The organism is Achromobacter sp. 1011811831 (assembly GCF_059760905.1).
The window spans coordinates 1-57,671 of the sequence record NZ_JCBANG010000021.1; the positions used below are offsets into that span (position 1 = coordinate 1).

Sequence of the window (57,671 nt, forward strand, 5' to 3'; positions counted from 1 at the left end):
GCATGATGCAGGCGGGTTTTTTATTGCGCTTGCGCCGATGCCGCACGGCGCCGTCGACGGATCACTGGTTCTTGGGCGGCATGGTCGAGGTAGTCGGCAGGCCGTAGGCCACCCAGGTCTCGACGCCGCCGCGATACCAGTAGACGGTCCAGCCCAGCGTGCCGGCGCGCAGCGCCGCGTTGTAGGACGAGCGGTCATTCATGCCCGCGCCCAGGAACACGATGGGCTGGTCGCGCTTGCCACCGGTCTTCTTCATCAACCAGGCATCCAGATCGGCTTGCAGGCCGTCCGTCACGCTGCCGTCCGAACCGGCGTCGGGCAGCGAATAGCCGATGGGCAGCGTGTCCTTCAAGCCGCTGGTGTCGACGAGGATGAGGTTCTTGTCCTTCTTCAACAGCGACACCAGATCCCCGGTGGTGATGATCTGCGCGCGATAGATCTTGTTGGGCGTCGGCCCCTTGTAAGGCGCCGTGAACAGCATGGTCGTGGGCGGCACGCCCATGTCCTTGAGTTCATCGATGGAACCCGGCGGCTGTCCCTGGCCTTGACCTTGACCTTGACCCTGGCCTTGACCCTGGCCCTGCCCTTGACCTTGACCTTGACCTTGACCTTGGCCTTGACCTTGGCCTTGACCTTGGCCTTGACCTTGACCTTGGCCTTGACCCGGCTGCCGCTGCGGCGCGCCCGGCGCCGAGCCGCCCTTGTTGGGCACGACCTCGCCGTTGACGGTGCCCATCTCGATGTCAGAAATCATCACCGCGATGTTCTCGATCAGCTCGTAGCACATCGTGATCGAGCCTTCGCGCGGGCTGTACCAGGCGTTCAGCTTGCCGCAGTCCTTGAAGACCACGTTCACCGGCCGCGGCAGCACATAGGTCTGGCCCAGCAGCTTGATGTTGTCGCCGATCGGCTGGGCCAGCGTCTCGGCGAACAGGTTGCCGATCTTGCGACGCGACGGCTCGAACACCACGTTCACGGGCGCGCCGGGCGCGTTGGCCGGCTGCAGGCCCTCGGGCGACCAGGTGCCCACGCGGGTATGCGGCGCCAGGATCTTGTGCCAGGCGCGGTTCTGCTTGTTGAACTCGTCCGCGCAACGCGCCTTGGTGCGATCCTCCAGGCCGACGCTCTTGGTCACGGACTCGAACACGCCGGGGTTGCCGCCGTACATGATGCACAGCATGTTGCGGAAGCGCTTCAGGTCGCCCGTGTGCTCGTCCTGCCAGGCCGAACCGGACGACGCGCCGCGGTTCTCGGCCAGCTTGCCGCTGTAATACCACTGCAAGGCGGCGTAGATCGCGCCCTCCTTGACCATGGTGTTCACATCCTGGTTGTCCGACGGGTACATGGTCGGCTCGACGATCTTCAGCGCTGCGTAGATGTCGACCGCGTCCTCTTCGGCGCCGGTCGAGGGCAGCTCCAGTTCGCCGATCAGCGCGTGGCCGAATTCGTGCAGGAAGATGCTGCGCATGATGCCGACGTACACCGACACGATGCGCATGTTGTCGCCGCCAAAGCGCGGATACGGGCCCTCGCCCCGCAAGGGCGAATCGGCGCCGCCTTGCTGCCTGGGCGGGTTGCCCGCCGCGCCGCCACCGCTGCCGCCACTCCCGCCGCCACCACCGCGCGCGGGCAGGCCGCCCGCGGCCGGCGCCGGCTTGGCATCGGCCTCGCCCGCCGTGACGGCGAAGTCGGCAATGCCGAAGGTGCCGACGTCATAGGCCATGATGCCGATCTGCGAACCGGTCGCGGGTTCGTCCCTGACATCGCCGATCTTCTGGCCGTTGACGATGAAGCGCGCCGCGCCAGGCAATTCGACCACGCGGATGCGGTCGGAGCCATCCAGCTTGGCGACATTCGGCACCGAGGCGATGTCGCGACGCTTGTCGCCCTGCAGGCAGAACAGGAGCGTGTTCTTGTCGGCCGTCAGTTCAAGCAGGCACAGGCTCTTGTTGGCGCGATTGTTCAACACCACGCCGATCGAAGCCTTGGGATTCGGCGACTTGACCACCACATTCACATCGGTCACTCGGCCAGACTCCGGCGCCGGCCCGACGTTCATGTACAGCGTCTGTTCGCTGCCCGGCGTCGAAGTGTTGCTCAGTGTGAACCAGCCATCCTCCACGCCAGCGGTCCAGCCCTGCAGCATCTGCTGCTGGACCGCGCCGGCCAGCGGGCCGAGCTGCTGCTGGTATTGGGCAAGGGCGGGCGTGCTGAAAGCGCCCACGATGGAAAGCAGAGCGATGCCGCGTAGACGCATCCGGAGTCTCTAAGTAGTCAAATTTGAGTAGCGCAGAATATTCCAGATTGATGCGGCCCGCTTATTCATTTGTTAAAGATGTATCAAAACAAACGCCATGCGGGAACCGTGGCGGATGTCGCTTGTCGCGTGTGCCGCTACGCCTGCGCATCCACCCGCGCCAGCAGCGCCACGACCGTCGCCGCGATGCCTTCCTTGCGGCCCAGATAGCCCAGTCCCTCGTTGGTCTTGGCCTTGATGTTGACCTCGGTGACGGCCAGGCCGGTATCGGCCGCGATGTTCGCCGCCATGGCCGCGGCGTGCGGGCCGATCTTCGGCGCCTGCGCATGCACGGTGGCGTCGATGTTCACCGGCGCCCAGCCGGCCTGGCGCACGCGCGCCATGGCCTCGCGCAGCAGCTTGCGGCTGTCGGCGCCCTTGAAGGCCGGATCGGTGTCGGGAAAGTGGCGTCCGATGTCGCCCAGCCCGGCCGCGCCCAGCAGCGCGTCGATCACGGCGTGCAGCAGCACGTCGGCGTCGGAATGCCCCAGCAGCCCCTGCGTGTGCGGGATCGTCACGCCGCCGATGATGAGGGGCCGGCCTTCGACCAGCGCGTGCACGTCGAAGCCCTGGCCGACGCGGAAAGGAATGCTCATAACCATTTTTCCATCAGTTCGAAATCGTCCGGCCAGGTCACCTTGAAATTGCGCAGGGAACCCGGCACCAGCCTGGGCGCATAGCCCGCGGCCTCGATGGCCGACGCCTCGTCGGTCACCGCCACGCCCGCCACCGCCGCCGCCGTCAGGGCGTCGCGCAGCGCGCCGGCGCGGAACATCTGCGGCGTCTGGGCCAGCCACAGGCCGTTGCGGTCCAGCGTGCGCTCGACGCGCTCGTGGCCGCCCTTGACCGTGTCCGCCACCGGCAGGGCCAGCAGGCCGCCCACCGGATCTGCCAGGCAGGCGTCGATCAGCCGCGCCAGCGCCTCGGCCGGCAGGCCGGGCCGGGCCGCGTCATGCACCAGCACCCAGGTATCGTCGGCCGCGCCGCTGTCGGCCAGCGCGCCGGCCACGGTATCGGCGCGCGTGGCGCCGCCGCAGGCGCGCCATACGGTGCGCGGCAGCCCGGTGAGCGCGTCGTCGACCCAGCCGTCACCGGGCGTCACCGCCACGCGCACCTGGGCGATGCGCGAGTCGGCCAGCAGGGCGCTGACCGCCAGCCGCAGCATGGGTTGGCCGCCCAGCGGCCGGTATTGCTTGGGCACGGCGTCCTGGCCGGGCCGGCTGGCGCGGGCGCCGACGCCCGCGGCGGGCACGATGGCGATGATTGAGTCAGACATGGTGCGAAGATTTTATAATCTTCCGCCTGATGTCCGCTTCCAGCCAGATGCCCGCCTCCCCTACCTCCGCCACGGCGGCGCCGCCCGTGCCCGCGACCGCCGCTACGCTATCCGCACTGAAAACCGGCGCACGCCATGCGCAGCCGCGCCCGCCCGGCTCGGGCGACGCCTGGCTGCTGGCCGACCTGGCACGCCAGGCCGGCGGCCCGCTGGTCATCCTGACGGCCGAGCCGCTGGAGGCACAGAGGCTGGCCGAGGAAATCCAGCTGTTCGCGCCCAACCTGTCGGTGCGCCAGCTGCCCGACTGGGAAACGCTGCCGTATGACGCCTTCTCGCCGCACCAGGACCTGATCTCCGAGCGCCTGCACACGCTGCACGCGCTGATGACGAAATCCGTGGACGTACTGACGGTGCCGGTCACCACCGCCCTGTACCGACTCGCGCCGCCCTCCTTCCTGGCCGCCTACACCTTCTCGTTCAAGCAGAAGGACCGGCTGGACGAGGCCGCGCTGCGCGCGCAGCTGACGCTGGCGAACTACAACCACGTCACCCAGGTCACCGCGCCTGGCGAGTTCTGTCTGCGCGGCGGGCTGATCGATCTGTTCCCGATGGGCTCGGTCCTGCCCTACCGGCTGGACCTCTTCGACGACGAGATCGAGACCATCCGCAGCTTCGACGTCGATACCCAGCGCAGCCTGTATCCGGTGGGTGAAGTGCGCCTGCTGCCGGGCCGCGAGTTCCCCATGGACGAGGACGCCCGCAATCGCTTCCGCGCGCGCTTTCGCGAGGTGTTCGAAGGCGACCCTTCGCGCGCCCTGCCCTACAAGGACATCGGCAACGGCATTCCCTTCGCCGGCGTCGAATACTACCTGCCGCTGTTCTTCGACGAGACCGCGACGCTGTTCGACTATCTGGCCGATGACACGGTCACCGTCACCGTGGGCGACATCGACGATGCCATGCAGCGCTTCGGCCAGGATACGGCCAGCCGGTACGGCTTTCTCAAGAGCGACCGCGAGCGCCCGGTGCTGCCGCCGTCGGCGCTGTTCCTGGACCCGGAGGCGCTGCACGGCAAGCTGAGAGATTTCCGCCGCCTGGCGCTCACCGCCGGCCAGCCGCATCCCGATTTCCGCGCCGCGCCCGACGTCAGCGTGGCGCGCCGCGCCGAGGATCCCGTCGCCAAGCTGCGCGCGCTGGTCCAGGGACGCCAGAACCGCCTGCTCCTGTGCGCCGATTCCGCCGGCCGCCGCGAAACGCTGGTGCAGATGCTCAACGAGTTCGGCGTCACGCCCGACGCCCAGCCCGACAGCATCGAGGCCTTCCTGTCCTCGGACGCGCACTTCGGCATCGCCGCCGCGCCGCTGTCCGCGGGCTTCGGCCTGCCCGGCGCCGGCCTGGCCTTCCTGACCGAGAACGATCTGTACCCCGGACTGGCCACGACAGGACGGCGCGGCAAGCGCGACCAGGAGCGCGCCAGCAACGTCGAAGCCATGGTGCGCGACCTGTCCGAGCTGCGCGCCGGCGATCCGGTGGTGCACGCCCAGCACGGCATCGGCCGCTATCACGGCCTGGTCAACATGGACATGGGCGAAGGCGAGATGGAGTTCCTGCATCTCGAGTACGCCAACGGCAGCACGCTGTACGTGCCGGTGTCGCAGCTGCACGTGATCGCCCGCTACAGCGGCGCCGATCCCGAGGCCGCGCCGCTGCACCAGCTGGGCTCCGGCCAGTGGGACAAGGCCCGCCGCAAGGCCGCCAAGCAGGTGCGCGACACCGCCGCCGAGCTGCTGGCCCTGTACGCGCAGCGGGCCGCGCGCGAAGGCTATGCCTTCAAGCTGCCGCTCAACGACTACGAGGCCTTCGCCGAGGGCTTCGGCTTCGAGGAAACCGCCGACCAGGCCGCCGCCATCCAGGCGGTGATCGCCGACATGACCTCGGGCCGGCCCATGGACCGGCTGGTCTGCGGCGACGTGGGCTTCGGCAAGACCGAAGTGGCGCTGCGCGCCGCCTTCCTGGCCGTGGCCAACGGCAAGCAGGTCGCGCTGCTATGCCCGACCACGCTGCTGGCCGAACAGCACGCCCAGACCTTCTCGGACCGCTTCGCCGACTGGCCGGTGCGCGTGGTGGAACTGTCGCGCTTCCGCTCGGCCAAGGAAGTCGCCACGGCCATCGAGGGCATCAACGACGGCCGCGTGGACATCGTCATCGGCACCCACAAGATCCTGTCCAAGGACGTGAAGTTCAAGCGCCTGGGCCTGGTCATCATCGACGAGGAACACCGCTTCGGCGTGCGCCAGAAGGAAGCGCTGAAGACGCTGCGCGCCGAAGTCGACGTGCTGACGCTGACCGCCACGCCGATCCCGCGCACGCTGGGCATGTCGCTGGAAGGCATCCGCGATTTCTCCGTGATCGCCACCGCGCCGCAGAAGCGCCTGGCCATCAAGACCTTCGTGCGGCGCGAGGATGGCAGCACGCTGCGCGAGGCGCTCTTGCGCGAACTCAAGCGCGGCGGCCAGTGCTACTTCCTGCACAACGAGGTCGAGACCATCCACAACCGCCGCGCGCGGCTGGAAGAGCTGGTGCCCGAGGCCCGCATCGCCGTGGCCCATGGCCAGATGCCCGAGCGCGAGCTGGAGCAGGTGATGAAGGGCTTCTACCAGCAGCGCTACAACGTGCTGCTGTGCACGACCATCATCGAGACCGGCATCGACGTGCCCAGCGCCAACACCATCGTGATCCACCGCGCCGACCGCTTCGGCCTGGCCCAGCTGCACCAGCTGCGCGGCCGCGTGGGCCGTTCGCACCACCAGGCCTACGCCTACCTGCTGACGCCCGGCGAGGACGCCATCACCAGCAATGCCAAGAAGCGCCTGGAAGCGATCCAGGCCATGGAAGAGCTGGGCTCGGGCTTCTACCTGGCCATGCACGACCTGGAGATCCGCGGCACTGGCGAAGTGCTGGGCGATTCGCAGTCCGGCAACATCCAGGAAGTGGGCTTCTCCATGTACAACGAGATGCTCAACGAGGCCGTGCGCGCGCTGCGCGCGGGCGAGGAACCCGACCTGGACGCGCCCTTCAACCTGGCCTGCGAGGTCAACCTGCATGCGCCCGCCCTGCTGCCCTCGGACTATTGCGCCGACGTGCACGCGCGCCTGGCCATCTATAAACGCCTGGCGCACGCGGCCGATGAAGACGACCTGATCCAGATCCAGGAAGAGCTGATCGACCGCTTCGGCAAACTGCCGGAAGCGGCACAGACCCTGCTGACCACGCACCGCCTGCGGCTGGCGGCGCAGCCGCTGGGCATCGTCAAGATCGATGCCAGCGAAACGCAGGCGCTGCTGCAGTTCGGCCCCAAGACGCCGGTGGATCCCGCCCGCATCATCGAGCTGGTCCAACGCCAGCGCCACATCAAGCTGGCCGGCCAGGACAAGCTGCGCGTCGAGATCAAGGCGCAGCAGATCCCGGCGCGCGCCGATGCCGTGCGTGCGGTGCTGCGCGCGCTGAAGTAAGCTGCCGCTACGCCGCGCGCAGACGCCACCGATCCTTATTCGCAAACTTATGACTACTCATCACCTCGTCGTCCAATCCCCGGCCCTGACCGTCGACCAAGCGGAGCAGCTGGCCGCGCTGGCCCAGGCCCAGGGCGTGGCACGCATCAGCGCCACCGCCGCCCGCCTGCTCGACGTGCAGCACGACGACGCCACCCGCGCCGAGGTCCGCGCCTGGGGGGAAAGCAAGGGCATCGATACCGCCTTCCTGCCCGCCGGCCTGAAGCTGTCCAGCTGCAAGGTGCTGGCCATGGACATGGACTCCACGCTGATCAATATCGAGTGCATCGACGAGATCGCCGGCGTGGCGGGCGTCAAGGACAAGGTGTCGGAGATCACCGAGGCCGCCATGCGCGGCGAGATCAAGGACTTCTCCGAAAGCCTGCGCCGCCGCGTCGCCCTGCTCAAGGGCGTGCCGGCCGATGCGCTGGAACAGGTCTACGCGGAAAAGCTGCGCCTGAATCCGGGCGCCGAGCGGCTGATCGGCACCGCCCAGGCCGCCGGCATCAAGGTACTGCTGGTGTCCGGCGGCTTCACCTTCTTCACCGACCGGCTGCGTGAACGCCTGAAACTGGACAGCGCGCACGCCAACACGCTGGAGATCGACAACGGCGTGCTGACCGGCCGCGTGCTGGGCGACATCCTGGACGCCGACGCCAAGGCCGTCTACCTGCGCGAGTTCGCGCGCCAGCACGACGCCACCAAGGAACAGACCATCGCCATGGGCGACGGCGCCAATGACCTGAAGATGCTGGGCGCGGCCGGCTTCCCGGTGGCCTATCACGCCAAGCCGCTGGTGCGCGAGCAGACGCGCTATGCGCTGAACGTGTCGGGGCTGGACGGGGTGTTGAACTGGTTCGAGGGCTGATCGCCTGCACCATGCCCCCCGAGCCGCGCGCCCTGCGGGCGCTAGCTGCCCCCAAGAGGGGGATTTTCATCTTGGGGCGGCCCAAAAATGAAAAAGCCACCGCGAGGTGGCTTTTTCATTTTCGGATGGCGCTGGCGATTAGTACTTCACACGCAGCGACAGCAGCGCCGCGCGGCCAGTGCCCAGCGCCGCGTAGTGCGCCGCGTAGGCCTTGGTGTAGTACGTCTTGTCGAAGACGTTCAGCACGTTCAGCTGCGCCGAGATGTGATCGTTGAACTCGTAGGCCGCCATGGCATCGAAGCGCCAGTACGAAGGCACCCAGCGCGCCTTGGGCGTACCGTCCGCGTTCTTGGTCGAGTCCGAGTTGCCGTACACCTTGTCCACGTAGTAGGCGCCGCCACCCACGGTCAGCTGCGGCAGCACCTTGTAGGTGGACCACAGGCTGAAGGCGTTGCGCGGCGTGTTGGGCAGGTCCTGGCCGACGGCGCCGCTGTTATAGGCGCCCTTGGTCATTTCGCTGTGCATGAAGGTGTAGCCGCCGAACACGTTCCACCTGGGCGTGATGCTGCCCGAGAAACCCAGCTCGATGCCGCGGACCTTGGCTTCGCCGACCTGCGAGGTCTCGGTCGCCGACACAGCAACGCTGGTGTTCTTGCGGATATCCTGGAACAACGCGCCCGACAGCGTCAGGCGATCATCGAATACCTGCCACTTGGTACCCAGCTCGACGCTGCGGCTCTTCTCGGGCTCGAGCGACTGGCTGGTCACCGAAGCCGCGTCGCTGATCGCGCTGGCCGCGATGGCGGACGGCGTCGAAGAGGTGCCGTAGGTCGCGTAGATCGTACCGTTGGGCAGCGGCTTGTAGGCCAGGCCCAGCTGATAGTTGAACAGATTGTCTTCGCGGCTGGTGCTGTAGAACGCCGGGGTGCTCGCCGGGTCGTTGCGGCCCTTGGCGATGTTGCTGCCGCCGGTCCGATAGTTGTCCCAGCGCGCGCCCAGGCTGGCCTGCCACTGATCATTGAACTTGATCGTGTCGAATGCGTAGAGCGCGACGGTGTCCGTGTTGTAGCGGGCAGGATTGTTATTACGCTGCAGATGGCCGGGATAGCTGGCGCTGGGGTCCGGATCCCACAGGGACGTGCACAGCGCGGGATTGGCATAGACATTCTTGCCATTGGACGTGCCGGTCACGCAACCGCTGGTGCCGTTGGCCAGGCCGGTTTCGGTGTAGCCGTCCTTGTCCTGCTTGATGTTGCTGAATTCCAGGCCCAGGTCGAACGCATGCTTCAGACTGCCTGTCTCGAATTCACCAGTCAGGTCGGTCTGGCTGGAGAATGTCTTGGTGACGTAGTAGCCCGACTTCAGCGAGCGGTATACCAGCCCATTGGGCACGTTGCCGCGGCTGTCATCAGGGTTGGTGGCGGCGAAGTCCGTCGTGCCGCGGCCATACCGCACCACGCTGCGCAGTTGCAGCTTGTCCGAGAAGTCGTGCTGGAAATCGACCGTGGCCACGTCGTCGCGCGTCTTCATGAAGTCGCGTTCCTTCAGACCATAGAACGCCTTGCGACTCACTCCCCGGCTTTCCGTCACCGGCTTGCCCGTTTTCGGGTCATACGGGATGGCATAGTCGGGCATGCTGTCGTCTTGATAGTGGTAGTAGCTCAGCGTGATGCGCGTCGGCGTGCCCACGCCCAGCGTCAGCGAAGGCGCCACGCCCCAGCGCTTGAAGTCCACGGCGTCGTCGCGCCCCGGCGCGTCGCCCTTGTTGCCCATCACGTTCAGGCGGAACGCCGCTTTTTCATCCAGGCGCCAGTTGCTGTCGATGGTCGCGCGGTAATTGCTGTCCGTGCCGATCTGGGCCGTCGCCTCGGTGAAATTGGTGGACTTGGGCGTTTTGCTGACCATGTTGATGCTGCCGCCAGCGCCGCCGCGGCCCGAGTAGACCGAGTCCGGTCCCTTGATCACTTCCACCTGTTCCAGGTTGAACGTGTCGCGGACCTGGGTGCTGGCATCGCGGATGCCATCCAGGAAGATGCTGCCGGCCGAATTCTGGCCACGGATGATGGGCAGATCGCCGCCCGGACGGCCGCCTTCGCCGGCGCCAAACGTGATGCCCGGCGAGTTGCGCAGCACATCCTGCAGCGTGCTGGCGGACTGGTCCTGGATCACCTGCTTGGGCACCACCTGCACGGTGCGCGGCGTATCCAGCAACGGCGCCGTCATCTTGGGCGATTGCGCAGTGCTGGTCTGGTAGGAAGACGCCTCGCCCTCCACCCGCACGGGCGCCAGCTGCGACACGCCGCTGGACTGCGCCGCCGCCTGCGGGCTGACGAACAGTGCCGGCATGGCGATAGCAGCGGCCAGCGAACTGGCGAGCGTATTCAGCGAATACGAATCTTGGGGCTTCAAGGCGGCTTCTCCAGAATATGAATAACAACGATTCTTGTTTTTTGATTGACCGCGATTGTGAACTCGAAAGCTGAATGTTTCCTGAAATATGTATGGATTTCTTGGGGTTCGCATGAAAAACAACACTCGTTGCCGGGCGTTCGCTATATATAAAAACTTATAGCGTGATGCGCACACTCATCCTTTTGGTCACATCCATTCTGAATGCGTGTTGACAGGCCGCGTAGTCTGGACAGGGCCCAAAATGCAAAACGCCCCTTCCGGGGCGTCTTGCATTACCGCATGCGCGGGCGCGGCCTCACGTCCGCAGCCTGGGATGCCGCTTGAACAGATACCGGTACACAAACCCCGGATAAGCCAGCACCAGGAACAGGCTCAGCGTGATGGCGTAGAACTCCCAGGTCTGGGAAAAGCGGTTGCCCAGCGTAGACTCGAAGGCAAAGCCCAGCGCGCCCACGACCAGGTAGAACACCAGCACTTCGACCAGGCGCAGCCAGAACGGCTTGACCGCCGCCTGCCCCGCCTGCTTCCAGGGCAGCACGGCGAACACGCGCTCCGTCAGGAAGGGCAGGTTCGCGCTGACCAGGGCCAGCGCGATCAGGAGCCATACCGCCAGGGTCTGGTTCATCCGGTCCGTCCGCTTACAGCAGGTTCAGCGAGCTGCGGATGGCCTGGACGCTCAGCGCCATCAGGCCGCCGGGCAGGATGCCCAGCACCAGGATCAACAGGCCGTTCACCGACAGCACCGCGCGTTGGCCGGCGGAGGCAACCATCGGGGCGGCGTCGGCCGCCGGCTCGTCGAAGTACACGACCTTGACCACGCGCAGGTAGTAGAACGCGCCGATCAGCGAGAACACCACGGCGATCACGGCCAGCGTGACGTGGCCCGCGCCCACCAGCGCCTGCAGCACGGCCAGCTTGGCATAGAAGCCCACCAGCGGCGGGATGCCGGCCAGCGAGAACATCAGCAGCAGCACGATGGCGGCATGCCACGGGCTGCGGCGGTTCAGGCCCTTCAGGTCATCGATGTGCTCGCACTCGAAACCCTGGCGCGACAGCAGCAGCACGATGCCGAAGCTGGCCAGCGTGGTCAGCACGTAGGTCAGCATGTAGAACAGCGAGGCGCCGTAGGCGGCGGCCGACGCGTCCGGCTTGCCGGCGACCGTGCCCGACATCAGGCCCAGCAGCACGAAGCCCATGTGCGAGATGGTCGAGTAGGCCAGCATGCGCTTGAAGTTGGTCTGCGCGATGGCGGTCAGGTTGCCGATGGCCAGCGACAGCACGGCCAGGATCATCAGCATCGGCTGCCAGTCGGCGGCCAGCCCATGCAGGCCGTCGACCAGCAGGCGCAGCGTGATCGCGAAGGCGGCCAGCTTGGGCGCGCCGCCCAGGATCAGCGTGACGGCCGTCGGCGAACCCTGGTAGACGTCCGGCACCCACATGTGGAACGGCACGGCGCCCAGCTTGAAGGCCAGGCCCGACACCAGGAACACGATGCCGAACACCAGCGCCATCTTCTCGGCCTTGCCGGCGGCGATGACCTTGGCGACTTCGGCCAGGTCCAGGTGGCCGGTGGCGCCGTAGACCATCGACATGCCGTACAGCAGGAAGCCCGAGGCCAGCGCGCCCAGCACGAAGTACTTCATGGCGGCTTCGGTGGCGACGACGTTGTCGCGGCGCAGCGCGATCAGCGCGTACAGGGCCAGCGACATCAGTTCCAGGCCGAGGTAGATGGAGATCAGGTTCCCGGAGGAAATCATGACCATCTGGCCCAGCAGCGCGAACAGCGTCAGGACGTAGAGCTCACCGCCCTTGAGCATGTCGCGGACCTGGGCGTAGACGCGGCCATAGACCAGCGTGACGGCCACGGCCACGTAGGACGCGATCTTCAGCAGATGCGACAGTTCGTCGGTGACGTACAGGCCGTTGAAGGTCTTGCCCTTGACGCCGGCGTTCCATTGCATGACGGACACGACGGTCAGCACGCCCAGCGCCAGCATGGTCAGCCAGAACGTCGGCTTGCGCTCGGGGTGATTGCTCACCGCGTCGACGAGCAGGATGGCCAGGCCGAAAACCAGCAGCAGGATTTCCGGTGTCGCCAGGGCGAAATCGATTTGGGATTGCATCATTGTCTAGTCTTACAGTTTCGAGACGCCAACGTGTTGCAGCAGGGCCTCGACCGACACGTGCATCACGTCGGTAAAGGGCTTGGGATAGATCCCCATGTACAACACGGCGATCGCCATCACGCCAAGAATCAGGAATTCGCGACGGTTGATATCGGTCAGCTCACGCACGTGGTCGTTGGCGATGTCGCCCAGCACCACGCGCTTGACCATCCACAGCGAGTACGAGGCGCCCAGGATCAGGGCGGTGGCCGCCAGCAGGCCGATCCAGAAATTGTGCTCGACCGCGCCCATGATCACCAGGAACTCGCCGACGAAACCGCTGGTGGCCGGCAGGCCGCTGTTGGCCATCGAGAACAGGATGAAGAAGGTGGCGAAGCGCGGCATCACGTTGACCACGCCACCGTAGTCGGCGATGCGGCGCGAGTGCATGCGGTCATACAGCACGCCGATACACATGAACATGGCGCCCGAGACGAAGCCGTGCGAGATCATCTGCACGATGGCGCCTTCGATGCCGGCCGTGTTGAAGATGAAGAAGCCCAGCGTCACGAAGCCCATGTGGGCCACCGACGAATAGGCCACCAGCTTCTTCATGTCGTCCTGGACGATGGCGACCAGGCCGATGTAGATCACGGCGATCAGCGACAGCGCGATCATCAGGCCCGACAGGCTGTGCGAGGCGTCAGGGGCGATCGGCAGCGAGAAGCGCAGGAAGCCGTAGGCGCCCAGCTTCAGCATGATCGCGGCCAGCACGATGGAGCCGCCCGTGGGCGCCTCGACGTGGGCGTCCGGCAGCCAGGTGTGCACCGGCCACATCGGCACCTTGACGGCGAAGGCCGCCAGCAGCGCCACGAAGATCAGGATCTGCGGCGTGTGGCCGAGCTTGAGCTGGTGCCAGGACAGGATGTCGAACGAACCGCCCGAGGCGTTCCACAGGTAGATGAAGGCCACCAGCGTCAGCAGCGAGCCCATCAGCGTGTAGAGGAAGAACTTGAAGGCCGCGTAGACCCGGTTCGCCCCGCCCCACACGCCCACGATGATGTACATCGGGATCAGCGTGGCTTCGAAGAACACGTAGAACAGCATGCCGTCCAGCGCCGCGAACACGCCCACCATCAGACCTGACAGGATCAGGAAGGCGGCCATGTACTGCGCCACGCGGCTGGTGATGACTTCCCAGCCCGCCAGCACCACGATGATGGTGATGAAGGCCGTCAGCAGCACGAACCACAGCGAAATGCCGTCCACGCCCAGGTGGTAGTTGACGTTGAAGGCTTCGATCCAGGACGTCTTCTCGACGAACTGCATCGCGGCCGTCTTGGTGTTGAAGCCGGTGTACAGCGGAATGGTGACGAGGAAGCCCGCGATCGAACCGATCAGCGACAGCCCGCGGGTGAGCCCGGGACGGTCGTCACGGCCCACCGCCAGCACCAGCAGGCCGAATACGATCGGTACGAAGATCGCAAGCGTGAGCCAGGGGAAAGTGTTGGATGCCATCTCGCTTGCCATCATTGGGGAATCAGCACAAAGAAAGTCACCAGCGCCATGATGCCGATGATCATCGCGAACGCGTAGTGATAGATGAAGCCGGACTGCAGGTGGCGGCTGATCGCGGACACCCAGCCCACGACGCGGGCGCTGCCGTTGACCAGCAGGCCGTCGATCAGGCCGCGGTCACCGGTCTGCCACAGGCCACGGCCCAGGCAGCGCGCGCCGCGCGCGATGATCTGCTCGTTGATCCAGTCCACGAAGTACTTGTTCTCGAGGATCTTGTTCACGCCCGACAGGCTGGACTTGATCGCGGCCGGAACCTTCGGGTTGATCAGGTAGCAGTACCAGGCGATGACGGCGCCAGCCACGACCAGCCAGAACGGCAGGGTCTGGAAGGCGTGCATGCCGAAGGCGACCCAGCCGTGCCACTCTTCATGCAGCTCGTGCATGGCCGGATGCTGCGGCAGGACCTTGATCACGCCGTCGAAGAACTTGCCGAACAGCATGGGATCCACGGCCCAGGCGCCGACCAGCACCGAGGGGATCGCCAGCAGCAGCAGCGGCAGGGTCACGACCCAGGGCGACTCATGCGGCGTGCCGCCATGATGGCCGTGGTCGTCGTGGCCATGATCGTCGTGGCCGTGGCCATGACCGTGGCCGCTGGTGTCGAAGCGTTCCTTGCCGTGGAAGACCAGGAAGTACACGCGGAACGAGTACAGCGATGTCACGAACACGCCGATCAGCGTCGCGTAGTAGGCAAAGCTCGCGCCCCACACGTTGGCGGCGCCGGCCGCTTCGATGATGTGTTCCTTCGAGTAGAAGCCCGAGAAGAACGGCGTGCCGACCAGGGCCAGCGTGCCCAGGAGGAAGGTGATCCAGGTGATGGGCATGTACTTGCGCAGGCCGCCCATGTTGCGGATGTCCTGGTCGTGGTGCATGCCGATGATGACCGAGCCCGCGCCCAGGAACAGCAGCGCCTTGAAGAAGGCATGGGTCATCAGGTGGAAGATCGCCACCGAGTAGGCCGAGGCGCCCAGCGCCACGGTCATGTAGCCCAGCTGCGACAGCGTGGAGTACGCGACCACGCGCTTGATGTCGTTCTGGATGATGCCCAGGATGCCCAGGAACAGCGCGCCGATGGCGCCGATCACGATGATGAAGGACAGCGCGACGTCGGACAGCTCGAACAGCGGCGAAAAGCGCGCGACCATGAAGATGCCGGCCGTCACCATGGTGGCGGCGTGGATCAGCGCGGAGATCGGGGTCGGGCCTTCCATCGAGTCAGGCAGCCAGGCGTGCAGCGGAACCTGGGCCGACTTGCCCATGGCGCCGATGAACAGGCAGATGCAGGCCACGGTCAGCAGCATCCAGTCCGAGCCGGGCAGCGTCAGCTTGGCCAGCTTGTCGGCCTGGGCGAAGACTTCGCCGTAGTGCATGGTGCCGGCGTAGGCGAACAGCAGGCCGATGCCCAGCACGAAGCCGAAGTCGCCGACGCGGTTGATCAGGAACGCCTTCATGTTGGCGAAGATCGCCGTGGGACGGGTGTACCAGAAGCCGATCAGCAGGTACGACACCAGGCCCACCGCTTCCCAGCCGAAGAACAGCTGCACCATGTTGTTCGACATCACCAGCATCAGCATGGAGAACGTGAACAGCGAGATGTACGAGAAGAAACGCTGGTAGCCGGGATCCTCGGCCATGTAGCCGATGGTGTAGATGTGCACCATCAGCGAGACCGAGGTCACCACGACCATCATCATGGCCGACAGCGGATCGATCAGGAAGCCGATTTCCAGCTTGGTCTGGCCGATCAGGCTCCAGGTGTAGACCGGGCCGTCGAAACGCAGGCCGTTGAGCACGTCGCCCAGCACCACCACCGAACCGACGGCGGAGATGAGCACGCCCAGGATGGTGATGACGTGCGAGGCGCGGCGTCCGATCGGCCGGCCGAGAAAGCCGGTGCCGAACAGGCCCGCGAGGATTGCCCCGGCCAGCGGCGCCAGCGCGATGAGCAGGTAGAGATTGGGTGAGCTAGACATATTCTTCCAATACCCCGTCAGCCCTTCAGGCGATCGAGTTCGTCAACGTTGATCGTGTTCAGGTTGCGGAACAGCAGCACCAGGATGGCCAGGCCGATCGCCGCCTCGGCGGCGGCCACGGTCAGGATGAAGAACACGAACACCTGGCCGGCGGCGTCGCCGAACCAGCTGGAAAACGCCACGAAGTTCATGTTGACGGCCAGGAGCACCAGCTCGATGGACATCAGCAGGATGATGAGGTTGCGGCGGTTCAGGAAGATGCCGAAGATGCCGATGGCGAACAGGATCGCCCCGAGGATCAGGTAGTGGGCCAGCGTCAGCGTCATTGTTTTTCTCCTTGCGGCGCGGCAGCGTCGGCTTGCGTGCCGTTCTGCTTGGCCTGGGCGCGCTCGCTCTGGGCGGGCATGCTCACCAGGCGGAAGCGGTCCTTGGCGCGCACCCGGACGGCGGCGACGGGGTCGTTGTACTTGACGTCGCGGCGGCGGCGCAGGGTCAGCGCGATGGCGGCGACCATGCCGACCAGCAGCAGCGCGGCGCCGACTTCAATGGCGTAGACGTACTGCGTGTACATCAGCTCGCCGAGCGCACGGGCGTTGTTGTAGTCGCCGGCGACCGGGGCTTGCGGGCCCGCGCCGTACCAGGTCGAACCCAGCACGAAGGCCATCTCGACGACCATGACCAGGCCGATGACCAGGCCCAGCGGCAGGTAGGTCTTCAGGCCGCCGCGCAGGGCGTCGATGCGGATGTCCAGCATCATGACCACGAAGAGGAAGAGCACCATCACGGCGCCCACATACACCAGCACCAGCAGCAGCGCCAGGAACTCGGCGCCCAGCAGCATCCACAGCATCGCCGCATTGGCGAAGGCCAGGATCAGGTGCATGACGGCGGTGACCGGGCTGCGCGCGGTGATCACGCGGAACGCCGCGATCACCAGCACGGCGGCCAGCAGGTAGAAAAGGACAGTGGTAAAAGTCATGGATCAGGACCCTGGGCTCAGCGGTAGGGAGCGTCTTCGGCCCGGCGGCGGGCGATGTCGGCTTCGTAGCGGTCGCCCACGGCGAGCAGCATGTCTTTGGTGAAGTACAGGTCGCCGCGCTTCTCACCGTGGTATTCGTGGATGTGCGTTTCCACGATCGAGTCCACGGGGCAGCTTTCCTCACAGAAGCCGCAGAAAATGCACTTCGTCAGGTCGATGTCGTAGCGCGTGGTGCGGCGGGTGCCGTCCTCGCGCTGGTCCGATTCGATGGTGATGGCCATCGCCGGGCACACCGCTTCGCACAGCTTGCAGGCGATGCAGCGCTCTTCGCCGTTGGGATAACGGCGCAGCGCGTGCAGGCCACGGAAACGCGCCGACATCGGCGTCTTTTCCTGGGGGTAGCGCAAGGTGACCTTGCGCTTGAAGAAATACTTGCCCGTCAGGCGCATGCCCTTGAGCAATTCGGTCAGCATCAGGCTGCCGAAGAAATCTTTGATCGCTTCCATATCGTGCCTCTGCCTGGCGGCTTAGCGCCAAATATTCCAGGGCGTCTGCATCCAGATCGCCACAACGACCAGCCACACGCCGGTCAGCGGGATGAAGATCTTCCAACCCAAACGCATGATCTGGTCATAGCGGTAACGCGGGAACGACGCGCGGAACCAGATGAACAACGAGACCACCACGAACGTCTTCAGGCCAAGCCAGATCCAACCCGGGACCCAGGTCAGCGGGGCGATTTCGATCGGAGCGGTCCAACCGCCCAGGAACATGATCGAAGCCATGCAGGACAGCAGGATCATGTTGGCGTATTCGCCCAGGAAGAACAGCGCGAAGGCCATGCCCGAGTATTCGACCATGTGGCCGGCCACGATTTCCGATTCGCCTTCGACCACGTCGAACGGGTGGCGGTTGGTTTCAGCCACGGCCGAGATCACGTAGATCACGAACAGCGGCAGCAGCGGCAGCCAGTTCCAGGACATGAAGTTCAGGCCCTTGTCGGCGAACCAGCCGCGGGTCTGGCCCATCACGATCTCGGACATGTTCAGGCTGCCCGACACCAGCAGCACGGTGACCAGCACGAAACCGATGGCCAGCTCGTACGACACCATCTGCGCCGAGGCGCGCAGCGCGCCCAGGAAGGCGTACTTGGAGTTCGACGCCCAGCCCGCCACGATCACGCCGTACACGCCGATGGACGTGATGGCCATGACGTACAGCAGGCCGGCGTTGACGTTGGCCAGCACCACGTCGGGGCCGAAGGGCACCACGGCCCAGGCCGCCAACGCGGGCATCAGGGTGACGACCGGCGCCACCACGAACAGCACCTTGTTGGCTTCGCTGGGGACCACGACTTCCTTGGTCAGCAGCTTGAACACGTCGGCGAAGGGCTGCAGCAGCCCCTTGAAACCCACGCGGTTCGGTCCCATGCGGACGTGCATGGCGCCGATCATCTTGCGTTCCCAGTACGTCAGGTACGCGACGCACAGGATGATGGGCACTGCGATCACGACGATCTTGATGAGCGTCCACAGAACCAGCCAGACCGTCGGGCCGAGCAACGCCTGGCCGTGGCTCTGGAGAACATTAAGCCATTCCATCAGGCACGCTCCACGCTGATTTGACCGAATGCGCCACCCAGGGCCACGGTGCTTTCAAAGGCTGCGGAGATGCGCAGGGCGCGATCGGCCACGGCATCATCCTGCACGGTTTCGAGTTCGACGGCGCCCTGCCCGCCCGTCACGCGCACCTTGACGCCGGCCGTCAGGCCGAGGCTGGTGAGCGTGCGGCCGTTCATGCGCGCGGCGGGCTTCTTCGAAGCCGGCGCGGCCTGCAGCGGCTCGGAACGGCGCACCATGGCGTCGCTGCGATAGATCGGCACGTCGGCCACGCGCTCCAGGCCGCCCAGGACCTGGCCCAGGCCCGGCTGGGCCTTGATGGCGTTGGACAGGCGATTTTCCACGCCGCCGGCCAGCACGGCGTCGCGCACGGACTCGGAGGTCTCGTCGTCGAAGCCGGCCAGATGCAGGACATTGCCCAGCACGCGCAGGACCTTCCAGCCCGGACGGGTCTGGCCGAACGGCGAGACCGTGCCCTTGAAGCTTTGCGGCAGGCCCTGGGCATTGACGTAGGTGCCCGAGGTTTCGGTGAACGGCGACACGGGCAGCATGACATCGGCCCAGTCGGCGGCAGCCGAGCGGTACGGGGTCAGCGCCACGGCGAACTGCGCGCCGCGCAGCGCGGCCACGGCCTGGGCGCCGTTGTCGGCGTCCAGCAGCGGCTCGGCGTGCAGCACGACGTAGGCCTTCAGCGGCTCGGCCAGCATGGCGGCGGCGTTCTTGCCGCCCTGCCCCGGCACGGCGCCGGCCAGGTAACCGCCGACGGTGTTGCCGCCGGAGGTCAGGAAGCCGAACTTGCCGCCGGCCAGCGCGGCCACGGCCTGGCCGTTGGCGGCCAGGGTCGAGGCCTGGCCGCTGGCCACGGCCAGGTTGCCCATCAGCACGGCGGTGTTGGAACCCGAGGCCAGGCTGGCGGCGATGATCTTGGCTTGTTCACCCGGCGTGACCGAAGCGAACTCGGCCGGCACGGCCTGTTCCTTGGCCTGGGCCAGCGCGACGGCCACTTCGGCCAGCGCGCGCGCCAGCTCGGAGGGCGCCACGGTGACGCGACCGGCGACCGGCATCAGCGGGTCGTCGGCGGCGCTGTCGACCAGCAGGATCTGCGTGCCGCGCTTGGCGGCCTGGCGCAGGCGCTGGGCCATCAGCGGATGGTCCTTGCGCAGGAACGAACCGACCACCAGCACGCGGTCCAGGTTGTCCAGCTCGGCGATGGGCATGCCCAGCCACGGCGCGCCCGACAGGGCGGCGTCGAAGGACGCGTCGGTCTGGCGCAGGCGGAAGTCGATGTTCTCGGAACCCAGCGCGCGGACCAGGCGGCCCAGCAGCGCGTATTCTTCAAGCGTGGCGTACTCGGAGGCCAGCGCGCCGATCTGGCCGGCGCCGAAGCTGTCGCGCACGCGCGACAGACCTTGGGCCACGGCCTGGAGCGCGTCGGCCCAGGAGGCTTCCTGCCACTTGCCGTCGGCGCCCTTGATCATGGGCGCGGACAGGCGGTCTTCGCTGTTCAGGCCTTCATACGAGAAGCGGTCGCGGTCGCTGATCCAGCATTCGTTGACGGCTTCGTCTTCGAACGGCACCACGCGCATGACGCGGTCGCCCTTGACCTGGATGACCAGGTTGGCGCCCAGGCTGTCGTGCGGGCTGACCGAGCGGCGGCGGGCCAGCTCCCAGGTGCGCGCGCTGTAGCGGAAGGGCTTGGAGGTCAGCGCGCCCACCGGACAGATGTCGATCATGTTGCCCGACAGCTCGGACTCGATCGAGCGGCCGACGAAGGACGTGATCTCGGAGTGTTCGCCACGGCCGAGCATGCCCAGCTCCATGACGCCGGCGATTTCCTGGCCGAAGCGCACGCAGCGGGTGCAGTGGATGCAGCGGCTCATTTCCTCGGCCGACACCAGCGGGCCCAGGTCCTTGTGGAACACCACGCGCTTCTCTTCCTGGTAGCGCGAGGAAGAGCCGCCGTAGCCCACGGCCAGATCCTGCAGCTGGCACTCGCCGCCCTGATCGCAGATCGGGCAATCCAGCGGGTGATTGATCAGCAGGAATTCCATCACCGACTGCTGAGCGGCGCGAGCCTTCTCGGAGCAGGTGTGCACGACCATGCCGTTGGTAACGGGGGTGGCGCAGGCGGGCAGCGCCTTGGGCGCCTTTTCCACTTCAACCAGGCACATGCGGCAGTTGGCCGCGATGGACAGTTTCTTGTGGTAGCAGAAATGCGGCACGTAAAGCCCGATCTTCTGGGCCGCATGCATCACCATGCTGCCTTCGGGCACTTCGACCTTATTGCCGTCGACGGTTAGTTCAACCATTGCTGTTCCTGAGACCTACAGATATTGCGGGACCACACAAGACTTGTGCTCGATGTGGTGCGCGAATTCGTCGCGAAAATGCTTGAGGAAGCCACGCACGGGCATGGCCGCGGCGTCGCCCAGGGCGCAGATGGTGCGGCCCATGATGTTGCCCGCCACGTTGTCCAGCATGTCCAGATCTTCCGGACGGCCGTGGCCGGTTTCAATGCGGTGCACCATGCGGTACAGCCAGCCGGTGCCTTCACGGCACGGCGTGCACTGGCCGCAGCTTTCCTCGAAATAGAAATACGACAGGCGCATGAGCGACTTGACCATGCAGCGCGTCTCGTCCATGACGATCACGGCGCCCGAACCCAGCATGGAGCCCGCCTTGGCGATGGCGTCGTAGTCCATGGTGGTGTCCATCATGATGTCGGCGGGCAGCACCGGAGCGCTGGAACCGCCGGGGATCACGGCCTTGAGCTTCTTGCCGCCGCGCATGCCGCCGGCCAGCTCGAGCAGCGTCGAGAACGGGGTGCCCAGCGGGATCTCGTAGTTGCCGGGACGTTCGACGTCGCCGGAGATCGAGAACAGCTTGGTGCCGCCGTTGTTGGGCTTGCCGACCTCGAGGTAGGCCTGGCCGCCGTTGCGGATGATCCAGGGCACCGCCGCGAAGGTCTCGGTGTTGTTGATGGTGGTGGGCTTGCCGTACAGGCCGAAGCTGGCCGGGAACGGCGGCTTGAAACGCGGCTGGCCCTTCTTGCCTTCCAGCGATTCGAGCAGCGCGGTTTCCTCGCCGCAGATGTAGGCGCCGTAGCCGTGGAACCCGTGCAGCTGGAAGTTGAATTCCGAGCCCAGGATCCTGTCGCCCAGGAAGCCGGCGGCGCGCGCCTCTTCCAGCGCCTCTTCGAAGCGTTGGTAGACCTCGAAGATTTCGCCGTGGATGTAGTTGTAGCCCACGCTGATGCCCATCGCGTAGGCGGCGATGGCCATGCCCTCGATCACGATGTGCGGGTTGAAGCGCAGGATGTCGCGGTCCTTGAACGTGCCCGGCTCGCCTTCGTCGGAGTTGCAGACGAGGTACTTCTGGCCCGGGAACGCGCGCGGCATGAAGCTCCACTTCAGGCCGGTCGGGAAGCCCGCGCCGCCACGGCCGCGCAGGCCGGAGGCCTTGACCTCGGCGATCACGTCCTCCGGCTTCATGCCGGTGGTCAGGATCTTCTTCAGGGCTTCGTAGCCGCCGCGTTTGACGTAGTCGGCCAGGCGCCAGTTGGCGCCGTCGACGTCGGCCATGATCTGCGGCTTGATGTGCCGGCCGTGCAGGCACATGGAATTGGCCAGGTCGTTCAGCGGATTGGGATCCAGACCTTGCGAGAACTGCTTGTAGATGTCGGGCGCGTTCATGCCGACTCTCCTTGCGCCTTCAGGGCCGCGACCAGCGCGTCCAGCTTTTCTTCCGTCATGCGCACGCACATGTGCTTGTTGTTGACCAGCAGCACGGGGGAATCGCCGCAGGCGCCCATGCACTCGCCTTCCACCAGCGTGAACTGGCCGTCGGCGGTGGTTTCCTTCCAGTCGACGCCCAGCTTGCGCTTGAGGTAATCGCCGACGCGTTCGCCGTCGCGCAAGGCACAGGGCAAGTTCGTGCAGACCGAGATCTTGTTCTTGCCGACGGGCTTGACGTCGAACATGTTGTAGAAAGTGGCGACTTCCTGGACCGCGATGGGCGGAACGCCGATGTAGTTGGCCACATCCTCGATGATGTCGGTCGCCAACCAGCCCTTTTCTTCTTGCGCGATGGCAAGCGAGGCCATGATGGCGGACTGCCGCTGGTCGGCCGGGAACTTCGCGAGTTCTCGGTCGATTTTCTGGTAGGCCTGTTCGGAAAGCAGCATAGTTTGAATCCGGGTTATGCGGTCGTGCTCGTGACGGTCTCTGGGCGGATCAGCGGTCGATCTCGCCGAAAACGATGTCCTGCGTACCGATGATGGTGACGGCGTCGGCGATCATGTGACCGCGCGACATTTCATCCAGCGACTGCAGATGGGCGAAGCCGGGCGCGCGAATCTTCAGGCGGTACGGCTTGTTGGCGCCGTCGGACACCAGATAGATGCCGAACTCGCCCTTCGGGTGCTCGACCGAGGCGTAGGACTCGCCGGGCGGCACGTGGAAGCCTTCGGTGAAGAGCTTGAAGTGATGGATCAGCTCTTCCATGTTGGTCTTCATGGCGGTGCGCTTGGGCGGGGCGATCTTGTGATTCTCGATCATGACCGGGCCCGGGTTGTTGCGCAGCCATTCCACGCACTGGCGGATGATGCGGTTGCTCTGGCGCATTTCGGCCACGCGGACCAGGTAGCGGTCGTAGCAGTCGCCGTTCACGCCCACGGGGATGTCGAAATCGAGCAGATCGTAGACTTCGTAGGGCTGCGTCTTGCGCAGGTCCCAGGCCACGCCGGAACCACGCAGCATCGGGCCGGTGAAGCCCAGCGCCTTGGCGCGATCGGGATCGACCACGCCGATGCCCACCAGGCGCTGCTTCCAGATGCGGTTGTCGGTGAGCAGGGTTTCGTACTCGTCGACGCAACCGGGGAAGCGGTTGGTGAAGTCCTCGATGAAGTCCAGCAGCGAACCGGAGCGCGCATCGTTCATGGCGCGCACTTCCTTGTCGCCACGGTACTTGCTGGTGTCACCGTACTGCGGCATCGAATCCGGCAGGTCGCGATAGACGCCGCCCGGACGGTAGTAGGCCGCGTGCATGCGCGCGCCCGAGACCGCTTCGTAGCAGTCCATCAGGTCTTCGCGTTCACGGAAGGCGTACAGGAACACCGCCATGGCGCCCACGTCCAGCGCGTGCGAACCCAGCGACATCAGGTGGTTCAGCAGACGCGTGATTTCGTCGAACATCACGCGGATGTACTGGGCGCGCAGCGGCGCTTCCACGCCCAGCAGCTTCTCGATGGCCATGACGTAGGCGTGCTCGTTGCACATCATGGACACGTAGTCCAGGCGGTCCATGTAGGGCAGCGCCTGGATGTAGGTCTTGTGCTCGGCCAGCTTTTCGGTCGCGCGGTGCAGCAGGCCGATGTGCGGGTCGGCGCGCTGGATGACTTCGCCGTCCAGTTCCAGCACCAGGCGCAGCACGCCGTGCGCAGCCGGGTGCTGCGGGCCGAAGTTGAGCGTGTAGTTCTTGATTTCTGCCATGACTTAATGCCCCAAGCCGTAGTTGTCTTCGCGGACCACGCGCGGCGTGATTTCGCGCGGATCGATCGTGACCGGCTGGTAGATGACGCGGCGCTGTTCGGGGTCGTAGCGCATTTCGACGGTGCCCGACAGCGGGAAGTCCTTGCGGAACGGGTGGCCGATGAAGCCGTAGTCGGTAAGGATGCGGCGCAGGTCGGGGTGGCCTTCGAAGACGATGCCGTACAGGTCGAACGCTTCGCGCTCGAACCAGCCCACGCCGGGCCAGCATTCCATCAGCGAGGCGACCATCGGGAACTCGTCGTCGGGCGCCCAGGTGCGCACGCGCAGGCGCCAGTTGTGCTCGATCGACAGCAGGTGCACCACCACGGCGAAGCGCGAGCGGTGGACGCGGGCGTTGGTTTCCTCGGGCAATTGGCGCGTGCCGTTGCCCCAGGTCAGGTAGTCGACGCCACAGAGGTCGACACAGGTTTCAAAGCGCAAGCCGGCTTCGGTGCGCAGCTTGGTGCAGACGGAGAACCATTGTTCCGCAGGCACTTCGAGCGTCAGCTCGCCCAGCGCCTCGGTCAGCGCGATATCCGCGCCGAGGGTGGTCTGCAAATTGGTCTTCAGGGTTTCGAGCCTGGTCATCATCTTGTACGCTTAGGTGAACCGTTACGCTGCTTCGCGGGGCTGGCGGCTAGGCCTGCCGCCCTGCGCGAAAGCTCAGCGCGCAATCGTGTTGGTCAGACGGATCTTGTTCTGCATCTGCAGCAAGCCGTACACCAGCGCCTCGGCCGTGGGCGGGCAGCCCGGCACGTAGACGTCTACCGGTACGATGCGGTCGCAGCCGCGGACCACCGAATACGAGTAATGGTAGTAACCGCCGCCATTGGCACAGGAGCCCATCGATACCACCCAGCGGGGCTCGGGCATCTGGTCGTAGACCTTGCGCAGCGCCGGGCCCATCTTGTTGCACAGCGTGCCGGCCACGATCATCAGATCGGACTGGCGCGGGCTGGGGCGGAAGATGATGCCGAACTGGTCCAGGTCGTAGCGGGCCGCGCCCGCGTGCATCATTTCGACCGCGCAACAGGCCAGGCCGAATGTCATGGGCCACATCGAGCCAGTTTTCGCCCAGTTCAGGAACTTGTCGGCGCTGGTGGTGATGAACCCTTGCTTGAGAATGCCGTCTATAGCCATATTCGTCTCTGATAGCGTGCCCGGAAATTATTCCCAGTCCAGCGCGCCCTTTTTCCATTCGTAGATGAAGCCGACGGTCAACACGGCGAGGAAAACCATGACCGTCCAGAAGCCGACGATTCCCACCGTGCCCTGGGCGATGGCCCACGGGAACAGGAACGCGATTTCCAGGTCGAAGAGGATGAACAGGATCGCCACGAGGTAATAGCGCACGTCGAACTTCATGCGCGCGTCTTCGAACGCCTCGAAGCCGCACTCGTAGGGGGAAAGCTTTTCAGCGTAGGGCCGGCGCGGGCCGAGCAGGGAGCCGGCCGTCAGAAGCGCAAACCCGATAAGGGTGGCCACTCCGATAAACAGCAGGACGGGAAAATACTGTTGCAGGTTCATTCAGGCGTCCGTCAAATGCGCAAACCTTAGGATTGTAGCATTCGCACGGTTACTTCTGGCTGAACTCTGTAGCCTGAACAGCGGATGAAAGACTGCATTCCTTATTTGGAACAATCGCAGTTTTCACGAGTGAAATCGCAGGATACACCACATCATTCGCACACCAGCGAAAATGCTTCGCAATCACCGCATGCGAGCATGAACTCGCATAAAAAAAACCACCCCGAAGGGTGGTTTTACACGAACGGACCGAAGCCCGTTCGTGAGCTTTAAATCCAGGCAGGACTTGCGTCCTGCTTAGGATTAGAAGCGGTGACGCAGGCCGACGCCGACGGCGGTCGACTTCAGGTCTTCGACCAGGGCGTAGTTCTTCGAATACGAACCGTAGGCGTACAGGTTGGTACGCTTGGACAGGTCGTAGGTGTAACCCAGCGAGAAGACGTGCATCTTCTTCAGATCACGATCCTTGGCGTAGTCACCCTTGGGGTCAACCATTTGCCACGAACCGAACACGTTGCTGGCGCCGCCGATCGGAGCCGACAGACCAACCAGGTACGAGTTGGCCTTGAAGTCTTTGCGGAAGGTGTTGGTGAAGTTGTCCGAAGCAACCTTGCTCAGAACCGAGTTGCCATTCACGCCCGGGCCAGCGAACCAGCCGTTTTGCGTGCGGCTGACAGCCAGAGCCAGCTTGACCACCTCGAAGTCGTACGAACCACCCAGGATGTACTGGCGCGGGGTCGTGTCTTCAGTACCCTCACCGCTCTTCAGCGCGTTCGAACGGTTCAGCTGATCGTACGAGAACGCGACATTCAGCGGGCCGTTGACGTAACGCAGGCCAGTGGTGATGGCACGGGTGTTGTCTGCGGTGCGGAAGCCAGTTTGGGCATCCTTCGTGTCGTCAGCATTGAACGAGTAGCCAATGCCGAACTGGAAGCCGCTGAACGACGGGGTTTGGTACATCACCATGTTGTCGTAGCGTTGCGTGTTGGCAGCGCTGAAGGCGGTACCGATGTTGGCTTGGCCGAAACCAGCGCCGAACGGATCGATCGAGCCGAAGTACTTCGAGGCGATGTTGGTTTGACGACCGAAGTCCAGTTGACCCCAGCTGTCGCTGGCCAGACCGATGGTAGCTTGACGGCCGAACAGACGCGAGCTTTGGCCCGACTTGCCGTTGCCCGAATCAAAGCCCGATTCCAGTTGGAAAACAGCGCGCAGGCCGTCACCCAGATCTTCCGAACCACGCAGACCCCAGCGCGAACCGTTCTGCACGCCGTTGATCATGCCGACCTTGCTGCCGTTCTGAATGCCGTACGGATTGCTGTCCTTGGCACCGCTGATCTTGTTGTAGCCGATACCCGTATCGATGATGCCGTACAGGGTGACAGACGTTTCTGCCTGGGCGACACCGGCGAAACCGGCGAGCAGGGCGGCAGCGAGCAGAGTCTTTTTCATTTAAGAAATCTCCGTTGATTTGAGTGACAAGAGCAGCAATCCAGCAAACCAGCCTGCCGCCCCCCTAACTCCGCGAAGGGAAGTTGGTGCTATTGCATCAAAAATCGGGGGGGCTGGCTATGGTGAAGGCCAGAAAAGTGCAGGTTTGCGACAGGCTTGTTGGGATCTTGCAACATCACAACAAGGCGATGGCGCAGCTGCTAGGGCTAACCCTTGGTCGCCAGGACGAGCACGTATTCATGCGACTTTCAGCCCTGGCCCCAATATTCACGGGGCTTGCCGAGGGGTTCTTTCGGAGCGCTTTCGGATGTCGACGAGCCTCCCGCGCAGGTCCGAAGGATCAATACAGCGGACTTTATAGCCTTGATGAGCGCCGTCCCATACTCGCTTTCCTTATGCCTTTAATTCTCCCGACCAATAACATTGTTATCAACAAAAACCGGCGATATTATTTGATGCATAGATAACCGCATCCTGAACGCCCATCATGAGCACCCCACCCGCCGCGCCTGCGCGCCCCGACCGGAATGAACAGCTGAACGCGCTGCGCCGCCAGCTGATCATGGACGCCGCCCAGCGGGTGTTCGAGCGCGACGGCCTGGAAAAGACCACCATCCGGGCCATCGCCAGCGAGGCGGGCTGCACCACCGGCGCGGTCTATCCGTGGTTCGCCGGCAAGGAGGCGATCTACGGCGCCTTGCTGGACGAATCGCTGCAGCGGCTGCATGCGCACCTGATCGACACCGCGGCACGCAGTCTCCCCGCCTCGGCCGCGCGTGACGCGATCCGCGCCTTCTTCGGCTACTACGCGGACCGCCCCACCGACTTCTCGCTGGGCCTGTACCTGTTCCGCGGCCCGGGTCCGCGCGGCCTGGGGCGCGAAATGGACGAGCAGCTCAACGGCCGGCTGCGGGACAGCATCGACCTGCTCGGACAGGCGCTGGCTCGCACCAAGCCCTGGGACGCGGCAACGATCGCGACCGAGCAGATGAACACCTTTACCTATCTGATGGGCCTGCTGCTGCTGTTGCACACCCACAGGCTGAAATCCCTGGGCCAGCAGGCCGACGCGCTGCTGGACCAATATTGCCTCGTCCTGGAGCAACGATGACCGACCTCGCCGTTCCCCCCGCCCGCGCGGACGCGCCGCGCATCAGCCTGCCCGCCTTCCATGCGCTGCTGACCGAGCAGCACCCCTTCTCCCTGCTGCTGGGCATAGAGGTGACGCAGATCGGTTACGGCACCGCGCGCGCGGTGCTGCCGGCCCGCGACTCCCATCAGCGGCTGGGCGGCATCGTCGCCGGCCCCATGCTGATGGGACTGGCCGACCTGGCCATGTACGCCGCCGTGGTCGGCGCGACCGGGCAGGCCCATGCGGTGACCGCCAGCCTTACCATCAACTTCCTGCGCAAGAGCCCGGCCGGCGCCATCGTGGCCGATGCCCGCCTGCTCAAGGTCGGCCGCCTGTCGGCGGGCGAAGTCATCCTGAGCTCCGAGCATTCCGATGAACCGCTGGCGCATATCGTCAGCACCTGGTCGGTGCCCAAACCATGAACAGCCCCCGCATCAGCATCGTCGGCCTGGGATCGACGGGCACCCGCGCCGCCCGGCGCCTGCTCGAGGCCGAGCCCGACCTGGCGCTCACGGTCTACGACATCGAACCGTCGCGCTGCGAGGAATTCCGGGGCACCGCCACGCTGGCGACCTGCGCTCGCGAAGCGCTGGCCGAATCCGACACCGTGGTGCTGGCCCTGCCGCGCGAGCGCGAGATCGACCGCACACTGGAACGCTTCAGCGACGGCGAAGTGACCGCCCCGGTGCGCGGCAAGCTCATCGTCGACCTGGAACCGCCGGAAGCGGGACGCGCGCGCATCCTCGGACAGGCCATCCGGAACGCGGGCGGCCGGTACGCCTGCCCTGCTCTGCTCGCCCAGGCGAGCCTGAGTCCGGCCGAGGCGCGACTAGTGGACGCGCTGGCCCGCGTCGCGGCCTGAGGCGCGCAGACCCTCGGCCAGTCCCACGCACAGGATCATCCAGGCCAGGCTGATGGCCCAGCCGGCCGCCACGTCGCTGGCGAAATGCACCTGCAACAGGACGCGGCTCAGGCCGATGGCCGTGACCAGCGCCGCCGCCAGGGCCAGGCCAGGCTTGTGCCAGGCAGCGGGCGCCAGCCTCCACACCAGATAACAGCCCGTGCCGTAGACCGCCATCGCGGCCGAGGCATGGCCGCTGGGAAAGCTCCAGCCGACAACCGCCGTGTAACCGTGCTCGAAATCGGGCCGCAGCCGCTGGAAGCCATGCTTGAGCAGCCAATTCAACGCGCCGCCCAGTCCAGTGGCGACGGCGCAGAACAGCGCCAGGCCCCTGTATCCGCGCCACAGCAGCCACAGCACCGCCAGCACACAGCACAGCGCCAGCAGATCTCGGTCGCCCAGGAACGTGAACCAGGACAGCAGCCAGAGAAAGGCGTCCGGCATGGCGCGGCCCAGCGCGTTCGCCAGGGCGCCATCGAAAGCCACCACGGCGCCGGGCCGCCGCACGGCCACGGCCAGCGCCAGGAACACCAGCAGCGCAAGGCCCGCACCGCCGGCGCCCAACAGAATGCGGCCGCGCGCCTCGACCGCCAGCCACACACGCGCCACGCCCAGGGCGAGCAGCGCCGCCAGGCAAGGCAGCAGGAGGAACAACAGCAAGGCGTGGTCTGCGGCCCAGGCCGCGCTGGCGTCGATCATGTAGGAAAGTGGCTAAACAAGAAACCCCGGGCCTGGCGCCAGGCAGGTCCGGCAAGCCGGCGGACGGCCGGCGCGCCTGCACGAAACGCTACAGATCCACCCGGGTCTTGTCCACCGGCTCGAAAGCATGGGTGCCGGCGGAGTAGTCCCAACGCTCGACATGGCATGCGGCTACCCCGTCGACCTCGTTGCGGACGATGAGGTTCACCGAATTGGGCACCTTGCCGCGCACGCGCCAGGAACATGTGGTGCCCGCCTGCGCCACCCAGCCGGCCGTCGGCCGGTCCGCCAGGATGGGCATGACGTAGGGCAGATGGATATGCCCGCCCAGGATCAGGTCCACGCCGGCCCGGGTCCAGGCCGCCAGCGCGCGCTCGCGCCCGAACAACAGGTTGTGCACATCGGACTCGACCTTGGCCCGCACCGGATGATGGGCCACCACCACCCGCAGCTGCCCGGGCCGGGCCTGCCGCAGCCGCTGCGCGACGCGCGCGATCTGGGCCTCGGAGATTTCCCCGTCCTTGCGGCGCCGCGGCCGGGTGCTGTTCACGCCGATGGCCAGCAGACCCGGACTCTCGAACACGGGCTCGAGCACCGCGCCCAGCGCCCGCTTGTAGTTGCCGTAGGGATTGAGCGCGCGGGCAAACACATTGAACAGGGGAATGTCGTGGTTGCCCGGCACAGCCAGCACCGGCAGCGACAATCGCTCGATGAAGGCGCGCGCCGCAGCGAACTGACGCCGGCGCGCGCGCTGCGTGATATCGCCGCTCAGCACGACCAGGTCGGGCACCTGGGCGGCGGCCAGGTCCAGCGCGGCCTCGACCACGGGTTTGCGCTCGGTGCCGAAATGCGTGTCGGAAAAATGCAGGATGCGGGTCATGTAGATACGGTGCCGGATTCTTGCTCGCCAGGCGTCACCAGCGGCAACGCGTCCTCGGCCACCTTGAACTCCAGCGGGGTGTTCATCCAGGAGATTTCGCCGTCCATCGCGACCTTCACGCGGCGACGGCCGCGGATGCGCACGACCAGACGGTCGAATGCGAAATTGACGACCTGTTCGGCCTCGCCCAGCCGGCTGAACAGGCCGCGCAACAGCAACCCGTACAGGGCCAGCGTGCCCACCGGATGAGCCGCCATGGCGATCAGGCGGCGCCGGTCCAGCTCGTCGGCCGGGATCCCCACGTGCTCGAGTTGCAGCTTGTTGTTGCCCACGACCAGCGTCGGCGTGCGCAGATCGCGGGCGCGGCCTTCGTGCTCGAGTTGCAGGCTCAGCTGGCGCGGCGCGCGCATCAGCGTGACCAGCCCGGACCACAATGCCACCAAGCGACTGCGGCCGAACTTCTGCTTGAAGGCCTCGCGGTCCTCCAGCAACTGCGGATACAGGCCCAGGCTGGCATTGACCAGGAATGGCCGGCCATTGAGCAGCCCGACCTGCACCGGCCGGACCTGCCCTCGCAGCAGCCCGCGCAGGGCGACCTCGGTTTCCTGGGAAATGCCGTAGCGCCGGCCAAAATAATTGAAGGTGCCCTGCGGCAGGATGCCGAACGGCACGCCCTGCCCCAGCACCGCGGCGGCCACCGTGTTGAGCGTGCCGTCGCCGCCCGCGCCCACGACGATGCCGTTTTCGGCGCGGGCGCGCCGGACGGCCACGCGCGCCGTGTCGGCCAGGCGCGACGGATCGTCCACCGGCATGAGTTCATGCCGCCGGCCGGCTTCGTCCAGCACGCGGCGGATGGTCTCTTGCAAGACCTGCGCGTCGCCGCGCCCGGAGCCGGTATTGAGGACGATGAACAGCGGTTCTTGTCCCGTCAGGGACTGAGCCCCTGCGGTCGGGCTCTCTGGGGGAGGCGTCATGCGGCAAAGATAGCGTATGGCGCCGAACCACCGCAACTCGCCTCCGGGCGTGCCCGCCGGATACGCGCCGGGCACGCGTGGCGACACGCGCGGCAAGCACGCCGCGCGCGCCGACGCGCGACGCCCTCTCTCAGCGGCCGATGGCGTAGGCCTGCATCAGGCGCGGCGTGGCCGCCCCATGCAGCAGGCCGTCCGGATCGCGCGAGGCCGCGGTCAGGCGGCCCACCGACCATTCCGGCGCCTCTTCCACGACATGGCCGCGCTGACGCAGCTGTTCGATCACCGCCGCGCCGATGCTGGCCTCGACCGCCAGATGGCCGGGATTGCGGTCGCGCGGATAGAACGAGCTGGGGAAATGCGCGGTATGCGACATGGGCAGGTCAATAGCCTCCTGCAGGTTCAGGCCGTGGTGGACATGGCGCAGGAAGAACAGCAACTGCCATTGCTCCTGCTGATCGCCGCCGGGCGTGCCGAAGGCCATGTAGGGCGCGCCGTCGCGCAGCGCCAGCGTCGGCGTCAGCGTGGTGCGCGGCCGCTTGCCCGGCGCCAGCGTGCCCGGCAGTCCTTCCTCGAGCCAGAACATCTGTGCACGTGTGTTCAGCCCGAAGCCCAGGGCGGGAATGACGGGCGAGGACTGGAACCAGCCGCCGGACGGCGTGGCCGAGATCATGTTGCCCCAGCGGTCGATCACGTCCACATGGGTGGTGTCGCCGCGCCGCGCCGACGCGGCCGCCCCCGCGGGCGCCGGAGCAGCCGGCGCCGCGCCCGGCGCCGTGACCTTGGACAGGCGCCGCAAGGTGTCCATCACCCGGTCCACCTGGGCCTCGAAGCCCGCCAGGCGGCCGGGCGACAGCTCATGCGACGCCTGCTCGCCGATCAGCCGTCGGCGCGCCGCGTTGTAGTCCTCCGACAGCAGGCGCTCGAGCGGCACATCGACGAACGCAGGGTCGCCGTAATAGGCCTCGCGGTCGGCGAAGGCCAGCTTCATGGCTTCGGTGACGCGGTGGATGAATTCGGCGCTGGCCGGCCCCGCGCCGGCCAGGTCCATGTCCTTGAGCAGCGCCAGCGTCTGCAGGAACACCGGCCCCTGGCTCCAGGCGCCGGCCTTGGCCACGGTGTAGCCGTGATAGTCATACGTGGCCGGCGCATCGTAGCTGGCCGACCAGCCGGCCAGGTCGTCCGCCGTCAGCACGCCACGATGGCGCGCGCCGCTTTCGTCCATGACCTCGTTGCCCCGGGCAAAGGCGTCGATGGCTTCGGCCACGAAGCCCCGATAGAACACGTCGCGCGCGGCTTCGATCTGACGCTCGCGGTCCGCGCCCGCGCTTTCCGCTTCTTTCAACAGCCTCGTCCAGGTGCGCGCCAGCGCCGGATTGCGGAACAGCTTGCGCGCCTCGGGCACCGCGCCGCCGGGCAGGTAGATCTCGGCGGTGGACGGCCAGTGAGCCTGGAAGAAATCCTTCAGTCCCGCGATGGTGTTGGAGATGCGTGGCATCAGCGCGTGGCCGTGCTTCGCGTAGTAGATGGCCGGCTCCAGCACGTCGCGCAATCGCATGGTGCCATGGTCGCGCAGCAGCAGCATCCAGGCGTCGAAGGCGCCCGGGATCACGGTGGCCAGCAGGCCGTTGCCGGGAATCAGCGACAGGCCTTCGGCGCGGTAGCGTTCCAGCGTGGCGCCGGCAGGCGTGCAGCCCTGGCCGCACAGCACTTCCACCTTGCCCGTGCGGGCCGAATAGAACACGGCCGGCGTCTCGCCGGCGGGGCCCACCAGATGGGGCTCGACCACCTGCAGCACGAAGGCGCTGGCGACACAGGCATCGAAGGCGTTGCCGCCGCGCTCCAGCAGGGACATGCCGGCGGCGCTGGCCAGCCAGTGGGTCGAGGTCACGACACCGAAGGTGCCGAGGATTTCAGGACGAGTCGTGAACATCATGATGGCATCGAGAAAAGAAAAAAGGCGGAACCCGGATCCGGGTTCCGCCGTGGCGGCTGCGCTTACTTGCCGGCGACGGACACGCCCTTCAGGCGGATCAGCCCGTCGGGATAGGGCACGAAGCCTTCCACCTTCTTCTGCACGCCGAAGGTCCAGGGCAGGTAGAAGAGATAGATGATGGGACGCTGCTCTTCCAGCACGGCCAGCACCTGGTCATACATGGCGCGGCGCTTGACCGGATCGGCCTCGGCCCGGGCATCGTTCAGCAGCTTGTCGACGGCGGGGTCGCAGAACTTGCCGTCGTTCAGGTTGCCCTTGCAGCTCAGGTACTGGTGGATGTTGCCGCTGGGATCGACGCGGCCCGACCAGCCGCTCTGGCCGACCACGAAATCGCCGCGCGCCAGCGACGACTGCAACGACGCGAATTCCACCGGCCGCAGCGTGATGTCGAAGCCGGCCTCGGCGCCCATCGCCTGGATCAGCTCGAACACCTGCTGCATGGTGGTGTTGTTGCCGAAGGTGATCTCGAACTTGACGCGGCCAAGCCCGGCCTCCTTCAGCAGCGCCAGCGCTTTCTTGGGATCGCGTCCGGCATGTTCGACCGCCTTGTTGAAGGCGAAGCTGGCGGGCGGGAACGGCTGGTGAGCGGGCTGGAACATGCCCTCGCCGATCACCTGGTTCAGCACGTCGCGGTCGATGGCCAGGTCCAGCGCCTGGCGCACGCGCTTGTCCTTGGCCAGCGGGTTGTCGGCGCGCGCGCCATTGGCCAGGTTGACCGAGATGGCCTGGAAGCCCAGGCCCGTCACCGGCGCCAGGCGCAGGCTGGCGTCATCCTTGACCGCCTTGGCGTCGCTGGGCGCCACGCGCTCGATGATGTCCAGGTCGCCGGCGCGCAGATTGTTCAGGCGCACCGTGTTGTCGGGAATCGGGATGAAGACCAGGCGGTCGAAGTGGTAGCTGGCCGCGTCCCAATACTTGGGGAATTTCTCAAGCACGATGCGGTCGTTCTGCACCCGCTCCTTGAACTGGTACGGGCCCGAGCACACCGGCTTGCCGCCGGGATCCTTGTCGAAGGCGGCCGGCGACATCATCATGCCGGCGCGGTCGGACAGTTGCGACAGCAGCGAGGCATCGGGCTCGGACAGACGCAGCACCACGGTCTCGGCATCCGGCGCCTCGACGCTGGCGACCGTGGCCAGCTCGCTCTTGCGGTTGCTGTCCGGCAGCGTGCGCGCGCGCTCCAGGTTGGCCTTGACCGCGGCCGCGTCCACCGGCGCGCCGTCATGGAACACCGCGTCCTTGCGCAGCTTGAAGGTCAGCGTCTTGTTGTCGTCGCTGGTGGTCCACGATTGCGCCAGCTGCGGCACGATCTTCAGGTCCGGGGTGATGTCGACCAGCTTGTCGCACAGCGACGCGAAGACGATGCGGCCGACGAAGGTGCGCGCGCGCACCGGGTCGAGCACATCGGGATCGTCCTGCAGGCCGATACGAAGGGTGGACTGGGCTTGCGCCAATCCGGCGGACATCATGGCCGCCAGGGCTGCCGCGAGGCAAAGTTTACGCATCAAGAATCTCCGTTGTTTCTTGTACGGGCCGCCCGCTGGCAGGTTCCGGCATTCCGGCCCTGCCTGGGCAGGCAGCCCGAAGCGACGCCGCGACGCCAGGCCCATCCCCCCGCCGCACACGCGCATGGCGGATTCTGCGCCATGCGCGCGGGGCTTGTATAGCGTGGCAAGCGCGAACGGCCTGGGCGCGGACACTGCCGCGCCGGCCTCAGGGCAGGCGGCAGGGCGCGGAGAAGTCCGCCGCGCGCAGGACGGCATCGCGCATCTGCGCGATCAGCGCGCGCGCATCGTCGCGGCGGTATTGGAAGGAATACGGCAGCGCCGCCAGGGCCGGCTCGCCCTCCAGCACGCGCAGGCTGCCCTCGGCCTCGAGCGCGGCGGCCCAGTGGCTGGGCAGCAGGCCCACGCCAGTGCCCTCGATCAACAGGCCGGCGATGGCGCCCCAGTTATTGCAGCAAAGCCGCTCGCCCGGCGCCTCGCGCCCGGCCAGCCAGTCGTCGATGATGCGGGTGGTGCCCGCGCCCTCCGGCAGCGTCACCAGCGGCAGCCGGCCCAGCAGCGCCAGGCTCATGCGGGTTTCGCCTTGCAGCGCCGCCGGCGCCGCGACCCAGGAAAAGCCTGCCTGCCCGATGGGCGCGGACGCGATGCCGGCGCGCGACGAGCGCCCCGCGATCACGGCGAAATCCAGTTCGCCATCGGCCACGCGCTGCTCCAGCACCTGGCCGATGTCGACATAGGGTTCCAGCACCAGGCCGGGATGGGCGGCGCGCACCACGCCGATCAGGCGCGGCAGCCAGGTCAGCGCGGTCAGTTCGCCGACGCCGAAGCGGCAGCGCCCGGCCAGGCCGGCGCTTTGCGCCACCGACGCGCGGATCCGCTCGGCCGACGCCAGCAGTTCGCCGGCCTGGGGCAGCAGGCGCTGCCCGGCCCCCGTCAGCGCGGCCTTGTGCCCGCTACGGTCGAACAGCGGCTGGCCCAGCGCCTCTTCCAGTTCGGCGATGCGCTTGGACAGCGACGATACCGACAGGTGCAGGCGCTCGGCGGCCACGGCGAAACTGGCGCAGGTGGCCGCCCAGTAGAAGGCTTCGAGTTGCTTGAGCGTCATGGCCGGATTGTAGGCTCGGGCCGGGCCGGACAGCGGCCGCTAGGCGGCTTGGGCCAGACGCAGGTGCGGAGAGAACCGCAACGTGTCGATGGCGGCGCGGAGCATGCGCTCGACGCGCGGCCAGATATCGCCCTTCAGGCGATCGGACCAGCAGATACTGCCGAACACTCCTTCGATCAGGGAGTGTAGGTAGACGTTGGACAGGCGCACATCCAGCGCGCCGGGCAGGTCTTCGTTGCGCACCGCGGCGCGCAGCAGTTTTTCGGAATTGCGCAGGGCGTGGCGTTCCCAGATGTCCCGTCGTCGCAGCAGCGGCGCGTTCTCGTCGCTCTGCTCGCACTTGTCGTACAGGATTTCCAGCACGCGCTGCATCGAGCCCTCCTCCGAGTAGATGCGCACGTATTGCAGCATCGACGCGTATAGGGATTCCAGCGCCTGGCCGTCTGTCCGTACCCGGGTCAGCGCCACGGCCGCGGCCAGCGCGCGATCGCTCATGGCGACGCAGACATCGATCTTGTTCTTGTAATGGCCGTAGACGGCGCCCCTGGACACGCCGGCGTGGTCGGCGATGTCGCCCATGGTGGTGTTGGCCACCCCCTTGGACATGAACACGTGCTCGGCCGCATCCAGGATGCGGTCACGGGTGCGTTGGGATTCTTCTTTCGTCTTGCGGGCCATTCGGATATCTCCTTGAAATGAAAGGTTGAGGGAAAAGGGACTCGGCGCGGCGCCTGCCCCTTCAAAAAAAAGCGGCGCCCGCTACGCGAACGCCGCCGATCCGCACTGTTAACAATTGTGCGGGCGGGAGCATACTTTCGAACAAAACATTTAATCAAGCATGACGGATTAAATGATAGACTGCCACCCCCACATGGGAAAAGTGCGCACTTTCCCTCATCTGGCCCGCCCCGGGCACCTACAACAATTTCTAAAAATGAAGCAACGAGTCCTTCGCCGCACGCTCGCATCCTTGTCAGTATTAATTCTTATTACGGCTTGTTCCAAGTCCGAGCCCCAAGACGAAGCCAAGGCGCCCGCCGAGGTGGGGATCGTCGTCGCCCGCGCCACGCCCACCGCCGTCGCCACCGAGCTGCCCGGCCGGCTGGAGCCCTACCGCGAAGCCGAAGTGCGCGCGCGGGTGGCCGGCATCGTCACCTCGCGCCTTTATGAGGAAGGCCAGGACGTCAAGCGCGGCGACGCGCTGTTCCAGATCGATCCGGCGCCGCTGCAGGCCGCCTACGATTCCGAGGCCGCCAACCTGGCGCGCACCCAGGCCAGCCTGTCCGCCGCGGCGGACAAGCTGCGGCGCTATGCCGACCTGGTCGGCGACCGCGCCATCAGCGAACGCGACCACGCCGAGGCCGCCGCCGACGAACGCCAGGCCCGCGCCCAGGTGGCGCTGGCACGCGCCAACCTGCAAAGCGCCAAGCTGAAGCTGGACTACGCGCGCGTCACCTCGCCCATCGACGGCCGCGCCCGGCGCGCGCTGGTGACCGAGGGCGCGCTGGTGGGCGAAGGCCAGGCCACGCCGCTGACGGTGGTGCAGCAGATCGATCCGATCTACGTCAACTTCGCCCAGCCGGCCGCCGAGGTGCTGCGCCTGCAGAAGCAGATCCGCGACGGCCAGCTGCAGGGCATCGAACCCGACAAGCTGCGCGTGCGCCTGCTGCTGCCCGACGGCACCGAGTACGCCCGCACCGGCGCGCTGTCCTTCGCCGACCTGGCGGTGGACCCCGGCACCGACAACGTGACCATGCGCGCGCTGTTCGACAACCCTCGGCGCGACCTGCTGCCCGGCATGTACGTGCGCGTGCGCCTGGAACAGGCCATCAACCGCGACGCCTACCTGGTGCCACGCGACGCGCTGCTGCGCGACGCCTCCGGCGCGCATGTGCTGGTGGCCGGCAAGGACGGTGAATTGCAGGCCGTCGCCGTGACGGCGCGCAACATACAGGGGCCGAACTGGGTCGTCACCGACGGCCTGAAGGGCGGCGAGCGCATCGTGGTCGAGAACGTCTCGCAGCTGGCGCCCGGCCAGAAGATCAAACCGGTGGAGCGGGCCGCGCCCAAGGCGCAGGCTCCCGCCGAAGGAAACTCCAACAAAGGTTAAACCGCCATGGCGCGTTTTTTCATCGATCGCCCCGTCTTCGCCTGGGTGATCTCGCTGCTCATCGTGCTGGCCGGCGTGCTGTCCCTGCGGGCCCTGCCCGTGGCGCAGTATCCGGACATCGCCCCACCCGTCGTCAACGTGGGCGCCAGCTATCCCGGCGCCTCGGCCAAGGTGGTCGAGGAAGCCGTCACCGCCATCATCGAACGCGAGATGAACGGCGCTCCCGGCCTGCTCTACACCACGGCCAGCAGCGACTCCACCGGCTGGGCCAGCATCAACCTGGTGTTCAAGCAAGGCACCAACCCCGATCTGGCCGCCGTCGAAGTGCAGAACCGGCTGAAGGCCGTCGAACCGCGCCTGCCCGAGGCCGTGCGCCGCGACGGCGTGCGCGTGGAAAAAGCCGCCGACAACATCCAGCTGGTGGTGTCGCTGAAGTCCGACGGCCGCCTGGACGACATGCAGCTCGGCGAGCTGGCGGCGTCCAACGTGCTGCAGGCGCTGCGCCGCGTCGACGGCGTGGGCAAGGTGCAACTGTGGGGCGCGGAAGCCGCCATGCGCGTCTGGCCCGACCCCGCCAAGCTGACGGCGCTGTCGCTCACGCCCGGAGACATCGCCAATGCGCTGCGGGCGCACAACGCCCGCGTCACCATCGGCGACCTGGGCAGCCAGGCCGTGCCGGCCAGCGCGCCGCTGAACGCCAGCATCGTCGCCACCGAAACGCTGCAGACGCCCGAGCAGTTCGCCAACATCCCGCTGCGCGCGCAGCCGGACGGCGCCACGCTGCGCCTGAAGGACGTGGCGCGGGTCGAGCTGGGCGGCACCGACTATATGTACCTGTCGCGCGTCAACGGCCAGACGGCCACGGGCCTGGGCATCAAGCTGGCGCCCGGCTCGAACGCCGTGGATACCACCCGCAAGATCCGCCAGACGATGACGGAGCTGGCCCAGTATTTCCCGGCGGGCGTGACCTGGGACGTCCCCTACGAGACCTCCACCTTCGTGGAGATCTCGATCAAGAAGGTGGTGACAACGCTGCTGGAGGCCATCGCCCTGGTGTTCTGCGTGATGTATCTGTTCATGCAGAACTTCCGCGCCACGCTGATCCCCACGCTGGTGGTGCCGGTGGCGCTGCTGGGCACGCTGGGCGTGATGCTGGGCCTGGGCTATTCGATCAACGTGCTGACCATGTTCGGCATGGTGCTGGCCATCGGCATCCTGGTGGACGACGCCATCGTGGTGGTCGAGAACGTCGAGCGCATCATGGCCGAGGAAGGCCTGTCGCCGCATGACGCCACGGTCAAGGCCATGGGCCAGATCAGCGGCGCCATCATCGGCATCACGGTGGTGCTGGTGTCGGTGTTCGTGCCGATGGCCTTCTTCGACGGCGCGGTGGGCAATATCTACCGCCAGTTCTCGGTCACGCTGGCGGTGTCGATCGCCTTCTCGGCCTTCCTGGCGCTGTCGCTCACGCCGGCGCTGTGCGCCACCATGCTGCGGCCCATTCCGGCCGGCCACCACGAGAAGCGCGGCTTCTTCGGCTGGTTCAACCGCGCCTTCGTCCGCCTGACCGCCGGCTACACCGCGCGCGTCGCCGGCGTGCTGTCGCGCCCGGTGCGCTTCAGCCTGGCCTACGCCGCCGTGATCGCGGCGGTGGCGCTGCTGTTCGTGCGCCTGCCCTCTTCCTTTCTGCCGGAAGAAGACCAGGGCAGCTTCAACGCCATGGTCATCCTGCCGCAGGGCGCGACCCAGGCCGAGACCCGCAAGCTGGTGCTGGAGGTCGAGAATTACATGATGAAGCACGAGCCCGTGCAGTTCGTCTATTCCGTCAGCGGCTTCAGCGAATACGGCAGCGGCCCGAACTCGGCCATGTTCTTCGTCACGCTGAAGGACTGGAAGGAACGCCACGGCGCGGACATGCACGTGGACGCCGTGGTCGCGCGCGTCAATAAGGCCTTCGCGGACCACAAGAACGTCATGGTGCTGGCGCTGAACGCGCCGCCGCTGCCGGAGCTGGGCTCGACCTCGGGCTTCGACTTCCGGCTGCAGGACCGCGGCGGCCTGGGCTACCAGGCCCTGACGCAGGCCCGCCAGCAGCTGCTGGCGGCCGCCGCCGAACATCCTGCGCTGGCCGAAGTCACCCACGCCGGCCAGGGCGAAGCGCCGCAGCTGCAGCTGCGCATCGACCGCGACAAGGCCCAGGCCATGCGCGTATCGATGGAGGAAATCAACACCGCGCTGGCGGTGATGTTCGGCTCGGACTACATCGGCGACTTCATGCACAACGGCCAGGTGCGCCGCGTAACGGTGCAGGCCGACGGCAAGAACCGCGTCGACGTGGAGGACGTGTCGCGCCTGCACGTGCGCAACGCGCAAGGCCAGATGGTGCCCATGTCGGCCTTCGCCACGCTGGACTGGGCCATGGGGCCGCCGCAGCTGAACCGCTACAACGGCTTCCCGGCATTCAAGATCAATGGCTCGGCCGCGCCCGGCCACAGCAGCGGCGAGGCCATGCGCGCCATGGAACAGCTGGCTTCGGAACTGCCGCGCGGCATCGGCTTCGCCTGGTCCGGCCAGTCCTACGAGGAAAAGCTGTCCGGCAACCAGGCCAACGTGCTGTTCGCGCTGTCCATCCTGGTGGTGTTCCTGGCGCTGGCCGCGCTGTATGAAAGCTGGGCCATCCCGCTGGCGGTGATCCTGGTGGTGCCGCTGGGCGTGATCGGCGCGCTGCTGGGCGTGACGCTGCGCGGCATGCCCAACGACATCTACTTCAAGGTCGGCCTGATCGCCACCATCGGCCTGTCGGCCAAGAACGCGATCCTGATCGTGGAAGTCGCCAAGGACCTGGTGCGCGACGGCCAGGGGCTGATGTCGGCCACGCTGGAAGCGGCGCGGCTGCGGCTGCGCCCCATCATCATGACTTCGCTGGCCTTCGGCGTCGGCGTGCTACCCCTGGCCCTGGCCGGCGGCGCGGCTTCCGGCGCGCAGATCGCCATCGGCACCGGCGTGTTGGGCGGCATCATCACCGCCACCGTGCTCGCCATCTTCCTGGTGCCGCTCTTTTTCCTGGTCGTGGGCAGGCTGACGGGCATGGACGCCCGCCGCAAGCAGCCGGCCCCGCACCGCGAACCGCTGGAGAACACGCCATGAAACCCGTGGCCCTGACCCTGTTGGCCCTGGCGCTGACGGGCTGCTCGATGGCGCCGACCTACGAGCGCCCCGCCGCGCCCGTGCCGGCCGCCTATGACACCCCCGCCCAGTCCGGCCAGGCCGAGATGCCGCAGGACTGGAAGGACTATTTCAACGACCCCGCGCTGCAGGCCTGGATCGCCGCCGCGCTGGCCAACAACCGCGACCTGCGCGTGGCGGCCCTGCGCATCGAGGAAGCGCGCGCGCTGTACGGCGTGCAGCGCGCCGACCGGCTGCCGTCCGTGGACGGCACGGCCGGCTACAGCCGCAGCCGCGCGTCCGACCCTGGCCCGTCGCGCGATGCGATCAGCCAGCAGTACCGCGCCGGCGTCGGCATCACCGCCTTCGAGCTGGACTTCTTCGGCCGGGTCAAGAGCCTCACCGACGCGGCGCTGGAACGCTACCTGGCCAGCGCCGAGGCGTACCGCGCCGCCGCGCTGTCGCTCGTGGCCGAGACCGCCACCGCCTATTTCAACGAGCGTTCGCTGGCCGAGCAGCAGCGACTGACCCGCGGCACGCTGGAACTGCGCGAGACCACGCTGGCCCTGACCCAGCGCCGCTACGACGCCGGCCTGGAAACCGCCATGGGCCTGCGCACCGCGCAGATGCTGGTGGAATCGTCGCGCGCCACGCTGGCCGAACTCAGCCGCGAGCACAGCCAGGCCGTGCATGCGCTGGGACTGCTGGCGGGCGATTTCTCGCTGCCGCCCGGCGCCGATCCGACGCCGCTGGAAAGCCAGAGCCTTACCCCGCTGGCGGCCGGCCTGCCGTCGGCGCTGCTGACGCGGCGTCCGGACCTGCGCCAGGCGGAGAACACGCTCAAGGCGGCCAACGCCGACATCGGCGCGGCGCGCGCGGCCTTTTTCCCGTCGGTGCAGCTGACCACGGACATCGGCAGCACCGCCAGCAGTTTCTCGGACCTGTTCGGCTCGGGCAGCGGCGTCTGGCAATTCGCGCCCAAGCTGACGCTGCCGATCTTCAACGCCGGCCGCAACAGCGCCAACCTGTCGCTGGCCGAAACCCGCAAGCACATCGCGGTGGCCCAGTACGAAGGCAGCATCCAGACCGCCTTCCGCGAAGTCGCCGACGCACTATCGGCGCGCGATGCGCTGCGCCAGCAGATCGATGCCCAGCGCAAGGTGCGCGACGCCGACCGCGAGCGCCAGCGCCTGGCCGAACGGCGCTATGCGCGCGGCGTGGCCAACTACCTGGAGATGCTGGACGCGCAGCGCAGCCTGTTCGAGTCGGAGCAGGAGTTCATCCGCCTGCAGCAGCGCCGGCTGGTCAATGCGGTGACGCTGTACAAGGCGCTGGGCGGCTGGGAACAGGGCTCGGGCGCGAGCTGAGCGGATTGCGTGAGCGTCCCTAGTCCGCCGGGCTGACCCGGTAGGCGCAACGCTGCGCATCCGCCAGGATGTGCTCGACGCGCTCGACGCGCGCGCCCTCGCCCAGCACTTCGCGGAACAGTTCCAGTTCGCTGCGGCAAAAGCCCATGCAGGCTTTTGCCGCCGAACAGATCGGACAGTGGTTTTCAATGAACAGGAAGCCGGCGCCATCGCGGCGCAGCTCGGCCATGTAGCCCTCGGCGCTGCGCAGCTGCGCCAGCCGCTCCAGCCGGTCGCGCAGCCCGCTCGCGCCCAGCATGGCCTGGTGGTAGGTGGCGCGCATGGCGGCCTCGCGCACGCCGATCAGGCGGTCGATGCCTTCGTCGCCGAAGAGCTGGCGCACGGCGCCGATCATCTGCACCGTCATTTCGGCGTGCGTGTCCGGGAAGCGCCCGTGGCCGGCGGCGGTCAGCCGCCAGATCTGCGTGGGTCGGCCGCGCCCCGCGCTGTGGTTTTCCGCGTCCACCAGGCCCTCGGCATGCAGCCGGCTCATCTGCTGGCGCACCGCCTCGGCCGTCACGTCCATGGTCTGGGCGATGGCGGCGATGGACTGCGGCCCGCGCGTCTTGAGCGCCATCAGCACGCGGTCGGCGGGCTGGTGCGGCGTCCAGGCGTGTTGGGAGGACAGGCTGTCTGACATGGGCGCGGGGAAACTCCGGAAATGTGCCTATGGTGCCACGAAGCGCCGCCGCGGTCAGCCGGCGGCGGCCGGCGTCGCCGCGTCAGCCGCGGCTCCAGCGGCCTGGCCGACCCCTGCCGCGCCCCCTTCCCCGCCCGCGTCGCCCGGCGCCTGCCAGCCGCCGCCCAGCGCCTTGTACAGCGCGATCAGGCTGGTGTAGGACGCCGTCTCGGCCACGGCCACCGCGTCCTGGGCGCGCAGCAAAGAGCGCTGCGCGTCCAGCACCGTCAGATAGGGCGTGGTGCCTTCCTTGTAGCGCAGCTGCGCCAGCTCGGCCGCGCGGCCGCTCTGGGCCGCGGCCTGCGCCAGACTGCCCAGGCGCTGCTGGTTCTCGCCGTAGCCGGTCAGGGCCGTCTCCAGCTCCTCCACCGCGCGCAGCACGGTCTGCTCGTAGCGCGCGACCTCGCCCTCTGAGCGGGCCTGGGCGGCGCGCTTGCGCGCCAGCGCCGTGGGCAGGTGCAGCGCCGGCCAGCTGACGCCGGGCGACACGCTGAAGGCGCGGCTGGAGGCATTGCCGAAGTCGGCGCCGCGCAGCGCCACGAAACCGAGGAAGCCGCCCAGATCGATGCGCGGATACAGCTCGGCGGTCGCCACGCCCACGTCGGCATTGGCGGCGGCCATGTTGCGCTCGGCCGCCAGCACGTCGGGCCGCCGCGACAGCAGCGCGCCGACGTCGCCGATCGGCAGGCGGGCCGCCAGCGGCGCCTGCGGCCGCGCCGCGTCCAGTTCGCCCAGCTCGGCCGGGCGCAGGCCGGCCAGCACCGCGATGCGGTACTGCGCCAGCCGCCGCGCGGCGGCCTGCTGCGGCACGCTGGCCTGCACCGTCGCCAGCTCGGCGCGGGCGCTGGCCAGGTCGCCCTCGTCGCCGCGTCCGGCCGACACCATGGCCTGGATCACGCGCAGGCTGTCCTCCTGGCTGCGCAGGTTGGCGCGCGCCACCGCCAGCCGCTGCTCGGCGCCACGCAGCTCGAAGTAGTTGCGCGCCACCTCGGCGGCGACCACGATGCGGGCCTGCGCCAGATCGGCGGCCTGCGCCTGACTGCGCGCGGCCGCGCCCTCGGCGGCCCGGCGCAGCCGGCCGAACAGGTCGATTTCCCAGGACGCGTCGAAGCCGGCGCGATAGCTCCTGGCCAGGTTGCGCTCGCCCTCGGGGCCGGGATTGGCCTGCGACAGGCTGCGCTCGTAGCGGCCGCCGGCCGTGACGGTCGGCAACTGGTCCAGCTCCTTTTCATCCAGCACGGCGCGCGACTCGGCCAGCCGGGCCTGGGCAATGCGGATGTCGTGATTGCGCTCCAGCGCCAGGCCGATCAGCCGGTCCAGCTGCGGATCCTGCAGCTGCTTCCACCAGTCGCGCTGCAACTGGCCGTTGGAGAACAGCGCCTGCTCGGGGCTGGCCAGCGTCACCGGCGCGGCCTGCGGTTTCTGATAGTCCGGCCCCACGGCGCAGCCCGCCGCGACCAGGGCCAGCGCCAGCGCGGCGGCCGTGGCGCGCAGGCGGGGATAGAGAGTCGAGTTCTTCATGTCGTTTTCCTCAGGCGGACGCGCCATCTTCCGCGCGCGCCAGCGCCAGTTCGCGGGCGCGCGGCGTATCGCCGGCGGCGCGGTGGTCGCGCGCGAACACGGTGTACACGGTGGGCAGCACGAACAGCGTGAACAGGGTGCCCACCAGCATGCCCACCACGATCACCAGGCCCAGGCTGTAACGGCTGTGGGCGCCGGCGCCGGTGGCGAACAGCAGCGGGATCAGGCCCACCACCATGGCGGCGGTCGTCATCAGAATGGGACGCAGCCGGACGCGGGCGGCCTGTTCCATCGCGCTGCGCCGGTCCAGGTTGTGGCTGATCTGCATTTCATTGGCGAACTCCACCATCAGGATGCCGTGCTTGCTGATCAGGCCGATCAGCGTCACCAGACCGATTTGCGTGTAGATGTTGATGGTGGCCATGCCCATCGCCAGCGGGATCAGCGCGCCGCAGATGGACATGGGCACGCTCACCAGGATGATGAAGGGATCGCGCAGGCTTTCGTACTGCGCGGCCAGCACCAGGTAGATCACGATGATGGCGAAGATGAAGGTGATCATCAGCGCCGAGCCTTCCTGGCTGAACTGGCGTGCGTCGGATTGCCAGTCATAGCTGAAGCCGGCCGGCAGGTTGCGCGCTTCCTTGGTCAGGAACTGCACCGCGTCGCCCATGGTCACGCCCGGCATGGGAATGGCCTGGAAGGTGGCGGCGTTGAGCTGGTTGAACTGGGTCAGCTTGTTGGGCTCCACGCCCATCGACACCGACACCATGTTCGACAGCGGCACCTGCGCGCCGCTGGCGCTCTTGACGTAGTAGCGCGCCAGCGCCTCCGGCGAAATGCGCTGCTCGCGCAGGCTCTGCGGGATCACGTCATACGAGCGGCCGTCCATGCCGAAGCGGTTGATGTAGTTCTCGCCCACCAGCACGGCCAGCGTGTCGCCGATGTCCTTCATGGTCACGCCCAGGCTGTTGGCCTTGGAACGATCGACCTTCAGCTGCACCACCGGGTTGTTGTAGTTCAGGTCGCTGTCCACCACCATGAACAGGCCGCTGGCGCGGGCCGCCTTCTTCAGCCCTTCCATGGCCTCGTAGACCACCGGATAGTCGGCGGCGCTCATCACCACCATCTGCACCGGCAGGCCGCCGGTCGAGCCCGGCAGCGGCGGCAGCTGGAAGGCGAAGATGTTGCTGCCTTCGACCTGGTTGACCATCGACTGCATGTCGGCCTGGATGGCGTTGGCCGAGCGGTGGCGCTGATCCCATTGCACCAGATCGACGCCGCCGATGCTGTTGGATACGCCGTCCGAGCCGTTGATCAGCCAGCGGCCGCGCTGCTCGGGCAGCGTCGCCATGACGTCGTCCCACTTCTTGCCGAACTTCTCCACGTAGTCGATGTTGGCCTGTTGCGGCGACTTGACCGCGGTCAGCACGGTGGACTGGTCCTCGATCGGCGCCAGCTCGCGCTGGGCCGCGTTGTACAGGAACGGCAGGCTGCCCAGCACCACCACCGCCACCAGGCCGGTGACCCAGCGGTGATGCAGCGACACGTCCAGCATGCGGCCGTAGGCGTCGCCCAGCCGGCCGAAGAAGCCTTCGGCCAGATGCGCCATACGTCCTTCGGATACCTTGCTGTTGAGCAGGAACGAACTCATCACCGGCGACAGCGTCAGCGCGATCACGCCCGACACCACCACCGCCCCCGCCAGCGTGAAGGCGAACTCCTTGAACAGCGAGCCGGTCAGCCCGCCCATCAACCCGATGGGCGCGTACACGGCCGCCAGCGTGATGGTCATGGCGATCACCGGCCCGGCCACCTCGCGCGCGCCGATCAGCGCCGCGCGCACAGGCGACTTGCCTTCCTCGATATGCCGGTGCACGTTCTCGACCACCACGATGGCGTCGTCCACCACCAGGCCGATGGCCAGCACCATGGCCAGCAGCGTCAGCAGGTTCACGCTGAAGCCGAACAGCGCCATGATGGCCGCCCCGCCCAGCATCGACAGCGGGATCGTCACCACCGGGATCAGCACCGCGCGCAGCGAGCCCAGGCACAGGAAGATCACAGCCACCACGATGATGATGGCCTCCATCAGCGTGTGGATCACGCCGTCGATGGACGCGCTGATGAAGCGCGCCAGCTCGAACGGCACCTGCACATTGGTGCCGGGCGGCAGGTTCTGCTTGATGCCGGGCAGCAGCTCGTTGAGCCGCTTGACGATCACCAGCGGGTTGCCGACGGGCGTGGCGTTCAGGCCGAAGTACACGGCGCGCTCGCCGTCCAGCAGGCCGCTGGAATCGGTCGAGGCCGCCCCCAGCTCGACCGTGGCCACGTCGCCCAGGCGCACGATGGCGTCACCCTCGCGCTTGACCACCATGTCGCGGAATTCGGCCACGTTGACCAGGTCGGTGTTGACCTGGATGTTGGACACCACGTACAGGCCCTTGGCCTGGCCGGGCGCGGCCTGCACGTTGTTGGCGCGCAACGCGTCGGCCAGCTGGCCGGCCGAGATGCCGCGCGCGGCCATGCGGTTCGGGTCCAGCCACACGCGCATGGCCAGCTTCTGGCCGCCGTACAACTGCACGCTGGCCACGCCGTCGATGGAAGAAAACTGCGGCTGCACCACGCGCGACAGGTAGTCGGTCAGCGCGGCCAGCGACAGCGTCGAGCTGGAAAAGCCCACGTAGGCCACCGCCGTCGCCTCGCCGGACGACTTGACCAGCACCGGATCGTAGGCGTCGCGCGGCAGGCGGTACTTGACCTCGTTGACCTTGGCCATCACCTCGGTCATGGCCTTGTTGGAATCGGCGTTCAGCTTCATGCGGACCGTGATCACGCTGCGGCCCTGCGTAGACGAGGACGACAGATAGTCGATGCCCTCCACGGTGGCCACGGACTGCGCGATCGGCTGCGTGACGAAGCCCTGCATCAGGTCCGGCGAGGCGCCGGGGTATTCGGTGGTGACGGTGATGGTGGTGCTTTCGGTCAGCGGATACTGGCGCACCGGCAGCCCGCTCAGGGCGCGCAGGCCCAGCAGCAGGATCAGGGTGCTGACCACCAGCGCCAGCACGGGCCGGCGCACGAACAGATCGGTGAATCTCATGTCGGCCTCCGCGCTATCGAGCCTGGGCCACGGCCGCGGCCGGAGCGCCCAGCGCGACCGTGTCCTGCTCGCTCAGCTCGACCGCCGCGCCGTTGTGCAGACGCAGCTGGCCGGACGTGACGACGCGGTCGCCGGCCTGCAAGCCCTCGCTGACGACCACGCGGCCCTGCACGCGCTCGGCGGTCTTGACGTAGGCCTGGCGCACCGTCAGGCCCTTGCCCTCCTGCGCCGGATTCACCACATAGACCGAATTGCCGTAGGCGGAATAGCTGACGGCGGTCTCGGGCACGGTGATCACGCCCGGCCGCGCGGGCAGGTTGACCTGGCCCTGCGCGTACATGCCGGCGGCCAACGCGCCGTCGGCATTGTCCAGCGTGGCCTGCACGCGCACGGTGCGCGTGCCCGGATCGACCTGCGGCTCGATGGTGGTGACCTTGCCCTCGAAGGCGCGGCCCGGATGCGCGTCCACCGTCACCTTGACGCCTTGCCCCGGACGCAGCGCGCCCAGCGCCTGTTCCGGCAGGGTCAGGTTGGCGTACATGGTGGACGTGTTGGTCAGCGACACCAGCGGATCGCCGGCCCGGGCGAACTGGCCCAGGTTGACGCGGCGCACGCCCAGCACGCCGTCGAACGGCGCCTTGATGCGCTTCTGCTCGATCTGCGCCTGCACGCGCTTGAGATCGCCCTGGGCCTGGTCATAGTCGGCCTGGGCCTGGTCCAGCTGCTCGCGCGTCGCCGCCTGCAGGGGCAGCAGCCGGCGGCTGCGGTCCAGTTGCGCGCGGGCGTTCTTCACCTGCGCCTGCAGCCGGGCCAGCTCGCCCTGCTCGGGCGCGTCGTTCAGCTGCACCAGCAACTGGCCGGCGCGCGCGGATTCGCCCGGATTGAACAGGATCTGCGCCACCCGGCCGTCCACTTCGGCCGGCACCTGCACCTGCCGCGTCGCCTCCAGCGAGCCGATGCCGCTGAGCGACACCGGGAAATCGGCCTGCACGGCCGGCGCCACCGCCACCTTGGCGGGCGCCATGGCCCAACCGCCCTTGTTTCCGCTACCGCCGTACTTCCAGTACAGCCCCGTCCCTATCGCTGCCGCCAGCACGCATACGCCCGCGGCCCATGCTCCTGCTTTCACCGTCATGATGCTCTCGCTAATTATCAAAGAGTGTGCTTTGATAATCCGCGAAAGCCTGGGACAAGTCAAAATAGCTTAAGTAATGTTGAGGTTAGCAAAAAGCTATAGCCCCTTCTTGCGGCCCGGTTTCTTCTTCACGCGGTCGATGTAATAGCAGGACTTGAGACTGCCATCCTCGGTCGGCGCGAGCGCGAAGCAGTACTCGGTCTGCCTGCGTCCATCATCCAGCATCACGAGCACCCAGGCGGTGGGTTCCGGGTGATGCTGGTAGAGCTTCATGATCGACCAGCGCGGCTCCTTGTACGGGCTGGCCGACCACGAGACGATGCGGTCGCCGCCCTCCATGAGCCCCTGGTTGTAGTTGAAGTTGTTGCGCTGGCCCGACTCGGACGCGCCCGCATGCTGCATGGCTGCCAGCGCATGGGGATTCTTGTCTTCGAAGGCCTGGGCCGCGGCCTGCATGAAGCGCGTCACGGCCTGCTGCTGCGCAGCGTCCAGGCCGTCGAAGGTGATGGATATCTGCGGGGAAGTCGTCATGGGCGCTCGCAACCTTGCATGCGAAAGACAGGGCCGCGCTCGCGAAACCGGAACGGGCCGGCCGCGGCGATGCCGGCCGGGGGATTCTACGACGCCCGCCGATACACCGGATGCTGGCGGCACAGCGCCGTCACCTGCTCAGCCACACGCGCCGATACGCTTTCCAGCGTGCCGGCCGCCAGCGCGTCCAGCACATCGCACAGCCAACCCGCCAGCGTCTCGCAATCGGCCTGCCCGAAGCCGCGCGTGGTCAGCGCCGGCGTGCCGATGCGCAGGCCCGAGGTGACGAAGGGCGAGCGCGGATCGTTCGGCACCGAGTTCTTGTTCGCCGTGATGCGGGCCGCGCTCAAGGCCGCGTCCGCGTCCTTGCCGGTGTAGGTCCGGTCGGACAGGTCTATCAGCATCAGGTGATTGTCGGTGCCGCCGGACACGATGCGGTAGCCGCGCCGCTGGATCACGGCCGCCATGGCGCGGGCGTTGGCCACCACCTGGCGCTGGTAATCCTTGAAGGCCGGCGCCAGCGCTTCCTTGAACGCCACCGCCTTGGCGGCGATCACGTGCATCAGCGGGCCGCCCTGGATGCCGGGGAAGACGGCCGAATCGAGCTTCCTGCAGAAGTCCTCGTCCTGCCCCCGGGCCAGGATGATACCGCCGCGCGGGCCGCGCAGCGTCTTGTGCGTGGTGCTGGTGACCACGTGCGCGTGCGGCAGCGGGCTGGGATACACGCCGGCGGCGACCAGTCCGGCCACGTGCGCCATGTCCACCCAGAACACCGCGCCGACCTGGTCGGCGATGGCGCGCATGCGGGCCCAGTCCTTGTGGCGCGAGTAGGCGGAGAAACCGCCGATCAGCATCCTGGGCCGGGTGCGCAGCGCGATGCGCTCCATCTCGTCGTAGTCGATCAGCCCGGTCTCGGGATCCAGGCCGTAGGGCACGATGTGATAGTGCCGGCCCGAGAAATTGGACGGGTTGCCGTGGGTCAGGTGGCCGCCCTGCGCCAGGTTCATGCCCATGACGGTGTCGCCGGGCCGCGTCAGCGCCAGGAACACCGCGGCGTTGGCCTGGGCGCCGGCATGCGGCTGGACGTTGGCGTAGTCGCAATCGAACAGCGCCTTCACCCGCTCCAGCGCCAGGCGCTCGGCCACGTCCACGTGCTCGCAACCGCTGTAGTAGCGGCGGCCCGGATAGCCTTCGGCGTACTTGTTGGTGAACACCGAATCCTGCACCGCCATCACCAGCGGGCTGGCGTAGTTTTCGGAGGCGATCAGTTCGGCATGGTCTTCCTGGCGCACGGCTTCGGCGCGCATGGCTTGCGCCAGGTCCGGGTCGAAATCCTGCAGGGTCGGGGAGGCGATGGTCATGGCTTCAGGTCCTGGTTTCAGTCTGGCCGGCGGCAACAGCGCCGGCGGCGTTCGATGGAGTGATGGCTTGGGCGCCGTCGCCGGACAGCAGACGGGCCAGGCGCGCGACGATCTCGTCGATCTGCGCTTCGTCGCAGACCAGCGGCGGCAGCAGGCGGATGGTGCGCTCGCGGGTCACGGTGATCAGCAGGCGTTGCTCGGCCAGCGCCCGGCCGACCAGTTCCTGGCAATTACGGTCCAGCTCGATGCCGGCCATCAGCCCCTGGCCGCGCACCGCCACCACTTGCGGATGGCCTTCCAGCGCCTGCCGCAGCCCGGCCAGCAGGCGCTCGCCCAGCGCGGCGGCACGTTGCGGCATGCCATCGCGCGCCATGATGTCCAGCACCGTGCAGGCCACGCGGCAGGCCAGCGGATTGCCGCCGAAGGTGGAGCCGTGCTGGCCCGGCGAGAACAGGTCGGCGGCCGGCCCGCGCGCCAGGCAGGCGCCGATGGGAAAACCGTTGCCCAGGGCCTTGGCCAGCGTCATCACATCGGGCGCGATGCCCGCGTGCTGGTGGCCGAACCAGGCGCCGGTGCGGCCCATGCCGGCCTGGATCTCGTCCAGCATCAACAGCCAGCCATGCCGGTCGCACAGCGCGCGCAGGTCCCGCAGGTAGTCGGCGCCGGCGACGCGAATGCCGCCCTCGCCCTGCACCGGCTCCAGCAGCACGGCGACGATGTCGTCGCGCTGTTCCGCCAGCTGGCGCACGGCGGCGATATCGTCATACGGCACGCGCAGAAAACCCGGCAGCAAGGGCTCGAAGCCCTTTTGCTTGGCCGGATTGCCGGTGGCCGACAGGGTCGCCAGCGTGCGGCCATGAAAGCCGTTCTCCATCACCACGATCTGCGGCTGCGCCACCTGGCGGCGATGGCCGTGCAGGCGCGCCAGCTTGAGCGCGGCCTCGTTGGCCTCGGCGCCGGAATTGCAGAAGAACGCCCTTTCCATCCCGGCCAGCGCGCACAGGCGCTGGCCCAGCCGTTCCTGCCATTCGACGCGGAACACGTTGGACGTGTGCATCAGCAGCGCGGCCTGCTCGGCGATGGCCGCGGCGATCTCGGGATGGCCGTGGCCCAGGCTGGTCACCGCCACGCCGGCGATGGCATCCAGGTATTCCCCCCCCTGCTCGTCCCACAGGCGCGCGCCGCTGCCGCGCGCGAAGGTGACGGGTTGACGGGCGTAGGCACGCATCAGGTGCGTGGCGGCTTGCTGCATGTCGGGAAACTCCAGTGTTCAACCGGCGCGCCCCTGCGGCGCGCCGAAGATCGATGGGCGGACGCTCAACGTCCCGCTGCGGGTTTGGCGGCGGACGGGGCGGGATGCGCGGCCACAGACGTGGCAGACCCGGCATCGGCCCGCGCCTTGCGGCCCGGCCACTTGCCGTTCAGCGCCAGGTGCGCCAGCAGGCCGATGCACAGGCCCCAGAAGGCGCCGCCGATGCCGAACAGCTTGATGTTGGCGGCCGCCGCCAGGAAGGTGATCAGCGAGGCCTCGCGCGTCTTCGGATCGGCCAGCGCGCCGGCCAGGCTGCCGCCGATGGTGCCCAGCAGCGCCAGGCCCGCCAGCGTGGTGATGAAGGTCGCGGGGAAAGCCATGAAGACCGCCGCCAGCGTGACCCCGAACACGCCCACCAGGATGTAGAACACGCCCGCCGCGATGCCGGCGACCCAGCGTTTGGACGGATCCTCGTGCGACTCGCGGCCGGTGCAGATCGCGGCGGTGATGGCGGCGATGTTGAAGGCATGCGAACCGAACGGCGCCATCAGCAGCGAGCCCAGCCCGGTGAGGGTCACGATGGGATTGGCGCTGGTCTTGAAGCCGTCGTTGCGCAGCACCAGCATGCCGGGCATGTACTGGCCGGTCAGCGTGATCAGGAACAAGGGCAGCGCCACGCTCAGCAGGGCGTTGAGCGAGAACTCGGGCCGCGTGAACACCGGCGTCGCCAGGCGCAGTTCCAGTCCGCTCAGGTCGACGCGCTGCTGCAGCAGCAGGAAGGCCAGGCCCAGCGCCAGGATGCCGACCACGGCATAGCGCGCGGTGACGCGCTTGAGGATCACGTAGGCCGCGATCAACAGGCCGGCCAGCGCCGGATCCACGCTCATGCCGCCAAAGGCCTGGATGCCGAACTGCAGCAGGATGCCGGCCAGCAGCCCGGCCGCCACGCCCGGCGGGATCAGCCGGATCACGCGCTCGAACCAGCCCGACAGGCCCAGCAGCACGAAGGCCGCCGCCGACGCCAGGTAGGCGCCCACCGCCTCGGCGTAGGGCGTGGTGGCCAGCGCCGTCACCAGGAAGGCGGCGGCCGGAGTCGACCAGGCGGTGATGATGGGCTCGCGCGCGGCCCAGCTCAGGATCAGCCCGGTCACGCCCACGCCGATCGAGACAGACCAGACCCAGGAGGCCGTCAGCTCGGGGCTCAGGCCGGCAGCCTTGGCGGCCTGGAACACCAGGATGAAGGTGCCGCCATAGTTGACGATGACCGAGATCAGCCCGGCGACGACGGGGTGGGCGAGATCGCTCCAGCGAGCGGGGGAATGCGGACGGACGGAAGACATGGCCTGTATGGGGTTCCTGGAGACGGCGCAGCCGGCATGAATCGATATCCGGATTTATAGTCCTGGAATGGCAGGCTGTTCCCCACCACTTTTTTACATAGATCCAGACCAATTGTGTTCAAGCACGCGCAACTCGAATCCGTCAAAGCCTGGGTTGGCGACCCCGCCCACGGCGCCCTGCCGCTGCACGCGCGCATCCACCGGGCCGTGCGCCAGCTGATCCTGGACGGCGCGCTGGAGGCCGGCCGCCCCCTGCCCGCCTCGCGCGCGCTGGCCCGGTCGCTGGGCGTGTCGCGCGACACGGTGGAGGCCGCCTACAGCCAGCTGCATGTGGAAGGCTTCATCCTGCGGCGCGTGGGCAGCGGCAGCTTCGTGTCCGAGCGGGCGCAGTACGCGCCCGGACGCGGCGCGGCCCGGCGCGCCAGCCCGCAGAAGGCGGCGCTGCGCCTGAGCCAGCGCGGCAGCGCCATGTTCCAGGACGGTGGCGTGCGCGAATTCCTGGCCCCGCGCGCCTTCGCGCCCGGCGTGCCGGAAACGCGCAGCTTTCCGCTGCCAACCTGGGAACGGCTGACGCGGCAGGTGCTCAAGGAATACGGCGCGCAGGCGCTGCTGCACAGCCCGCCGCAAGGCATGGAGCCGCTACGCCGGGCCATCGCCGACTACGTCAACCTGGAACGCGGCGCGCGCGCCACGCCCGAGCGGGTGCTGGTGCTGACCAGCTCGCAGCAGGCCTTGACGCTGTGCGCCACGGTGCTGCTGGACGCCGGCGAACAGATCTGCATCGAGGACCCGGTCTATCACGGGGCGCGCAAGGCCTTCGCCGCCGCCGGGCTGGAATGCGTGCCCGTGCCGCTGGACGCGGACGGCATGCGGGTGGAACGGCTGGAAGATCCGGCGCTGTCGGCGCGGGCCGTGTACCTGACGCCCTCGCACCAGTTCCCCACCGGCGCCACGCTGGCGCTGGACCGCCGGCTGGCCGTGATCGACTGGGCGCGGCGGCGCCAGGCCTGGATCATCGAGGACGACTACGACAGCGAATTCCACTACGCCGGCAAGCCCACCGCCTGCGTGCAAGGACTGGATCCGCAGGAACGGACCATCTACATCGGCACCTTCACCAAGTCGCTGTTTCCCGGCCTGCGCATCGGCTACATGGTGCTGCCTGCGCCCTTGGTCGCGCCCATGACGGCGGCGCGCACGCTGCTGGACGGGCACAGCGCACCGATCCCGCAGCTGACGCTGGCGCGCTTCATCGATGGCGGGCATTTTGGCGCGCACGTGCGCACCATGCGCGCCGTCTACGCCGAACGGCGCGACGTGCTGGCGCGGCTGGTGGACCGGCACCTGTCGCATTGGCTGCAGGCGCGCGTGCCGGCCGGAGGCATGCAGATGCCCTGCGTGCTGGCGCCGGGCCTGTCCGAGCGCCAGGCGCTGGACGCTGCGCGGCGGGACGGGATAGACCTGCTGGGCCTCACGGGCCTGCACGCCTCGGCGCGGCACAAGGCCGGGTTCCTGATGGGATTCGCCGCCCATGCGCCGAACGAACAGGAAGTCGCCATCCGGAAGCTGGCCGGCGTGCTGCGCGCGCTGAAGCAACCCTGAAGGGCTCCACGCGCGACCGCCCCATGTGAAAACGCCGGCGATTCCTCGCGGAACCGCCGGCGTCCGGGCCTGAACACATCCTGTGCGCTCAGCGCACCATGTGCAGATAGTGGCGGTGCCGCTCGTACTGGTCGAGGATGTCGCCGATGACCGCGTCGCGGCTCCAGCCCATGATGTCGTAGTCCTGCCCGCCCTCGCGCAGATGCACCTCGGCGCGGAAGTACTTGCGCTCTTCCTCATCGGCCGCCTCGTCGGGCGTAAGGCTGGGGCGCACGAAGGCTTCCGGCTTCACCGCGTAGGAAAAGTCCAGGTGTTCGCCGTGCGAGACCTCCAGCGCGACGCCGCCGTCGTCCTCGCCGTCCTTGACCTGCACCTCGTAGCCCTGCTTGCGCAGCTCATCGGCCACGTCCTCGAAGGCCGGGCGCGCCACGTCGGCGATGAAGCGCAGCACGTGGGCGCGGCGCGGCATCATGACCATGTTGCGCAGGCGGCGCTCCCAGGACTGGCCGCCGCGCGCCGGGCGCGACAGCGTCAGCGACTGGTAGCGGATGCCGCGTTTGGTGGCATCCAGCTTCAATGCCTTGAACAGCCCCCACAGCGACAGCAGCAGGATCACCGAGAACGGCAGCGCGCTGGCGATGGTGGCGGTCTGCAAGGCGGTCAGGCCGTCGGCCAGCAGCAGCGCGATGGCCACCGCGCCCATCAGCAGCGACCAGAAGATCCGCTGCAGCATGGGCGTGCGCTCGGCGCCGCCCGAGGCCAGCAGGTCCACCACCAGCGCGCCCGAGTCGGCCGAGGTGACGAAGAACACCGCCACCATGGCGATGGCGATGATGGACACAAGGCCGCTCCAGGGCAGCTGCTCCAGGAAGGCGAACAGCGCCAGCGAACTGTCTCCCTGCACCGTCTCGGCGAAGCCCTTGATGCCGTCGACCAGGATGAAGTGTATGGCCGTGTCGCCGAACACCGTCATCCAGAACAGCGTGAAGCCGGCCGGCACCAGCAGCACGCCGCTGACGAATTCGCGGATGGTGCGGCCGCGCGAGATGCGGGCGATGAACAGGCCCACGAAAGGCGACCACGCGATCCACCAGCCCCAGTAGAACAGCGTCCAGCCGCCGATCCAGTCGGTCGGCTCGTAGGCGTAGAGGTTGAAGGTCTTGTTGACGATGTCCGACAGATAGGCGCCGGTGTTCTGCACGAAGGTCTGGAACAGGAACACGGTGGGGCCGGCCACCAGCACGAACAGCAGCAGCACCGCCGCCAGCACCAGGTTGGCCTCGGACAGGATGCGGATGCCCTTGTCCAGCCCGCTGGCCACCGACAGCGTCGCCAGCCCGCAAGTGACGATGATGAGGATGATCTGCGTGGTCACGCCCACCGGCACGCCGAACAGATGGTTCAGGCCGCTGTTGATCTGCGCCACCCCCAGGCCCAGCGAGGTCGCCACGCCCAGCACCGTGCCGATGATGGCGAAGATGTCGACGGCATGGCCGATGGGGCCGTGGATGCGATTGCCGATCAGCGGATACAGCGCCGAGCGCAGCGTCAGCGGCAGGCCGTGGCGATAGCAGAAGAACGCCAGCGTCAGCGCCACCACCGCGTAGATCGCCCAGGCATGCAGGCCCCAGTGGAAGAAGGTGATCTTCATGGCCTCGCGCGCCGCGGTGGCGGTGCCGCCCTCGCCCACCGGCGGGGCCATGAAGTGCATGACGGGCTCGGCCACGCCGAAGAACATCAGGCCGATGCCCATGCCGGCCGAGAACAGCATGGCGAACCAGGTGAAGTTGCGGTAGTCCGGTTCGCTGTGATCGGGCCCCAGCTTGATGTCGCCGTACCGGCTCAGCGCCAGGAAGGCGACGGACAGCAGGATGATGGCCACCACCAGGATGTAGAACCAGCTGGCGTTGCCCAGGATCCAGCCCTGTATCGACTCGAACAGCGCCTGGGCGGTCTTGGGTACGGCGATGGCGAAGCCGACCAGCAGCAGGATGAACACCGCCGCCGTGTAGAAGACGGGCCGGTTGATGGTGGACGGTCGGGTTTCTGAAGTCATGCAGCGCTCCTTTCGCCCGAGGGATGGGAAATGCGATGCGGCGCCGGCCCCCTCAGT

Annotated in this window: 45 protein-coding genes; 9 read left to right on the forward strand and 36 right to left on the reverse strand. The window is 67.3% G+C overall.

What is annotated here, in order from left to right:
- Positions 1-61: 61 nt before the first annotated feature.
- From AC6LJ9_RS10750 to ispD, 3 genes are all read right to left on the reverse strand, one after another.
- Positions 62-2,257 carry a DUF4344 domain-containing metallopeptidase gene (locus AC6LJ9_RS10750; protein ID WP_498147524.1) on the reverse strand — a complete coding sequence of 732 codons (2,196 nt, stop codon included), beginning with the start codon at positions 2,255-2,257 and terminating at the stop codon, positions 62-64.
- Positions 2,258-2,394: 137 nt separating this feature from the next.
- A complete protein-coding gene (ispF, locus tag AC6LJ9_RS10755) occupies positions 2,395-2,892 on the reverse strand; it encodes a 2-C-methyl-D-erythritol 2,4-cyclodiphosphate synthase (protein ID WP_498147525.1) in 498 nt (165 codons plus the stop codon).
- On the reverse strand, positions 2,889-3,572 hold the full coding sequence (gene ispD / locus AC6LJ9_RS10760) for a 2-C-methyl-D-erythritol 4-phosphate cytidylyltransferase (RefSeq protein ID WP_498147526.1): 684 nt from the start codon (positions 3,570-3,572) through the stop codon (positions 2,889-2,891). The genes ispF and ispD overlap by 4 nt, the downstream gene beginning before the upstream one ends.
- A gap of 47 nt (positions 3,573-3,619) precedes the next feature.
- Here ispD and mfd point away from each other — a divergent pair, with 47 nt between their 5' ends.
- Positions 3,620-7,084, forward strand: a complete 3,465-nt coding sequence (gene mfd, locus AC6LJ9_RS10765; protein ID WP_498147527.1) for a transcription-repair coupling factor — start codon at positions 3,620-3,622, stop codon at positions 7,082-7,084.
- A 49-nt stretch (positions 7,085-7,133) separates the two neighbouring features.
- Complete coding sequence (gene serB, locus AC6LJ9_RS10770) at positions 7,134-7,991, forward strand: phosphoserine phosphatase SerB (protein ID WP_498147528.1); 858 nt, start codon at positions 7,134-7,136, stop codon at positions 7,989-7,991.
- A 138-nt stretch (positions 7,992-8,129) separates the two neighbouring features.
- Here the strand turns inward: serB and AC6LJ9_RS10775 are convergent, their stop codons facing one another.
- The 17 genes from AC6LJ9_RS10775 to AC6LJ9_RS10855 all read right to left on the reverse strand — a co-directional run bounded on the left by AC6LJ9_RS10775 (position 8,130) and on the right by AC6LJ9_RS10855 (position 27,164).
- Positions 8,130-10,400 carry a TonB-dependent receptor gene (locus AC6LJ9_RS10775; RefSeq protein ID WP_498147529.1) on the reverse strand — a complete coding sequence of 757 codons (2,271 nt, stop codon included), beginning with the start codon at positions 10,398-10,400 and terminating at the stop codon, positions 8,130-8,132.
- A gap of 298 nt (positions 10,401-10,698) precedes the next feature.
- On the reverse strand, positions 10,699-11,028 hold the full coding sequence (locus AC6LJ9_RS10780) for a DUF2818 family protein (RefSeq protein ID WP_498147530.1): 330 nt from the start codon (positions 11,026-11,028) through the stop codon (positions 10,699-10,701).
- A gap of 13 nt (positions 11,029-11,041) precedes the next feature.
- Positions 11,042-12,529: an NADH-quinone oxidoreductase subunit NuoN gene (gene nuoN / locus AC6LJ9_RS10785; RefSeq protein ID WP_212313970.1), complete on the reverse strand. Its 1,488-nt coding sequence runs from the start codon at positions 12,527-12,529 to the stop codon at positions 11,042-11,044.
- Positions 12,530-12,538: 9 nt separating this feature from the next.
- Positions 12,539-14,041, reverse strand: coding sequence for an NADH-quinone oxidoreductase subunit M (locus AC6LJ9_RS10790; protein ID WP_498147531.1), 1,503 nt, complete (start codon positions 14,039-14,041; stop codon positions 12,539-12,541).
- Positions 14,038-16,059: an NADH-quinone oxidoreductase subunit L gene (gene nuoL, locus AC6LJ9_RS10795; RefSeq protein ID WP_498147532.1), complete on the reverse strand. Its 2,022-nt coding sequence runs from the start codon at positions 16,057-16,059 to the stop codon at positions 14,038-14,040. Before nuoL ends, AC6LJ9_RS10790 begins: the two co-directional genes overlap by 4 nt.
- A 17-nt stretch (positions 16,060-16,076) precedes the next feature.
- Positions 16,077-16,385 carry an NADH-quinone oxidoreductase subunit NuoK gene (nuoK, locus tag AC6LJ9_RS10800; RefSeq protein WP_103273068.1) on the reverse strand — a complete coding sequence of 103 codons (309 nt, stop codon included), beginning with the start codon at positions 16,383-16,385 and terminating at the stop codon, positions 16,077-16,079.
- Positions 16,382-17,038 carry an NADH-quinone oxidoreductase subunit J gene (locus AC6LJ9_RS10805; RefSeq protein ID WP_212313962.1) on the reverse strand — a complete coding sequence of 219 codons (657 nt, stop codon included), beginning with the start codon at positions 17,036-17,038 and terminating at the stop codon, positions 16,382-16,384. The genes nuoK and AC6LJ9_RS10805 overlap by 4 nt, the downstream gene beginning before the upstream one ends.
- Before the next feature lie 17 nt (positions 17,039-17,055).
- Complete coding sequence (nuoI, locus tag AC6LJ9_RS10810; protein WP_103273066.1) at positions 17,056-17,544, reverse strand: NADH-quinone oxidoreductase subunit NuoI; 489 nt, start codon at positions 17,542-17,544, stop codon at positions 17,056-17,058.
- A 21-nt stretch (positions 17,545-17,565) separates the two neighbouring features.
- Positions 17,566-18,639 (reverse strand): NADH-quinone oxidoreductase subunit NuoH, encoded by a 1,074-nt coding sequence (nuoH, locus tag AC6LJ9_RS10815; protein WP_498147533.1) that lies wholly within the window; start codon positions 18,637-18,639, stop codon positions 17,566-17,568.
- The gene (gene nuoG, locus AC6LJ9_RS10820; RefSeq protein WP_498147534.1) at positions 18,639-20,966 is read right to left on the reverse strand and encodes an NADH-quinone oxidoreductase subunit NuoG; all 2,328 of its coding nucleotides are present in this window, start codon (positions 20,964-20,966) and stop codon (positions 18,639-18,641) included. The genes nuoH and nuoG overlap by 1 nt, the downstream gene beginning before the upstream one ends.
- A 15-nt stretch (positions 20,967-20,981) precedes the next feature.
- Positions 20,982-22,349 (reverse strand): NADH-quinone oxidoreductase subunit NuoF, encoded by a 1,368-nt coding sequence (nuoF, locus tag AC6LJ9_RS10825; RefSeq protein WP_498147535.1) that lies wholly within the window; start codon positions 22,347-22,349, stop codon positions 20,982-20,984.
- A complete protein-coding gene (nuoE, locus tag AC6LJ9_RS10830) occupies positions 22,346-22,840 on the reverse strand; it encodes an NADH-quinone oxidoreductase subunit NuoE (protein ID WP_103273062.1) in 495 nt (164 codons plus the stop codon). The genes nuoF and nuoE overlap by 4 nt, the downstream gene beginning before the upstream one ends.
- Positions 22,841-22,889: 49 nt before the next feature.
- On the reverse strand, positions 22,890-24,146 hold the full coding sequence (locus AC6LJ9_RS10835; protein ID WP_103273061.1) for an NADH-quinone oxidoreductase subunit D: 1,257 nt from the start codon (positions 24,144-24,146) through the stop codon (positions 22,890-22,892).
- Positions 24,147-24,149: 3 nt separating this feature from the next.
- On the reverse strand, positions 24,150-24,776 hold the full coding sequence (locus tag AC6LJ9_RS10840) for an NADH-quinone oxidoreductase subunit C (protein ID WP_498140758.1): 627 nt from the start codon (positions 24,774-24,776) through the stop codon (positions 24,150-24,152).
- 72 nt (positions 24,777-24,848) lie between these two features.
- Positions 24,849-25,325, reverse strand: coding sequence for a NuoB/complex I 20 kDa subunit family protein (locus AC6LJ9_RS10845; RefSeq protein WP_003813941.1), 477 nt, complete (start codon positions 25,323-25,325; stop codon positions 24,849-24,851).
- Positions 25,326-25,352: 27 nt separating this feature from the next.
- Positions 25,353-25,712: an NADH-quinone oxidoreductase subunit A gene (locus AC6LJ9_RS10850; RefSeq protein ID WP_212313950.1), complete on the reverse strand. Its 360-nt coding sequence runs from the start codon at positions 25,710-25,712 to the stop codon at positions 25,353-25,355.
- A 303-nt stretch (positions 25,713-26,015) separates the two neighbouring features.
- On the reverse strand, positions 26,016-27,164 hold the full coding sequence (locus AC6LJ9_RS10855; RefSeq protein ID WP_498147536.1) for a porin: 1,149 nt from the start codon (positions 27,162-27,164) through the stop codon (positions 26,016-26,018).
- Between the two features lie 487 nt (positions 27,165-27,651).
- Here AC6LJ9_RS10855 and AC6LJ9_RS10860 point away from each other — a divergent pair, with 487 nt between their 5' ends.
- The 3 genes from AC6LJ9_RS10860 to AC6LJ9_RS10870 are packed head-to-tail and all read left to right on the forward strand — an operon-like array spanning position 27,652 to position 29,158.
- Entirely contained in the window at positions 27,652-28,275 is a 624-nt protein-coding gene (locus AC6LJ9_RS10860; protein ID WP_498147537.1) for a TetR/AcrR family transcriptional regulator, read from the forward strand.
- The gene (locus AC6LJ9_RS10865; RefSeq protein ID WP_498147538.1) at positions 28,272-28,718 is read left to right on the forward strand and encodes a PaaI family thioesterase; all 447 of its coding nucleotides are present in this window, start codon (positions 28,272-28,274) and stop codon (positions 28,716-28,718) included. The genes AC6LJ9_RS10860 and AC6LJ9_RS10865 overlap by 4 nt, the downstream gene beginning before the upstream one ends.
- Complete coding sequence (locus AC6LJ9_RS10870) at positions 28,715-29,158, forward strand: NAD(P)-binding domain-containing protein (RefSeq protein WP_498147539.1); 444 nt, start codon at positions 28,715-28,717, stop codon at positions 29,156-29,158. Before AC6LJ9_RS10865 ends, AC6LJ9_RS10870 begins: the two co-directional genes overlap by 4 nt.
- Here the strand turns inward: AC6LJ9_RS10870 and AC6LJ9_RS10875 are convergent.
- The 7 genes from AC6LJ9_RS10875 to axyZ all read right to left on the reverse strand — a co-directional run bounded on the left by AC6LJ9_RS10875 (position 29,126) and on the right by axyZ (position 37,031).
- Entirely contained in the window at positions 29,126-29,896 is a 771-nt protein-coding gene (locus AC6LJ9_RS10875; protein ID WP_498147540.1) for a phosphatase PAP2 family protein, read from the reverse strand. The genes AC6LJ9_RS10870 and AC6LJ9_RS10875 overlap by 33 nt on opposite strands.
- An 88-nt stretch (positions 29,897-29,984) precedes the next feature.
- On the reverse strand, positions 29,985-30,776 hold the full coding sequence (locus AC6LJ9_RS10880) for a metallophosphoesterase family protein (RefSeq protein WP_498147541.1): 792 nt from the start codon (positions 30,774-30,776) through the stop codon (positions 29,985-29,987).
- Positions 30,773-31,750 (reverse strand): diacylglycerol/lipid kinase family protein, encoded by a 978-nt coding sequence (locus AC6LJ9_RS10885; RefSeq protein WP_498147542.1) that lies wholly within the window; start codon positions 31,748-31,750, stop codon positions 30,773-30,775. Before AC6LJ9_RS10885 ends, AC6LJ9_RS10880 begins: the two co-directional genes overlap by 4 nt.
- 130 nt (positions 31,751-31,880) lie before the next feature.
- Positions 31,881-33,680 (reverse strand): gamma-glutamyltransferase family protein, encoded by a 1,800-nt coding sequence (locus tag AC6LJ9_RS10890; RefSeq protein WP_498147572.1) that lies wholly within the window; start codon positions 33,678-33,680, stop codon positions 31,881-31,883.
- Between the two features lie 65 nt (positions 33,681-33,745).
- Positions 33,746-35,248: an ABC transporter substrate-binding protein gene (locus tag AC6LJ9_RS10895; RefSeq protein WP_498147543.1), complete on the reverse strand. Its 1,503-nt coding sequence runs from the start codon at positions 35,246-35,248 to the stop codon at positions 33,746-33,748.
- A 208-nt stretch (positions 35,249-35,456) separates the two neighbouring features.
- Positions 35,457-36,353 (reverse strand): LysR family transcriptional regulator, encoded by an 897-nt coding sequence (locus AC6LJ9_RS10900; protein ID WP_212313932.1) that lies wholly within the window; start codon positions 36,351-36,353, stop codon positions 35,457-35,459.
- Between the two features lie 39 nt (positions 36,354-36,392).
- On the reverse strand, positions 36,393-37,031 hold the full coding sequence (axyZ, locus tag AC6LJ9_RS10905; protein WP_498147544.1) for a multidrug efflux transcriptional repressor AxyZ: 639 nt from the start codon (positions 37,029-37,031) through the stop codon (positions 36,393-36,395).
- Positions 37,032-37,287: 256 nt separating this feature from the next.
- On the opposite strand from axyZ, the gene AC6LJ9_RS10910 reads away from it, so the two are divergent.
- The 3 genes from AC6LJ9_RS10910 to oprZ are packed head-to-tail and all read left to right on the forward strand — an operon-like array spanning position 37,288 to position 42,995.
- The gene (locus tag AC6LJ9_RS10910) at positions 37,288-38,463 is read left to right on the forward strand and encodes a MexX/AxyX family multidrug efflux RND transporter periplasmic adaptor subunit (protein ID WP_498147545.1); all 1,176 of its coding nucleotides are present in this window, start codon (positions 37,288-37,290) and stop codon (positions 38,461-38,463) included.
- A gap of 6 nt (positions 38,464-38,469) precedes the next feature.
- Positions 38,470-41,610 carry a multidrug efflux RND transporter permease subunit gene (locus AC6LJ9_RS10915; RefSeq protein ID WP_498147546.1) on the forward strand — a complete coding sequence of 1,047 codons (3,141 nt, stop codon included), beginning with the start codon at positions 38,470-38,472 and terminating at the stop codon, positions 41,608-41,610.
- On the forward strand, positions 41,607-42,995 hold the full coding sequence (gene oprZ, locus AC6LJ9_RS10920) for a multidrug efflux RND transporter outer membrane subunit OprZ (protein WP_498147547.1): 1,389 nt from the start codon (positions 41,607-41,609) through the stop codon (positions 42,993-42,995). Before AC6LJ9_RS10915 ends, oprZ begins: the two co-directional genes overlap by 4 nt.
- 19 nt (positions 42,996-43,014) lie before the next feature.
- On the opposite strand, the gene AC6LJ9_RS10925 is transcribed toward oprZ, so the two are convergent.
- From AC6LJ9_RS10925 to AC6LJ9_RS10960, 8 genes are all read right to left on the reverse strand, one after another.
- Positions 43,015-43,674, reverse strand: coding sequence for a helix-turn-helix transcriptional regulator (locus AC6LJ9_RS10925; protein WP_498147548.1), 660 nt, complete (start codon positions 43,672-43,674; stop codon positions 43,015-43,017).
- 54 nt (positions 43,675-43,728) lie between these two features.
- Complete coding sequence (locus tag AC6LJ9_RS10930; RefSeq protein WP_498147549.1) at positions 43,729-45,234, reverse strand: efflux transporter outer membrane subunit; 1,506 nt, start codon at positions 45,232-45,234, stop codon at positions 43,729-43,731.
- 10 nt (positions 45,235-45,244) lie between these two features.
- A complete protein-coding gene (locus AC6LJ9_RS10935; RefSeq protein WP_498147550.1) occupies positions 45,245-48,337 on the reverse strand; it encodes a MexW/MexI family multidrug efflux RND transporter permease subunit in 3,093 nt (1,030 codons plus the stop codon).
- A gap of 13 nt (positions 48,338-48,350) precedes the next feature.
- A complete protein-coding gene (locus AC6LJ9_RS10940) occupies positions 48,351-49,472 on the reverse strand; it encodes an efflux RND transporter periplasmic adaptor subunit (RefSeq protein WP_498147551.1) in 1,122 nt (373 codons plus the stop codon).
- A 96-nt stretch (positions 49,473-49,568) separates the two neighbouring features.
- On the reverse strand, positions 49,569-50,003 hold the full coding sequence (locus tag AC6LJ9_RS10945) for a hypothetical protein (protein ID WP_498147552.1): 435 nt from the start codon (positions 50,001-50,003) through the stop codon (positions 49,569-49,571).
- Between the two features lie 86 nt (positions 50,004-50,089).
- Positions 50,090-51,364: a serine hydroxymethyltransferase gene (gene glyA / locus AC6LJ9_RS10950; RefSeq protein WP_498147553.1), complete on the reverse strand. Its 1,275-nt coding sequence runs from the start codon at positions 51,362-51,364 to the stop codon at positions 50,090-50,092.
- Positions 51,365-51,368: 4 nt separating this feature from the next.
- Entirely contained in the window at positions 51,369-52,616 is a 1,248-nt protein-coding gene (locus tag AC6LJ9_RS10955; protein ID WP_498147554.1) for an aspartate aminotransferase family protein, read from the reverse strand.
- Between the two features lie 65 nt (positions 52,617-52,681).
- Positions 52,682-53,956 carry a benzoate/H(+) symporter BenE family transporter gene (locus AC6LJ9_RS10960; protein WP_498147555.1) on the reverse strand — a complete coding sequence of 425 codons (1,275 nt, stop codon included), beginning with the start codon at positions 53,954-53,956 and terminating at the stop codon, positions 52,682-52,684.
- Positions 53,957-54,070: 114 nt separating this feature from the next.
- Here AC6LJ9_RS10960 and pdxR point away from each other — a divergent pair, with 114 nt between their 5' ends.
- Positions 54,071-55,558, forward strand: coding sequence for a MocR-like pyridoxine biosynthesis transcription factor PdxR (pdxR, locus tag AC6LJ9_RS10965; RefSeq protein WP_498147556.1), 1,488 nt, complete (start codon positions 54,071-54,073; stop codon positions 55,556-55,558).
- A gap of 88 nt (positions 55,559-55,646) precedes the next feature.
- Here pdxR and AC6LJ9_RS10970 read toward each other — a convergent pair whose 3' ends face one another.
- Positions 55,647-57,614, reverse strand: coding sequence for a BCCT family transporter (locus tag AC6LJ9_RS10970; protein WP_212313884.1), 1,968 nt, complete (start codon positions 57,612-57,614; stop codon positions 55,647-55,649).
- Positions 57,615-57,671: the final 57 nt, after the last annotated feature.

Coding starts and splice junctions, on each gene's coding strand:
- AC6LJ9_RS10885 (WP_498147542.1), bottom strand. CDS start 31,750: ATGACGCCTCCCCCAGAGAGCCCGACCGCAGGGGCTCAGTCCCTGACG.
- nuoK (WP_103273068.1), bottom strand. CDS start 16,385: ATGACGCTGACGCTGGCCCACTACCTGATCCTCGGGGCGATCCTGTTC.
- nuoE (WP_103273062.1), bottom strand. CDS start 22,840: ATGCTGCTTTCCGAACAGGCCTACCAGAAAATCGACCGAGAACTCGCG.
- AC6LJ9_RS10895 (WP_498147543.1), bottom strand. CDS start 35,248: ATGCGTAAACTTTGCCTCGCGGCAGCCCTGGCGGCCATGATGTCCGCC.
- axyZ (WP_498147544.1), bottom strand. CDS start 37,031: ATGGCCCGCAAGACGAAAGAAGAATCCCAACGCACCCGTGACCGCATC.
- AC6LJ9_RS10945 (WP_498147552.1), bottom strand. CDS start 50,003: ATGACGACTTCCCCGCAGATATCCATCACCTTCGACGGCCTGGACGCT.
- AC6LJ9_RS10840 (WP_498140758.1), bottom strand. CDS start 24,776: ATGATGACCAGGCTCGAAACCCTGAAGACCAATTTGCAGACCACCCTC.
- AC6LJ9_RS10865 (WP_498147538.1), top strand. CDS start 28,272: ATGACCGACCTCGCCGTTCCCCCCGCCCGCGCGGACGCGCCGCGCATC.
- mfd (WP_498147527.1), top strand. CDS start 3,620: ATGCCCGCCTCCCCTACCTCCGCCACGGCGGCGCCGCCCGTGCCCGCG.
- AC6LJ9_RS10875 (WP_498147540.1), bottom strand. CDS start 29,896: ATGATCGACGCCAGCGCGGCCTGGGCCGCAGACCACGCCTTGCTGTTG.
- AC6LJ9_RS10850 (WP_212313950.1), bottom strand. CDS start 25,712: ATGAACCTGCAACAGTATTTTCCCGTCCTGCTGTTTATCGGAGTGGCC.
- AC6LJ9_RS10835 (WP_103273061.1), bottom strand. CDS start 24,146: ATGGCAGAAATCAAGAACTACACGCTCAACTTCGGCCCGCAGCACCCG.
- AC6LJ9_RS10970 (WP_212313884.1), bottom strand. CDS start 57,614: ATGACTTCAGAAACCCGACCGTCCACCATCAACCGGCCCGTCTTCTAC.
- AC6LJ9_RS10910 (WP_498147545.1), top strand. CDS start 37,288: ATGAAGCAACGAGTCCTTCGCCGCACGCTCGCATCCTTGTCAGTATTA.
- AC6LJ9_RS10935 (WP_498147550.1), bottom strand. CDS start 48,337: ATGAGATTCACCGATCTGTTCGTGCGCCGGCCCGTGCTGGCGCTGGTG.
- glyA (WP_498147553.1), bottom strand. CDS start 51,364: ATGACCATCGCCTCCCCGACCCTGCAGGATTTCGACCCGGACCTGGCG.
- AC6LJ9_RS10845 (WP_003813941.1), bottom strand. CDS start 25,325: ATGGCTATAGACGGCATTCTCAAGCAAGGGTTCATCACCACCAGCGCC.
- AC6LJ9_RS10960 (WP_498147555.1), bottom strand. CDS start 53,956: ATGTCTTCCGTCCGTCCGCATTCCCCCGCTCGCTGGAGCGATCTCGCC.
- AC6LJ9_RS10915 (WP_498147546.1), top strand. CDS start 38,470: ATGGCGCGTTTTTTCATCGATCGCCCCGTCTTCGCCTGGGTGATCTCG.
- AC6LJ9_RS10780 (WP_498147530.1), bottom strand. CDS start 11,028: ATGAACCAGACCCTGGCGGTATGGCTCCTGATCGCGCTGGCCCTGGTC.
- AC6LJ9_RS10790 (WP_498147531.1), bottom strand. CDS start 14,041: ATGATGGCAAGCGAGATGGCATCCAACACTTTCCCCTGGCTCACGCTT.
- AC6LJ9_RS10870 (WP_498147539.1), top strand. CDS start 28,715: ATGAACAGCCCCCGCATCAGCATCGTCGGCCTGGGATCGACGGGCACC.
- nuoH (WP_498147533.1), bottom strand. CDS start 18,639: ATGGAATGGCTTAATGTTCTCCAGAGCCACGGCCAGGCGTTGCTCGGC.
- AC6LJ9_RS10955 (WP_498147554.1), bottom strand. CDS start 52,616: ATGCAGCAAGCCGCCACGCACCTGATGCGTGCCTACGCCCGTCAACCC.
- nuoG (WP_498147534.1), bottom strand. CDS start 20,966: ATGGTTGAACTAACCGTCGACGGCAATAAGGTCGAAGTGCCCGAAGGC.
- AC6LJ9_RS10860 (WP_498147537.1), top strand. CDS start 27,652: ATGAGCACCCCACCCGCCGCGCCTGCGCGCCCCGACCGGAATGAACAG.
- AC6LJ9_RS10930 (WP_498147549.1), bottom strand. CDS start 45,234: ATGAAGAACTCGACTCTCTATCCCCGCCTGCGCGCCACGGCCGCCGCG.
- oprZ (WP_498147547.1), top strand. CDS start 41,607: ATGAAACCCGTGGCCCTGACCCTGTTGGCCCTGGCGCTGACGGGCTGC.
- AC6LJ9_RS10900 (WP_212313932.1), bottom strand. CDS start 36,353: ATGACGCTCAAGCAACTCGAAGCCTTCTACTGGGCGGCCACCTGCGCC.
- AC6LJ9_RS10805 (WP_212313962.1), bottom strand. CDS start 17,038: ATGACTTTTACCACTGTCCTTTTCTACCTGCTGGCCGCCGTGCTGGTG.
- nuoF (WP_498147535.1), bottom strand. CDS start 22,349: ATGAACGCGCCCGACATCTACAAGCAGTTCTCGCAAGGTCTGGATCCC.
- nuoI (WP_103273066.1), bottom strand. CDS start 17,544: ATGGAAGCGATCAAAGATTTCTTCGGCAGCCTGATGCTGACCGAATTG.
- AC6LJ9_RS10855 (WP_498147536.1), bottom strand. CDS start 27,164: ATGAAAAAGACTCTGCTCGCTGCCGCCCTGCTCGCCGGTTTCGCCGGT.
- nuoL (WP_498147532.1), bottom strand. CDS start 16,059: ATGTCTAGCTCACCCAATCTCTACCTGCTCATCGCGCTGGCGCCGCTG.
- serB (WP_498147528.1), top strand. CDS start 7,134: ATGACTACTCATCACCTCGTCGTCCAATCCCCGGCCCTGACCGTCGAC.
- AC6LJ9_RS10750 (WP_498147524.1), bottom strand. CDS start 2,257: ATGCGTCTACGCGGCATCGCTCTGCTTTCCATCGTGGGCGCTTTCAGC.
- ispF (WP_498147525.1), bottom strand. CDS start 2,892: ATGAGCATTCCTTTCCGCGTCGGCCAGGGCTTCGACGTGCACGCGCTG.
- nuoN (WP_212313970.1), bottom strand. CDS start 12,529: ATGATGCAATCCCAAATCGATTTCGCCCTGGCGACACCGGAAATCCTG.
- AC6LJ9_RS10880 (WP_498147541.1), bottom strand. CDS start 30,776: ATGACCCGCATCCTGCATTTTTCCGACACGCATTTCGGCACCGAGCGC.
- AC6LJ9_RS10940 (WP_498147551.1), bottom strand. CDS start 49,472: ATGACGGTGAAAGCAGGAGCATGGGCCGCGGGCGTATGCGTGCTGGCG.
- AC6LJ9_RS10925 (WP_498147548.1), bottom strand. CDS start 43,674: ATGTCAGACAGCCTGTCCTCCCAACACGCCTGGACGCCGCACCAGCCC.
- ispD (WP_498147526.1), bottom strand. CDS start 3,572: ATGTCTGACTCAATCATCGCCATCGTGCCCGCCGCGGGCGTCGGCGCC.
- AC6LJ9_RS10890 (WP_498147572.1), bottom strand. CDS start 33,680: ATGTTCACGACTCGTCCTGAAATCCTCGGCACCTTCGGTGTCGTGACC.